We start from the raw sequence: 55,383 nt of genomic DNA, 5'->3' as shown, positions 1-55,383 counted from the left end.
GATCCGCGCCGTCGGCAAGATCCCCGCGGTCATCTACGGCCACGGCACCGAGCCGCAGCACGTGACGCTGCCCGGCCACCAGGTCCAGCTGCTCATCCGCAAGGCGAACGCCGTGCTCGACCTCCAGATCGAGGGCAAGAGCCAGCTCGCGCTCGTCAAGGACGTCCAGAAGGACCCCGTGCACCAGATCATCGAGCACCTCGACCTCATCGTCATCAAGAAGGGCGAGAAGGTTCAGGTCGAGATCCCCGTGCACGTCGAGGGTGAGACCGCCGCCGGCACCATCGCCGACCTCGACTCGCACACGCTGCTCCTCGAGGTCGAGGCGACCCACATCCCCGAGAGCGTCGTCGTCTCGGTCGAGGGTCTCGAAGAGGGCGCGCAGATCCACGCCAAGGACGTCGAGCTGCCCAAGGGCGCCTCGCTCATCACCGACGGCGACTCGCTCGTCGTCAACGTGCACACCCCGCAGAAGGTGGACCTGGGCGAAGAGGCCGCCGAGGCAGCCGAGGGCGAGACGGCCGAGGACGCCGCCGAGGCTCCCGCCGACGAGGCCGCCGCGGAGTAGTCGCAGCGCACGCACGCCGATCGGGCCTGCGGCATCGCATCCGGGTACGCTCGGATGCGGGCCGCGGGCCCGTTCCCGTCTCCGTGCCCCACCTCCGTCCCAGCATCCGCACCCAGCCTCGAGAGGACCGGCTCACGTGGGCTTCTTCGACCTCCTCCGCTCCCGTTCGAAAGGCGAACCCACCGTGGCCGCGAACACCTGGCTCGTCGTGGGCCTCGGCAATCCCGGGGCGCAGTACGCCGCGAACCGGCACAACGTCGGCCAGATGGTCGCCGATGAGCTGGCCTCGCGCATCGGTGCGGCGTTCAAGAGCCACAAGACGCCCTCGCGCGTCGCCGAGGGCTTCCTCCGCCCCGGCGGGCCGAAGCTCGTGATCGCGAAGTCGAACAGCTACATGAACACCTCGGGCGGACCGGTCTCGGCGCTGCTGAAGTTCTACGGCCTCGGGCCGGACCGTCTCATCGTCGTGCACGACGAGCTCGACATCCCGTTCGACACCGTCCGGCTGAAGGCGGGCGGCGGCCACGGCGGCCACAACGGCCTCCGCGACATCCTCAAGGCCACCGACAATGCCGACTTCACGCGCGTGCGGGTCGGCGTCGGGCGTCCCCCCGGCCGCCAGGACGCCGCGGACTTCGTGCTGAAGGACTTCTCGGGCACCGAGCGGGCGACGCTGCCGAACCTGGTGTCGGATGCCGCGGACGCGGTCGAGGCCATCGCCGAGGACGGCCTGGTCGCGGCGCAGCAGCGGTTCCACTCGCCCGCCTGATGACCTTCGGCCCTCGCAGGGCTGCGGGCGTCAGATCAGGCTGCGCAGGTACTCCTCGGGTGCGACGCCCGCGGCCCGCGCGAGCTGGAGCAGCCGGTCGTGCTCCTCGGTCGAGAGCTCGACCGTGAGCTGGTGCCAGGCGTCGGGCGCATCCTCGAACGAGAAGAGCGCATCGTCGTCGGTCGCGTCGGGCGGCACCGACGCATCGATGACGGATGCCGCCTCGAGCTCGGCCGCCAGTTCGACGACGTCGGATGCCGCGGCCGCCGGGGCGGCTTCCGCCGATGCCCGCGGCGCGTCGGCATCGCCCCAACCAGGACCCGTGGGTACGGGCCCGCCGCTGCGGTAGGCCTCGGCGACCGCGCGTGCCCGGATGTCGGCGGCCTCGTTCATCACGTGGCCGACATGCCCCTTGACCCATTCGAATCGGTAGCGGCGACCCGCGAGCTCCTCGTCGAGCTCCTTCAGGAGTTCGACGTTCAGCACCGGCTTGCCGTCGGCCTTGCGCCAGCCCTTGCGCTTCCAGCCCTGCATCCACTTCGTGATGCAGTTGATGACGTACTGGCTGTCGCAGAGCACGAGCAGGTCGTCGTCGAGGTGCGCGGTGGCGCGGAAGAGCTCGAGCACCGCACGCAGCTCGCCCTGGTTGTTCGTCGCGTGCTTCCAGCCGCCGGCCGCCCAGTGGTCGTCGTCGACGTACCAGGCCCATCCGGCGGGTCCGGGGTTTCCGAGCGCGGATCCGTCGGCGGCGGCTGTGATCACGGGTCTCCTCCAGTTGCGTGGTGCGGCGCCCATCGTATCGGGCGCCGCCGACGGGGGCGTCGGCCGGCGCCTCGCGCGCGTCCGGCGTGACCGCTCACGCCGTCCGCGGGTCGGCCGGCGCGGGCGACTTCGCCGCCGGCGGGGGGCCTGTCCGCGTCCGCGCGTAGACTTGCACGGTGATCCTGCAGGGCTTGAACACGGCGCTTTCGCGCGCCTCGACGATCGACGGCGCGCTGGCCGAGGCCCTGCGGAACGCCGACTTCTCCGCGCCCGAGGGCGTCGACGCACCGTTGCTCGCCGGGTTGCTGACCCGGCGCGCCGAGGCCGGGCTCGCTCCGGCGCTGCTCGTCATCACCGCGACGAGTCGCGAGGGCGAGCAGGTGCGCGCGTCCATCGAGCCCTACCTCGACCAGGTCGAGGTGCTCGAGTTCCCCGCATGGGAGACCTTGCCGCACGAGCGCCTGAGCCCGTCGACCGAGACCGTCGGGCGACGCCTCCACGCGCTGCGGCGCATGCACGACTGGCAGCAGGAGGGCGCGCGGCATCCGCTCGTGGTCGTCGCCTCCGTGCGCGCCGCGCTGCAGCCGCTCGCCGACAACCTGACCGACCTGCCGCCGATCGAGCTGGTCGCGGGCGGGCGCGGCCACGACCTGCCCGCCATCTCGCGAACCCTCGTCGACCTCGCGTACGCCAGGGTCGACATGGTCTCGCGTCGAGGGGAGTTCGCCCTTCGCGGCGGCATCCTCGACGTGTTCCCGCCCACGGCCGACCACGCCGTGCGCGTGGAGTTCTTCGGCGACGAGGTCGAGGAGCTCCGGGCGTTCTCGGTCGCCGATCAGCGCTCGCTGCCCGAGGTCGTCGACCGCGTCGTGCTCGAGCCGAGCCGTGAACTCCTGCTCACGCCGGCGGTGCGCCAGCGGGCCCGCGAGATGGTGCACGAGTTCCCGAGCCTCTCGGGCATGCTCGAGAAGGTCGCCGAGGGCATCCCGGTCGAGGGCATGGAGTCGCTCGCGCCCGCGCTGCTCGAGCGCCTCGTGCCGTTCGCGCACTACCTGCCGCTCGGCGCCGCCGTGGCGGTGCTGCAGCCCGAGCGCGTCACCGGGCGGGCGGCGAGCCTCGCCGAGACCAATCGCGAGTTCCTCGGCGCCGCATGGAGCGCCGCCACGGTCGGCGCCGATGCCCCCATCGATCTTGCCGCCGGCGACTTCCTCACCCTCCGCGAGTTCCGCGACGCGACGATCTTCAGCGCGCCCGGCGAGCCCGATCCGCGGCGGGTGTGGTGGACCTTCTCGAACTTCGACATCGGCGACGCCGCCGCGATCGTGGCGGCGGCCGGCGCAGGAGCGGGCGCCGACCTCGCCGCGAGCGTCGCATCCGACTACGTGCGCGTCGACGCGACCGCCATGCCGACCTTCGCCGGCAACGTCGAGGGCGCGGTCGTCCACGCCGGCGAGCGCCTGCGCGACGGCTGGAGCCTCGTCGTGGCATCCGCCGGTCACGGGCTCGTCGAGCGCGCGCGCGACGTGCTCTCCGAGGCCGGTCTCGCCGCCCGCATCGTCGACGCGGTGCCGGCCGATCTCGAGCCGGGTGTCGCGTACCTCGTCCAGGCGGGCGCCGCGAGGGGCTTCGAGGTGCCCGAGGTCAAGATCGGGCTCGTCTCCGAGTCCGAGTTCTACGGGCGCGGCGCGGGCTACGACACCCGGCGCAGCACCAAGCTGGCGTCTCGTCGCCGCAACGTCGTCGACCCGCTGCAACTCAAGGCCGGCGACTTCGTCGTGCACCAGACCCACGGCATCGGCCGCTTCGTCGAGATGGTCCAGCGCGAGGTCGCCACCGGCGCGCGTCCCACGGGCCCGAGCCGCACGGCCGGCATCGCCCAGCAGCCCAAGGCCGTGCGCGAGTACCTCGTCATCGAGTACGCGCCCTCGAAGCGCGGACAGCCCGGCGATCGCCTGTTCGTGCCCACCGATCAGCTCGACCTCCTCAGCCGCTACGTCGGCGGCGAGGCGCCGTCCCTGTCGAAGATGGGCGGCAGCGACTGGGCCCAGGCCAAGGGCCGGGCGCGCAAGGCGGTCCGCGACATCGCCGTCGAGCTCGTGAAGCTCTACTCGGCGCGCATGGCCGCCAAGGGGCACGCGTTCGGGCCGGACACGCCCTGGCAGCACGAGCTCGAAGAGGCCTTCCCGTTCGTCGAGACGCCCGACCAGGTCCAGACCATCGACGAGATCAAGGCCGACATGGAGCGGGCGATCCCGATGGATCGCCTGCTCGCGGGCGACGTCGGCTTCGGCAAGACCGAGGTCGCCGTGCGTGCCGCGTTCAAGGCGATCCAGGACGGCAAGCAGGTCGCGATGCTCGTGCCGACCACGCTGCTCGTCAAGCAGCACCTCGAGACCTTCACCGACCGGTTCGCGGGCTTTCCCGTGCACGTGCGGGCGCTCAGCCGGTTCCAGACCGACAAGGAGGCGCGCGAGACGATCGCCGGCCTCGCCGACGGCACCGTCGACATGGTCATCGGCACGCACCGCATCCTCACCGAGAAGGTCACCTTCAAGGATGTCGGGCTCGTCATCATCGACGAGGAGCAGCGCTTCGGCGTCGAGCACAAGGACGCCCTGAAGAAGCTCAAGACCAACGTCGACATCCTCGCCATGAGCGCCACCCCGATCCCGCGGTCGCTCGAGATGGCCGTCACCGGCATCCGCGAGATGTCGACGCTCGCGACGCCGCCCGAGGACCGGCATCCGATCCTCACGTACGTCGGTCCCTACTCCGAGCAGCAGGTCGGAGCCGCGATCCGACGCGAGATGCTGCGCGAGGGCCAGGTGTTCTTCGTGCACAACCGGGTCTCCTCGATCAACCGCGTCGCCGCGCAACTCGCCGAGCTCGTGCCCGAGGCGCGCATCGCCGTCGCCCACGGCCAGCTCAACGAGCACGTGCTCGAGCAGATCGTCAACGACTTCTGGGAGCGCAAGTTCGACGTGCTCGTCTCGACGACGATCATCGAGACCGGCCTCGACATCTCCAACGCGAACACGATCATCATCGACCGGGCTGACAAGTACGGACTCTCGCAGCTCCACCAGCTGCGCGGCCGCGTCGGTCGCGGTCGCGAGCGCGCCTACGCGTACTTCCTCTGGGATCCGGCCAAGCCGCTCAGCGAGACCGCGCACGACCGTCTCTCGACGATCGCGGCCAACAACGACCTCGGTTCGGGCATGCAGGTCGCGTTGAAGGACCTCGAGATCCGCGGCGCCGGCAACCTGCTGGGCGCCGAGCAGGCCGGTCATATCGCCGGCGTCGGCTTCGACCTCTACCTGCGGATGATCGGCGAGGCCGTCTCGGCGTTCCGCGGCGATGTCGCCGAGGGGCAGACCGAGCTCCGGCTCGAGCTGCCCATCGACGCGCACATCCCCGAGGACTACGTCGACTCCGAACGGCTGCGCCTCGAGGCGTACCAGAAGCTCTCGGCCGCGAGCGGCCCGGCGGCGAAGGACGGGCAGATCGACCTCGTGGTCGAGGAGCTGAGCGACCGCTACGGCACGCCGCCCGACGCGGTCGAGAACCTCGTCGCCGTGTCGAGGCTGCGTCGCCAGGCCCAGCGTGCGGGGCTCTCCGACGTCATCGCCACGGGCTCGAAGCTCCGCATCGCGCCCGCGAACATCCCCGACTCGCGTCGCGTGCGGCTCGAGCGCATGTACCCGGGGGCGAAGCACTTCGCGCAGAACGACGTGATCCTGGTCCCGTTCCCCACGCCCGGCGGCGAGGCTCCGGGCGATGCCGACCTCATCGAGTGGGTGTCGCGACTCGTCGCGAACATCTTCCCGCTGCCCGAGCCCGAGCCGGCCGCGGCGGCGGCCGGCGCCCAGCCCTCCGCGTCCGAGGCGGGCTGAGCCCGGCTGGCGCCGGGCCGGCGTCTCGCGCCCGACCGCCGGCTCGCGCCCGACCGCCGGCTCGCCCGGTCGGCGGCTCGCGCCCGACCGGGTCCCTCGCATCCGGTCTCGCGTCGGCGAACCCGGAACGAGCTCGCAGTCGCGCTCAGGGACGCAGGTGACCCCACTCGTCGAGGAACTCCTCGACGCTCAGGCGATCGAGGTCGTCGTTGATGGCGCGGAGGAGGGCGTCGGCCTCGTCGAGCGACCCCGCCTTCGTTCGCAGGACAGCGGTGTCGGTCGCACGGCGCAGCACGACGAGATCCGCGATCGACGGCCCGCCGATGCCGCTCGCCTCGCCCGCGAGGAGCAGGGTCGTCTGCAGGAGCTTGCGGACGCCGGTGAGCCGACGCTCATGCAACTCGGCCCGCAGGTGCAGCCGGGCGGGTTCCGCGGGTTCCGGCGTCGGCGCGACATCCGGTTCGCCATCGTCGCGGCTCATCGCGAGAAGGGTCCGCCCGGGCCGCCGAACGCGCCCTTCCGCTGGTACTGCCGCGAACGCACGGTGACGGCGATCGCCGAGACCACGATCGCGATGCCCGAGCCGAGGAGCACGGCGAGCGTGCCCTCGTCGGCGACCTCCGGCAGCCCGGCGAAGGCGAGTTCGTTCATGAGGAGCGAGACCGTGAACCCGATGCCGCCGAGCGCGCCGACCATGACGGTGTCGCCGATCGTGATCGGCGCGCCGCTGCGACGCCGCATGAACATGGCGGCGAGTCCGCCGGCCAGCACGATGCCGATGATCTTGCCGACCGGGAGGCCGACGAGGATGCCCCAGAACGCCGGGTCGAGCTGGCTCGGACTGACCTGGGGGACCGGCACCATCGCCGCCGACAGCGCGAACAGCGGCAGGATGATGCCGTTCGAGTACGGCTCGAGCGCATGCACGGATCGGCCACCGGGGCGCCGGGCCATCACGAAGCCGAGCGCCACGCCCGCGATGGTCGCGTGCACGCCCGACTGGTAGATGAAGTACCAGGTGAGGATCGCCAGCACCCACAGCACGAGCGCGATCGGCCACTGCGGCCTGCGGGCGAGGACCCAGGCCGAGCGCGGCTTCAGCATGCGGCTGACCGCGCCGAAGAGGGTGATCGTGATCGCGCCCAGGCCGATGAAGGCGAGATTCGCGTCGGTCGTGAAGAAGAACGCGATGATGAGGATCGCGATGAGGTCGTCGAGCACGGCGAGTGCGAGCAGGAACACCCGGACGCGCGTCGGGATGAACTTGCCGAAGACGGCGAGCACGCCGAGTGCGAAGGCGATGTCGGTGGCCGTCGGGATTGGCCATCCGTCGATCGTGTCGGTGCCGAACGTGAACGCGACGTAGATGAGCGCCGGCACGATCACCCCGCCGACCGCCGCGATCGCGGGCAGCAACGCCTTCGAGAGAGAGTTGAGCTCGCCGATGACGAGTTCGCGCTTGAGCTCGACCGCGACGATGAAGAAGAAGACCGCGAGGAGCCCGTCGCTGATCCAGTGCCCGGTCGAGAGGTCGAGGCCGAGCCAGGGGATGTCGAGATGCGCGTTCTTCATCTCCACCAGCGCCGGGCCGAACGAGAGGTTGGCGAGCAAAAGGCCGAGGACGGCTGCGATCAGCAGCAGCACGGCAGACCAGCGTTCGGACCTGAGGAAGTTCATGGCACTCCATTCGTGAGTGCGACGCCACGGGCGGCAGGCCACGGTTTCCGGCGTCGACAGGGGCGGTGACGGCGGTCTCCCGCCGGCCGACCAGACTTCCCGGCACCCCTCCCGGAATCCTAGCGGCAGCGCGCCTCGCGACGGGGAGCGTCGGCTCGTAGGCTTGCCGGATGACGAGCACAGCAGGCCTCGGCGAGGCGCCGCATCCCGGACTCGACGAGCTCATCGCCACCGTCGCACTGCTGCGGGCACCCGGCGGCTGCCCGTGGGACGCCGACCAGACGCACGAGAGCCTCGTGCAGTACCTCGTCGAGGAGAGCTGGGAGCTCATCGACGCCATCGAGTCGGGTGACCGCGCCGAGATGCTCGAGGAGCTCGGCGACGTGCTCTACCAGGTGCTCTTCCACGCCGACATCGCCGCGCACACCGACGGCGAGCGCTTCGACATCGACGACGTCGCGCGCCACATGACGGCGAAGATGGTGTCGCGGCATCCGCACGTGTTCGGCGATCGCGAGGCCTCGACGGCCGAGGACGTCGTCGCCTTCTGGGAGGACCTCAAGGCCGACGAGAAGCCGCACCGCACGAGCGTGCTCGACGGGGTTCCGCGGGGCATGCCCGCGCTGGCGCTCGCGCAGAAGATGCTCGGCAAGGCCGAGAAGGTCGGCGTCGGGCTCGGTTCGGCCGACGCGGGCACCGGTCCGGGTGCGGCGGCGGATGCCCCGGTATCGCCCGCCACCGAGGAGGAGCTCGGTCGCGTGCTGTTCGAGCTCGCGGCATCCGCTCGCGCTCAGGGCCTCGACGCCGAGCGTGCGCTGCGGGTCGCGCTGCGCGGGTTCGAGGCCGAGGTCCGCGCCGCCGAGGCCGAGCGAGCGGATGTCACAGCCCCCGACTGAGCGGCACCGCCGAGCAGACGGCCGGGTGGGCGTGCGGCCGATCGGATGCATGCTGGAAGAATGGGCGGCATGGCTGCATCCGTCACCCCTCCGCGCGGCATGCGCGACTTCCTCCCGGCCGAGAAGGCCCGTCGCGAGCACGCACTCGGCGTGATCCGCGAGGTGTACTCCTCGCACGGCTTCGACGAGATCGAGACGCCCGTCATGGAGGACGCCTCGCGCCTGCATGCCGGGCTCGGCGGCGACAACGAGAAGCTCGCCTTCGCGGTCATGAAGCGCGGCATCACGCCCGAGGACCTGGCGGGCGCCGCGGCATCCGGCGACGCGCTCTCGCTGGCCGACCTCGGCCTGCGCTACGACCTGACGGTTCCGCTCGCGCGGTTCTACGCCACGCACCGGGCCGCGCTGCCGCCGGTGTTCCGCTCGATCCAGATCGCGCCCGTGTGGCGCGCCGAGCGCCCGCAGAAGGGCCGATACCGCCAGTTCGTCCAGTGCGACATCGACATCATCGGCGAGCCCGGGACCCTCGCGGAACTCGAGCTGCTCACGGCGACCGTCGCGGCGCTCGACGCGCTCGGCCTCGGCGGCTGCACCATCCGCCTCAACGACCGGCGCGTGCTCGCGGGCATCCTCGCCTCGTGGGGCGTGCCCGACGAGCTGCGCGAGCGCGCCCTCATCACGATCGACAAGCTCGACAAGATCGGCACCGGGGGAGTGGCGGCCGAGCTGCACGAGCTCGGCATCGTCTCCGAGGGCGCGGATGTCGCGGCCGAGCTCGAGGCGCTGACCACGGCGGACTGGCACCTGGCGGACGGCGTCGTCCCGCCGCCCTCGTGGCTCGACCTCGACGCCTACGCCGACCTCGTGGCGCTGCGCGAGGTGCTGCCGCACGCGTCGATCGAGTTCGACCCGACGCTCGTGCGCGGCATGGGGTACTACACCGGCACGATCTTCGAGATCGCGCACCCCGACTTCGGCTACTCCCTGGGCGGCGGAGGCCGCTACGACGGCATGATCGGGCGCTTCCTCGGGCAGGACGTGCCCGCGTGCGGGTTCTCGATCGGCTTCGAGCGCATCGTCGACCTGCTCGCCGTGCGCGACGAGGGTCGCCCCCGTGCCGTCGTGCTCGTCTACGACCCGGCCGTGGAGCCGGCGACGCTGCTGAACCTCAAGCACGAGCTCGTGGCGTCCGGCACGCGCGTGCGCTTCGAGCGGCGGGTCAAGAACGCGCGCGCCCTCTTCGAGCGCGTCACGGCGGACGGCTTCGACGCGGTCGCGAACGTGACGGTCGAGACGACGGATGCCGCGTCGCTGAGCTTCCGCGACCTCGGCGCCTGACCCCCGCGCGCCCTCCGCGCCCCGCGCCCCGCGCCCCCGCCCCCGGGCGCGCTCCGCGCGGGCCTGCCCGCCGGCGCCCTGATTGACCCCCGAAAGGTTTCGATCCGTCGATCTTCGCCCTGACGTGTCCTCGATGGGACGAAGATCGACGGATCGATCCATCCCCTCCGCGCCGCCTGTGGAGAGAGCCGGCGCTCGCGGTGCGGTGCGGTGCACGATGCGGGGATGCCTCGACGTGTCACCGTGCCGCCCCACCTCCGAGGAGCGGCGTTCCGGGCCGCCGACGCTGAGTTCCACGGACTCGGGCAGAAGCGGTTGCGGGCTGCCGACGTCGATCGGCCGTTCACCGGTGTCCGATCGATCGGCCTGGATCCCACGTCGATCGTGGACCTGTGCAGGGCGTACGAGCCGCTGCTGCGTCCGGGCGAGTCCTTCAGCCACGCGACCGCGGCACGCCTGTACGGCCTCCCGCTCCCGCCGGGCATCGCGCTCGCGCCGTTGCACGTGCTGGCGCCGCCCGGCATCGCCCGCGCCAGGACTGCCGGTTCGGCGGGGCATGAGGCCTCCGCGCCTCCGCGGATCGAGTTCCTCTTCGGGCTGCCCGTCGTCACCGCAGTGTCTGCGTGGTGCCAACTGTCGACGGTGCTGGCGGTCGAGGACCTCATCGCGGTCGGCGATGCGCTCGTCACGGGACGCCGCGACGGACGTCGTCGACGCCCCGCGGCGGCATCCGTCGACGATCTCGACGCGGCCGTGCGGGCGTGGCCCCCACGTCGTGGGGCGCGGAGGCTCCAGCTGGCCCTTCCGCTCATTCGGGTCGGACCCGAGTCCAGGCCCGAGACGCGCACCCGGCTCGCGCTGATGGGCGGCGGCCTTCCCGAGCCGACGATCGCGCCCGACGTCTGCGTCGAAGGGGGACGCGAGATCCTGCACCCCGACCTCGCCTACCTCGATTGGCGGATCGCGATCGAGTACGAGGGTGATCACCATCGCGATCCTGCTCGCTGGAAGCGGGACATCACGCGGCGCGAGAAGTTCGAGGCAGCCGGATGGCGGGTCATCAGGGTCACCTCGGACGACGTCTTCGGTGATCCGGCCGCGCTCGTCGCGCGCGTGCGGCGCGTGATCGCACTGCAGACCGCGTCGGGGTGACGGCGTCTCCACCGCACGGCACCTGATCCGTCGATCTCGGCCCCTGCTGCGCAGCGGATGGACGAGGATCGACGGATCGAGGAAGGCAGGGCGGACGGAGAGGCGGACGTCCGAGAGGATGCCGCGGACGCGCGCACCGCCGCACGGGATGCAGTGCGCGATGCCGCGCGCACGCTGCCGTGCGGGAGGTCGAGGAGGGGCCGCGGCGTCATGCGGTCCGAACGCCAGTCATGAGCATCACTAGACTTGCCTGCGGATCACGACGGAGTCGTCCAACGCACCCACCCATCACAGAGGAGTTCACTGTGGCATTCATCGAAGCTGTAGGCGCACGCGAGATCCTGGATTCTCGCGGCAACCCGACCGTCGAGGTCGAGGTGCTCCTCGACGACGGCTCCCTCGCCCGTGCCGCGGTGCCCTCGGGCGCCTCCACCGGCGCGTTCGAGGCATACGAGCTGCGCGACGGCGACAACGACCGCTACCTCGGCAAGGGCGTCCAGAAGGCCGTCGACGCCGTGCTCGACGACCTCGGCCCCGCGATCGAGGACCTCGACGCCGCCGACCAGCGCCTCGTCGACGCCGCCCTCATCGAGGCCGACGGAACCGACAACAAGAGCCGCCTCGGCGCCAACGCCATCCTCGGCGTGAGCCTCGCGGTCGCCAAGGCCGCCGCCGACTCGGCCGACCTGCCGCTGTTCCGCTACCTCGGCGGCCCGAACGCTCACGTGCTGCCCGTGCCGATGATGAACATCATCAACGGCGGTGCGCACGCCGACACCGGCGTCGACATCCAGGAGTTCATGGTGCTGCCGATCGGCGCGCCGACGTACTCCGAGGGCCTGCGCTGGGGCGTCGAGACCTACCACGCGCTGAAGAGCCTGCTGAAGTCGAAGGGCCTCTCGACGGGTCTCGGCGACGAGGGCGGCTTCGCCCCCGACTTCGAGCACAACCGTGCGGCGCTCGACTTCATCTCCGAGGCGATCGGCAAGGCGGGCTTCACGCTCGGCACCGACATCGCCCTCGGCCTCGACGTCGCGGCGAGCGAGTTCTTCGAGAACGGCGTCTACCGCTTCGAGGGCAAGGACCGCACCTCGGCCGAGATGAACGCGTACTACGCCGAGCTCGCCGACGCATACCCGCTCATCTCCATCGAGGACCCGCTCGACGAGGACGACTGGGAGGGCTGGGCCCAGCTCACCGCGAGCCTCGGCACGAAGACGCAGCTCGTCGGCGACGACCTGTTCGTCACGAACCCGAAGCGCCTCGCCGACGGCATCGCGCGCGGCGCCGGCAACTCGATCCTCGTGAAGGTCAACCAGATCGGCACGCTGACCGAGACGCTCGACGCCGTGAAGCTCGCGCAGCGCTCGGGCTACACCGCGGTGCTCTCGCACCGTTCGGGCGAGACCGAGGACACGACGATCGCCGACCTCGCGGTCGCGACCGACGCGGGTCAGATCAAGACGGGCGCGCCCGCTCGCAGCGAGCGCGTCGCGAAGTACAATCAGCTCCTGAGGATCGAAGAAGAACTCGGCGAGGCTGCGGTGTACGCGGGTCGCTCGGCGTTCCCGCGGTTCACGGCCTGATCGGCCTGAGCCGGTTCCAACTGGCGGGGGTGGCCGAGAGGCCGTCCCCGCCAGTTCTCGTCCGGGCCGAGCAGATCCAGGCAGAGCAGAGGAGGGGCGATGACGAGGGACGCACCGCGCGCACGCCGCCCCGCTGACCCGAGCACGGCCAGGCGGCCGTCTGCGGCGAAGGCGACCTCGTCGAAGGCAACTTCGTCGAAAGGCACCTCGTCGAAGGGCACCTCGTCGAAGGGCACCCCCGCGAAGGCCGCCTCGGCGAAGGCGACCTCGGCGAAGACCGCATCCTCGAAGGCAGCATCCACGAAGGCGACCTCCGCGAAGACCGGGTCCGCGACGGCGAAGGCCTCGTCGACCTCGACCGCAACCAAGGCATCCACGGCCGCATCCAAGGCATCCACGGTCACCGCCGCGAGTACCCGCGCCCCCTCGGGGCGAGGGGGAGGAGGCGGGCGGCCGCCGCGCAAGCCCGCCCAGGCCTCGTCCGGCTGGCTCGGCGGCATCCGATTCTCAGGTTTCTCGCTCATCATGATGGGGGTCCTCGTGCTCGGGGTCGTGGTGCTCGCACCGACGATCGCGTCGTTCGCCGAACAGCGACAGAAGATCTCGGCCCTGCGGGCGGAGGTCTCGGCACAGGAATCCGAGGTGCAGCGCCTGCGCGACGAGCGCGAGCGGTGGAACGACGAGACGTTCATCATGACGCAGGCGCGCGAGCGCCTGACGTACGTGATGCCCGGCGAGGTGAGCTACCTCGTCATCGACGACCGCACCGAAGCCGCCAAGGCGGATGCCTCGACCGAGGTCTCCGCAGACGTGACCGAATCGAAGGGGGACTGGATGAGCACCATCCTGTCCTCCGTGCTGACCGCTGGCCTCGCGCCCGCCGCTGGAGACGCCCCATGACCCGACCGCCGTTCGACGCCGTGAGCGAGCGCGACATCCGCATCGTGTCCGCCCAGCTCGGCCGTCAGGCGCGCGACGTCGTCGGCATCCCGGCGCGCTGCGTCTGCGGTGCGCCGACCGTGGTCGCGACGGCGCCTCGCCTGGCCGACGGCACGCCGTTCCCGACCTTCTACTACCTCTCGCACCCGGCGGCGACGGCGGCGATGAGCTTCCTCGAGGCCGCGCAGCTGATGGTGGAGTGCAACGAGCTCCTCGCCTCCGACGTCGAGGTCGCGGCGCAGTACGCCAGCGCCCATCGGGACTACCTGGCCGATCGCGAGACCTTCGGCGTGGTGCCCGAGCTCGCCGGCACGTCCGCAGGCGGCATGCCCACCCGCGTCAAGTGCCTGCACGCGGTCGTGGCGCACTCGCTCTCGGCCGGGCCGGGCGTCAACCCGATGGGCGACATCGCCCTCGAGCGCTCGACGTGGTCGCCGTCGGTGTGCCAGTGCCCCGACTACCGCGTCGACGAGGCTCGCGACGACGCGATCGACCTCGGCGACCTGGCCGACCGCGCCGACCCGGGCGGATCGAGCGGGGCGTGAGCGCGCGCCGCACGCTCCGCAAGGCCGTCGCGGCAGTCGCGATCGGCGTCGTCGTGGCGCTCGCCGGAGCGAGCGCGGCGCACGCCGACACGGTCCGCGACTACCAGTACTGGCTCACCGACTACGGATTCACGACCGCGTGGAACACGTCGAAGGGCAAGGGCGTGACGGTCGCGGTCATCGACACCGGCGTCAACGGCAACGTCGCGGAACTCCGCGGGGTCGTCAAGGGCGGCACGGATGTCTCGGGCCTCGGCACGCCCGACGGGCAGACTCCCGTGGGCGACGACGACACGCACGGCACCATGGTCGCGTCCCTGCTCGCCGGCCGCGGCACGGGTGCGGGCAACGGCGTCATCGGCGTCGCCCCCGAAGCCGACCTGCTCGCGGTGTCGGTCGCGTTCGGCACCGACACGGGAGCGACGAAGTCGAACGACGACCAGATCGCCGAGGCGGTGCGCTGGGCCGTCGACAACGGCGCCGACATCATCAACATGTCGCTGACGCGCAACACACCCGACTGGCCCGAGAGCTGGGACGACGCGTTCATGTACGCGTTCGAGAACGATGTCGTCGTCGTGGCCGCCGCGGGCAATCGCGGCAGCGGCACGAGCCAGGTGGGCGCCCCGGCGACGATCCCCGGGGTGCTCGCGGTCGCGGGCGTCGATCGCGAGCAGAACGCCAGCCTCGACGCGAGTTCGCAGGGCATCACGCTCGCGGTCGCCGCGCCGAGCGAGAAGCTCGTCGGCGTGCTGCCCGACGGGTCCTACGCGGTGTGGGACGGCACGAGCGGTGCGGCGCCGCTCGTCTCCGGGCTCGTGGCGCTCATCCGGTCGGAATACCCCGATCTCGACGCCGCGAACGTCATCCAGCGACTCATCGAGACGGCCGACCCGCACGGGCACGAGGTGCCGAGCCCGCTCTACGGGTGGGGCATCATCGACCCGGTGCCGGCGCTGACGGCCACCGTCGAGCCCGTCACCGAGAACCCGCTCGGCAGCCTCGCCGAGTGGATCACGCTGCACCGCCGAGCGGATGCCCCGGTCAGCACGGATCCGGCCGAGGAGCAGGAGATCGTGCCGATCGCCGACCCGCCCCCGCCGATGGACGTCGACGCGCAGACGCTGCTGCCGACCCCGTGGACGCTGGCCTACATCACCCTGCCGCTCTCACTGGTCGCCGGATTTGGTACGCTAGCAGCGCTGTTGGGCATCGGTGCCGCTCGGCATACCAGGCGGATGGCTCGAAAACACGAGCTGTGAGCGCCATCACCAAAAACTGAGGAGTCCATTCACCGTGCCCAAGATTCTCATCGTCGGTGGCGGCTATGCGGGGTTCTACACGGCGTGGAAGCTCGAGAAGTGGCTGCGTGCCGGTGAGGCCGAGGTCACGATCGTCGACCCGCTGCCGTACATGACGTACCAGCCGTTCCTTCCCGAGGTCGCGGCCGGATCCATCGAGCCCCGCCACGCGGTGGTGGCCCAGCGCCGTCACCTCAAGAAGACGAACGTGATCACCGCCAAGGTGACCGGCATCGACCACGCCTCGAAGACCGCGACGATCACGCCCGAGGTGGGCGAGCCGTGGCAGTTCGAGTACGACGTCGTCGTCGTCACGGGCGGTGCGGTGTCGCGCACGTTCCCGATCCCGGGCATCGCCGACAACGCCATCGGCCTGAAGACCATCGAGGAGGCGGTCGCGATCCGCGACCGCGTGCTCACGAACTTCGACAAGGCCTCGAACCTTCCCCCCGGTCCCGAGCGCGAGCGCCTGCTCACGTTCGTCGTGGTCGGCGGCGGCTTCGCGGGCATCGAGGTGTTCGCCGAGCTGCGCTCGTTCGCGAGCGCGCTGCTCGAGTACTACCCGCAGCTCACGTTCGACGAGACGCACTTCCACCTCATCGAGGCCATGGGCCGCATCATGCCCGAGGTCTCGCTCGAAACGAGCCACTGGGTCATCAAGCACCTCGCCCAGCGTGGTGCCGAGATCCACCTCGACACGCAGCTGCAGAGCGCGGTCGATGGGCGCATCGAGCTGTCGACGGGCGAGGGCTTCGAGTCCGACCTCATCGTCTGGACCGCGGGCGTCATGGCGAACCCGGCCATCGTGCGCACGAGCGACCTGCCCGTCGAGGAGCGCGGCCGCATCAAGGCCCGCGCCGACCTGCGCGTGGGCGACGACGACGACTTCGTGCCCGACGCCTGGGCCGCCGGCGACATCGCGGCCGTGCCCGACCTCACCGGCGGCGGTGTCGGCGGGTACTGCGTGCCGAACGCCCAGCACGCCGTGCGCCAGGGCAAGCTGCTCGCGAAGAACATCGTGGCGGTCCTCCGTGGCGAGGAGCCCAAGCAGTACGTGCACAAGAACCTCGGCGCGGTCGCCGGTCTCGGTGTCGGTTCGGGCGTGTTCCAGTCGGGCAAGATCGCGATCAAGGGCCTCTTCGCCTGGTTCGCGCACCGCGGTTACCACGGCCTGGCGATGCCGAGCTGGGAGCGCAAGTTCCGCGTGTTCTGGGGCTGGGTCAACAACTTCTTCCTCGGTCGCGACATCGTCTCGCTGAGCGCGGTGCAGCAGCCCCGCGCCGCGTTCGAGGCGTTCGCCGCGCGGCCGAAGCCGCCGGCCGTCGCCGCTCCGGCTCCGGCGCCCGCCGCGGCCGAGCCCGCAGCGCCCAAGGCGTCGAAGGCGTCCAAGCCGGCGAAGGCCGAGGCCGGCGCGAAGTAGTTCGCGCACCGCCAGCACCGCCGAGACGGCGCGGCGTCGCCCACGGGCGGCGCCGCGCCGATTCCGTTGCGCAGTATGACGCCGCAACGGGCCGACGATGACCGTCCGTGTCGCTTCGCAACGACGCGTGACCGCGGCGTTCGCGCGAGGGCCCCGGCGTCCCGCAGAGTGAGAGGCATGACGATCATCGAGGCAGGCGCGACCGAGCGCGAGCAGTCCGAGTTCACCCGTGAGTGGGAGCGGTGGCACCGGGCTCACGAGACCCGCCGCGCCGACCCGCACGGGTTCCTCGCGGTCACGGGCATCACGTGGCTGACGACCATCCCCGCCCGCATCGACGGGGTGCCCGGCGCCTGGTCGACGAGCGAGGCCGGCCCGGTCGTGGAGCTCGCCGAGGGCGAGCAGTTGCGCGATGGCGACGACCTCCTCACCGGCCGGCACGCGTTCGGTCCCATCGCCGAGCGTTCGAGCGTCGTCGTCCACGCCGGCGGGATCGCCGTCGAGGTCGCGCGCCGCGGCGGCCAGGACCTCGTGCGACCGCGAGACCCGGGGCATCCGTACCTCGCGCGGTTCAGCGGCACGCCCGCCTACGAGCCGACCGCTGACTGGGTGGTGCCCGGCCGGTACGTCGCCTACGACGTGCCGCGCGAGGTCACCGTCGGCTCGGCGGCCGAGGGGCTGCAGCACGTCTACGAGTCCCCGGGCGAGGTCGAGTTCGAGCGCGACGGCGCCACGCATCGCCTCGTCGCCTTCAACGGTGCAGGCCCCGGCCAGTTGCACGTGCTCTTCACCGACGCGACGAGCGGCGTGACGACGTATGCCGCGAACCGCAGCCTCGACATCGACGCGCCCGCCGCCGACGGCTCGGTGCTGCTCGACTTCACGCGCGCGGTCAACCTCCCGTGCGCGTACACCGACCACGCGACGTGCCCGCTGCCGCCCGCGGGCAATCGGCTGTCGATCGCGGTCGAGGCCGGCGAGAAGGCGCCGCTCGAACGTGAGCTGGGGTAGCCCGTGAGCGCCGTCGACACCGACGTCGTCGTGATCGGCGGCGGCGCCATGGGATCGGCCGCGGCCTGGCAGCTCGCCGCGCGCGGCCGGGAGGTGACCCTGCTCGAACGCTTCGAGCCAGGCCACCGGCACGGTGCCTCGCACGGGGCCTCCCGTAACTTCAACGTCGCTTACGCCGAACCCGCCCATGTGGCCATGCTCGTCGAGTCCCACCTCGCCTGGCGCGAGCTGGAGGCGGAGACGGGGGTGCCGGTGCTCGACCAGGTCGGGCTCGTCAACCACGGCGGCGACGGGGCCATCGACGACGAGGTCCACGCGGCGCTCGCATCGGTCGGCGTGCCCGGCGAGTTCCTGCCCGCCGAGGAGGCTCGGCGCCGGTGGCCCGGCATCCGCTTCGAGACGCGGGTGCTGCACCTGCCGACGGCGGGCCGGCTGCACGCGGATGCCGCGGTGCGCGCGCTGCAGCAGGCGGCGGTCGCCCGCGGGGCGAACGTGCGCCACCGCACGCCGGTGCGCGGCATCCGGGTGGAGGGGCCCGATCGCGTGCGCATCGAGACCGACGCCGACACGATCACGGCCCGTCGCGTCGTGGTGACCGTGGGCGGGTGGACCGCCAAGCTGCTGGGCGGTCTCGTGCCGCTCCCGCCGCTCGTCGTGACCCAGGAGCAGCCGGCGCACTTCGCGCTGCGGGCCGCAAGCGCGGCGGGCGAGGATGCCGCGGCCTGGCCCGGGTTCAACCATCGGCCGGGTCCCGGCGACGACTGGTGGTACTCGGGCGTGTACGGCATGCTCACGCCCGGCGAGGGCGTCAAGGCCGGATGGCACGGCGTCGGGCCGATCGTCGACGCCGACCTGCGCGACTACGCACCGGAGCCCGTGCAGTTCGCCGCGCTGCGGCGCTACGCCCGCGAATGGCTGCCGGGTGTCGACTCCGAGGTCGCGACGCCGATCAGCTGCACGTACACGACCACGCCCGACCAGGTCTTCGTGCTCGACTCGGCGGGCCCGATCACGGTGGGGGCCGGGTTCTCGGGCCACGGGTTCAAGTTCACGCCCGCGGTCGGCAGGATCCTCGCCGACCTGGTCGACGACCGCCCCGCGCCCGGGGTCTTCAGCCTGCGCCGGTTCGCCGCCGCCTGAGCACGAACAGGGAACGCATGACCGATCACCGTACGACCGACCGCCGTGAGCACAGCCGCCCGAGGGGCCTCCGCGGGCGCGACCGGTTCGACGAGCTGCTCGCGCTCGAGCTCGTCGACTGGGACGACGCACGCGCGGTGTCACTGCGGGCGGCGATGGACGACGAGGTGGGCGCCCGCTACGCGCCCGACCTCGCCGGGCTCGACCCGACCGTCGTCGCTGCCACCTCGGCCGCGCTCGCCATCGACCCCCGGGACATCGAGGCCACCCTGATCGCGTCGCTCGACGGCACGCCGGTCGGCCACGCGGCGCTGCGCCGACTGGGCGAGGAGTGGGAGCTGAAGCGCGTCGTGACGCTGCCCTCGCATCGCGGGCGCGGGGTCTCGCGCGCGCTCATCGAGGAGATCGAGCACCTCGTCGTCGGGCGCGGGGGCACGCGGCTGATCCTGCAGACGGGCAATCGGCAGCCCGAGGCGATCAGGCTGTACGAGTGGCTCGGGTATCGGCCGATCGCCGTGTACCCGCCGTACGACGTGCTCCCGATGTCACGCTGCTTCGCGCGCGACCTGACCTGATCTCGCACGCCGACCAAATCTCGCTCGCGCGCGCCCAGACCTGATCTCGCGCGCCCCGACCCGATCTCGCACGCCCCGACCGGGCCCCTCGACGCCCCGCGGATCCGACACGACCCCACCCGACGTCGAGCGACCGCCGGAGGCGTGTGACGCCCCGGGTCGTCGCGCCGCCGTCGTGCGCCCGACGCGAGGCGTCATGCGAGCACGCATGAAACCCGAGTGAACCGATCGGATTACCCGGAATGAAGATATCGGTCGCCGCATGAATCGCCGGATTGCCCCGATCGTCGCGGCTCCCTAGCTTCGAGACATCCGACCGGAGAACCGGCCGGAACGACGAGCAGGACGGAGCGAGACGATGACCGCAGACGTGAGCGTGCGTTTCGTGAACGTGGACGACGAGCTGGCCGCACCGCTGCTCGCGGACCTCGAGCGCGAGTACGACGGCCGGTACGGCGACTTCTTCGGGGAGCCCGCGAGCACCGAGCTGCTCCGGTACCCGGCGAGCGACTTCGAGGCGCCGCACGGGGCGTTCCTCGTGCTCCTCGCCGACGGGGAGCCGGTCGCCGGCGGCGCCTTCCGCCGCTACGACGAGCACACCGCCGAGCTCAAGCGGGTCTGGACGCACCCCGGTCACCGGGGTCAGGGCCTCGGGCGCCGCGTCGTGGCCGAGCTCGAACGCGCCGCGCACGAGCGCGGGTACCGCGACGTCACGCTGACGACCGGGCCGCGCCAGCCCGAGGCGGTCGCGCTCTATCTCGCGAGCGGCTACGTGCCGCGCTTCGATCCGTCGCGGCCCGCCGAGGAGATCGGCATCCACGGCTTCGACAAGCACCTCGACACGGCCGGGGTGCTCGCATGAGCGGGGCGGTGCGGGCGCCGGTGGCGGCGGCGGATGCCTCGGCCTCGGCGCTGGAGGCGGCTCGGTCCGTCCCCGGGCAGGTCGAGCTCGCGGCGGCGGCGCCGGGACCGGAGCGCGACGCAGCGCGGGACGACCACGAGGGCCGGGGCGGCCGGGGCGACGGGCGCATCGACGCCGGCCTCCGCGTCGTACCCGTACGCCACTGGGGCCGCTGGATCGCCTCGCTCGTCGTCATCTTCGTCGTGCTGCAGTTCCTGTGGTCCCTCGCCTCGAACCCGAAATGGGAGTGGGACGTCTTCGCCGAGTACTTCTTCGCGCCCTCCGTCGTCAACGGCCTCTGGCTGACGCTCTGGCTGACCGTCGTCGCGGGCGTCGCGGGGTTTGTCCTCGGCGCGCTCCTCGCGGTGTTCCGTCTCTCGAAGTCGCCGCTGCTGAACGCCGCCGCGTGGTGGTACGTCTGGTTCTTCCGGTCGGTGCCGCTCGTCGTGCAGATCCTCGTCTGGTACAACCTCGGGTACCTCTACCCGACGATCGGCCTCGGTACGCCGTTCACGACGGACTTCTGGATCGCCGAGTTCCAGACCACCACGCTCATCAGCGCCTTCGCGGCCGCCGCGATCGGGCTCTCCCTGCACCAGGCCGCCTACTCGGCGGAGATCATCAGGGCCGGCATCCTCTCGGTCGACCAGGGACAGCTCGAGGCCGCGGGAGCACTCGGCCTGCCCCGCCGCATCCGCTTCTTCAGGATCACCCTGCCGCAGGCTGCGCGCGCCATCGTGCCCAACGCGTTCAACGAGGTGATCGGCCTCGTGAAGGGCACCTCGGTCGTGTTCATCGTGGCGCTGCCCGAGCTCTTCTACACCGTGCAGGTCATCTACAACCGAAACCAGCGCGTGATCCCGCTGCTGCTCGTCGCGGTCGTCTGGTACGCGCTCATCACGACGGTGCTCTCGATCGCCCAGTTCTACGTCGAACGCCGGTTCGCGCGCGGCGCCGTGCGCGAGCTGCCGCCGACACCACTGCAGCAGGCGCGCGCATGGGCGGCTACGCAGTGGCGGCGCCTCGGCGACACCCCGAACGGCGACGCCCCGAACCGTGATGCAGCGAGAGGCTGTGCGGCGCCCGGCACGGCGCCACCCCGCCCTGCGCCGTCAGGAGGCGCGCCGGGTCCCGATGCGCTCCGGGACCTCCGCGACCGACACCCGGCGACGACCCGCCCAGGAGGCACCGCATGACCGCGACGACACTGACTCCCTCCTTCGACCTGCAGCAGGTTGCCACGCGCACGCCGGCGAGCATCGGCCGCGTCGAGATCACGGACGTCTCCAAGGCGTACGGTGCGAACCAGGTGCTCCGCGACGTCTCGCTGACCGTCGAGCCGGGCCAGGTCGTCGCGCTCATCGGCCCGTCGGGCTCGGGCAAGTCGACCCTCCTGCGCACGATCAACCACCTCGAGACCGTCGACCGGGGATCGATCACGGTCGACGGCCGCTACATCGGCTACGAACGCAAGGGCGACGTGCTCCACGAGTTGCGCGAGGCGGAGATCCTGCGGCGTCGCACGCAGGTGGGCCTGGTCTTCCAGAACTTCAACCTCTTCCCGCACCTCACCGCGATCGAGAACGTCATCGAGGCGCCCATCGCGCTGCGCCGCCAGAGCCGTGCGGAGGCTCGTTCGCTCGCCGAGGCGCTGCTGGCGAGGGTCGGCCTCGCGGACAAGGCGGGTCACTACCCGCGCCAGCTCTCGGGGGGCCAGCAGCAGCGGGTCGCGATCGCGAGGGCGCTCGCCCTCTCGCCGAAGGTGCTGCTCTTCGACGAGCCCACCTCGGCACTGGACCCCGAGCTCGTGGGAGAGGTGCTCGACGTGATCCGGGGGCTCGCGCGGGACGGCACCACGCTCATCATCGTGACGCACGAGATCGGATTCGCGCGCGAGGTCGCCGACCGGGTCGTCTTCCTCGACCACGGCGAGATCCTCGAGCAGGGACCGCCGGGCCAGGTGCTGCACCGACCGCGGCATCCGCGCACCAGGGACTTCCTCGCGAAGGTGCTCTGACCGAGCACCCCGGCGAGCAGGACCCGGTGCGGCATCTGCGGTGCCGCACCGGGTGATCCGAGAACCGACCCGGCCATCGGACAGGCACAACACTAGGAGAGTCACGTCATGGCAATCAACAAGAAGCAGGTCGGGGTGATCGTCGCCGGCGTCGCGGCGGTGGCCCTCATCGGCGGCGGCATCGTCTGGGCCGTCAGCGCGGGCAACTCGGCCGCGGCCGACGACGCGAAGGGAACCACCGAGGAGCAGGTGGCGGCGGCGTCGCAGTTCGACCTCACCTCGCAGAACGCGGCGGACCGGCCCACGATCGAACCGGTGCAGGCCGCCGTCGACGCGCTCGAGGCCTCGGGGTTCGCCCCGATCGAGGCCGGCAAGCTCACCGTCGCGATCTCGCCGTTCGCGGCCCCCCTCGGCGTGCTCGCCTCCGATGACGACGCCACCGTCATCGGCACCGAGGCGGACTTCGGTGCGCTGATCGCCGACGGCCTCGGCCTGGAGTACAACCCGGTCGCCGTCAACTGGGCCGACTGGCCCCTCGGGATCCAGTCGGGCAAGTACGACCTCGTCGCCTCGAACGTGACGGTCACCGAGGAGCGCAAGGAGCTCTACGACTTCGCGAGCTACCGGCAGGACCTCCTCGGCTTCTACGTGCAGGCCGAGAGCGACATCGACGCGATCGAGGGTGCGGAGGACATCTCCGGCCTGAAGATCGTCGTCGGCTCCGGTACGAACCAGGAGAAGATCCTCCTCGCCTGGAACCTCGAGCTCGAGGAGGCCGGTGAGGCTCCGGCCGAGCTCGTCTACTACGACGACCAGGCCGCCTCCGACCTCGCGCTCTCGTCCGGCCGCGTCGACGCGAGCTTCGGCCCGAACGCGACCGCCGCATACCGCGCTGCCACGACCGGTGAGACGAAGCTCGTCGGCACCGTGAACGGCGGCTGGCCCGAGACGGCGCCGATCGCGGCCGGCACGGCGAAGGGCAACGGCCTGGTCGAGCCCGTGCAGCTCGTGCTCCAGTCGATCATCGACGACGGCACCTACGACGAGGTCCTCGATCGGTGGGCGCTCACGACCGAGGCGGTCGACGTCTCCGAGGTCAATCCGCCCGGGCTTCCCAAGCCGTAGGGCGAGCACGACGGCGGATGCCGCGGGGCCGATCGGCGTCGCGGCATCCGCCGTTCTGCGGTGCCGGGTCGTACTCCCGATCGGACGCGGACCCGGACTCACCCAGGGGGTCGACGTCTACGCCGGCATGCCCACGTGGGTCCGCGTGTTCTGGATCTCGCTCACGGTCGTCGACCCGGTGGTCGTCGTCCTGCTCCTCGTGCGACGTCGAGCCGGCATCGTGGCCGGCTGTGCCGTCATGGTCGTCGACGTCGCGGTGAACTGGTCGGTGGCGCTGAGCGTGCCGGGCGCGGTCGGCCCCGGGCTCATCACGCAGCCGCTGTTCCTCCTCCTCCTGGTCACGACGGCGCCGCTGCTGTGGCGGTCTTCCAGAACCTGACCGTGCACGTTCACCGGGGCGGGTCCGCCGCCGGCGGCGCGTCCCGACGGGCGGGAGGCGGCGACCGTGACGACATCGGTCGCCACGCCGAGGGCGGGCAGGCGCCCGGACATGCGATCCCGTCGAGCCGGGAATGCCTGGGATGCCGGGGAGCTCACTCGAGGGTGCTCATTCGAACGTGCGCTGGACGTCGACCGGGCAGGCCGTCCCCCGAAGTCCTCGCGCACGGTGGTCAGGTTGCCGGGCTTGGTGGGCCGGGCACCGACTCGCGCGCCGTGCGTCGCGGCAATCACGCCCCGGCTGGGGCGCCCGCGAGCTCGGAGCGTTCGCCCGCGGCATCCGCTCGCTCGTCGCGATTCACGGCCGCGACGGTGGCCGGGTACCCGGCGCCGGATGCCTCGGCCGACGACGCGATGGCTCCCCACGCCTCGGCGAGCAGCCGGTACGACCTGACGCGGGCGTCGTGGTCGTGCGTGATCGTCGTGACGAGCAGTTCATCCGCCCCCGTCGCCCGCTGCAGCGTCTCGAGGTGGGCGACGACGCTCGCGGGCGAGCCCACGAAACGGGTGTCGAGGCGGTCCTGCACGGCCTCGCGCTCAGCGCTGGAGAGTCGGGCGTCGGGCGTCGCGTCCTCGGGGCTCGGATACGGCAGCGCACCCTGGCCCTCCCGGATCGAGAGGACCCACTCCGCGTACCCGCTCGCGAGCCGGCGGGCATCCGCGTCGGTCGGGGCAACGACCACGTCGACCGAGACGATCGTGTGGGGCCGCGCCAGTTCCGCCGAGGGCCGGAAGTGCGCGCGGTACTCGGCGACGGCCGCGAGCACGCCGCTCGGCGCGACGTGGTAGTTCGCGCCGAAGCGCAGCCCGAGGGCGCCGGCAAGCCGTGCGCTCTCGCCCGCGCTCGAGCCGTGCACCCAGAGCTCGACCGGGTTGCCCGTGGCCGGCTGCGCCTGCACGGTCACCCCGTCGGGCCGGTCGTCGTCCTCGTAGCGCACCGGGCCCTGGAAGAAGTCGCGGAGCGCCTCGACGTCGTCCGCGAACCGGCCCGCGTCCCCGATCGTGCGTCCGAGGAGCCTCGCCTGCAGGGCGAACCGTGCCCGATCGAAGGCGAACGGACGCTGCGGCGGCACCACCAGCCCGTCGACGACCGCGTTCGGGGCGATCGTCGTCGACTCCGACGCAGCCGCAGCCGCAGCCGCAGCCGCAGCCGCAGCCGCGTCGGGCACAGCGGGCGGCAGCACTGGGGCGGCAGGCTGGGCGGCGCCGACCGTCTGCGGGACATCCGCCGCCGGCTTCGCGGGCGGGATCCCACTGCGCCCGAGTCCGAGATCGACCCGGCCCGGCCAGAGCGCCGCGACCGTGCCGAATGCCTCGGCGACCTGGAGCGGCTCGTAGTTGCCGAGGATCGTCGCGGCGGTGCCGACGCGGATGTGCTCGGTCGAGGCCGCGACGATGCCGAGGAACGTGTGCGGTGCGGCTCCCGCGACGCCGGGGTTCAGGTGGTGCTCGGCGAGCCAGTAGCGCGCGTAACCGAACGACTCCGCCCGGCGCGCGAGGTCGATCGAGCGGTGCAGCGCCTCGCCCGCGTTCGAGGCCTGGGCGATCGGCACGAGGTCGAGCACGGCGAGCGGGACGCGGCGAGCGGGCGGCCGCGGCTCAGCCGACACGACGCACCTCCTCGGCCACGCGGGCGCCGGGCTCGGGCAGTTCGAGGTTCTGCCGGAGGGTCGCGCCGGGTTCGTACTCCGTGCGGTACACACCGCGCGCCTGCAGTTCGGGCACGACGCGGTCGGCGAAGGCGTCGAGGCCGTGCGGCGAGGTCGTGCCGACGACGACGAAGCCGTCGGTCGCGCGCTCCTGCACGTAGCGGTCGAGTTCGGCGGCGATGTGGGAGGGCGTGCCGATGAACGACTGGCGCCCGGCCACCTTGATGACGAGCTCGCGGATGGAGAGGCCCTCGGCCTCGGACTGCGCGCGCCAGGCCCTGGCGATCTGTACGGCGTTCGGAAAGCGCGGCGCCCAGCCCTTCGTGATCGTGCCCGCGACCGTGTCGGCCGGGCCCTCGCCCGGGTCGAACGCCGGCAGCGGCCCGTCGGCGTCGTAGCCCGTCAGGTCGGTGCCCCAGAGCTGCTCGAGCGCCGTGATCGCGTTGCGCGGCGTGACTTGGGCGAGCGAGATCTCCCGTGCGACCTCCTCGGCCTCGGCCTGCGAGTCGCCGATCGCGAACGTGACGGCCGGCAGGATCTTGAGGGAGTCCTCGGTGCGACCCCAGCCGGCGAGCCGGCCCTTCACGTCGGCATAGAACGCCTGGGCCTCGTCGAAGGCGCTGTGCCTGGAGAAGATCACCTCGGCGTGCTCCGAGGCGAAATCGCGTCCGTCCGTCGAGTCGCCTGCTTGCACGATCACGGGGTAGCGCTGGGGACTCGCAGGCGTCGTGAAGCGCCCCCGCACGTCGAACTGCGCGCCGCGATGCGCGAAGGCACCGGCCTCGTCGGCAGCGTCGGCGAGGAATCGCCCGGAGGCGCGATCCGCCGCGATGGCGTCGGAGGACCAGCTGTCCCAGAGCTCCTTGGCGAGGCTCACGAACTCGTTTGCCCGGTGGTAGCGGTCGGCGTGGTCGAGGTACCCGCCGCGGCGGAAGTTCGCACCATGGAACGCGTCGGAGCTCGTCACGACGTTCCATCCGGCGCGCCCGTCGGAGAGGTGGTCGAGCGTCGAGAGCTGCCTCGCGAGCTCGTACGGCTCGTTGAAGGTCGAGTTCAGCGTGCCGACGAGGCCGACGTGTTCGGTCACGGCGGCGAGCGCGGCGAGCACGGCGAGCGTGTTCGGGCGGCCGACGACGTCGAGCTCGTGCAGCTGTCCCTTGTGCTCGCGCAGCCGCAGGCCCTCCGCCAGGAACAGGAAGTCGAAGCGGCCGCGCTCGGCGGTCCGGGCGAAGTGTTCGAACGCGGTGAAGTCGATCTGGCTGCGGTGCAGCGGGTCGGCCCAGAGCGTCGTGCTGTTCACACCCGGGAAGTGGGCGGCCAGGTGCACCTGGCGCTTGGTGGCGGGCATCAGGCGACCTCCTCGTTTGTTCGTGCGGCCGCGGCGCCGCCGGCAGCAGCAGCGGTGTAGCGGTTTTCGGGCAGCTCGAAGCCGAGCCGTTCGCGCAGGGTGGCGCCCGCGGCATCCGCTCGGGGGAGTGCGGGAAGCACCCACTCCGCGAGCTGCTCGAGGTCGCGGGGCAGGCGGGCCGGGCGGATGCGCACGCCGTCGTAGCCGAGGGCGGTCCAGCCGTGGATGCGCTCGAGTAGCTGCTCGGGCGTGCCGGCGAAGACGAGGGCGTCGGATGCCACGGGCGATCCGTTCCGCTCGTCGAGCCGTTCGAGCGCGGCACGCGCGGCCGCCGGCGTCGACTCCAGCACGACCAGCACCTCGGCGAGCACCGAGAGCGCCCGACCGGTTCGGCCGGTGCGTGCCTCGGCCTCGCGGACCTCCGCGAGGATCGAGACCGACTGGGCGTCGTCGTGCGGGGTGACGAAGACGAGGTCGGCGCTCGTCGCGGCGAGCTCGTACGGGATCGTCTGGTGGGCGAGCACCGCGACGAGCGGCTGGCCCTGCGGCGAGCGCGGCACGATCGAGGCGCCCTTCACGTCGAACCATTCGCCGGAGAACTCGGCCCCGTGGATCTTCTCGCGGTCGATGAACCGGCCCGTCGCAGCATCCCGGATGATCGCGTCGTCCTCCCAGCTGTCCCACAGGCGGCGGACGACCTCGACGACGTCGCGCGCCTCGTCGAACCCGGCGCGGATCTGCTCGGAGTCGCCGGAGAGCAGCGCCTCGACGTCGACGGGCGGCACCGTGCGACGCCCGAAGTGCGCGGCCTCGTGCGGCGAACCCGAGAGCTGGGGCCGCCAGCCGGCGCGGCCGCGGCTCGCGAAGTCCAGCGTCTGCAGGCCGGTCGCGACGTGGAACGGCTCGGTGTGGGTGGTCGTGACCGTTGGCACGAGGCCGATGCGACTCGTGACAGGGGCGAGGAAGGAGGCGATGAGCAGTGCGTCGAGGCGCCCGCGCACCTGGTCGGTGCGGTCGTCGGAGGACCAGAGCGTGGCGCTCTGCAGCCCGAGCGCGTCCTCGATGGTGACGAAGTCGACCTCGGCCCGCTCGGCGAACTGCACGAGGTCGCGCCAGTAGCGGCGGCTGAACAGGTCGGCCGGGAGGGCCGAGGGGTCGCGCCAGGCGGCGGGGTGCCAGCCGGCCCCGTCGAGGGCGACGGCGATGGTGGGTCGTCGAGTCATGTCGACCACGTTCGAGCCGATGGGGCCGGGCCGCAAGGGGCCGCCGTCATGCACGCGAACTCTTCGCAACATGCCTTCACGGGGCGACACGGGACGTCGCCACCGACGTGTCACGGGTCGTCGCACTCGCTCCCCCCGAGCGCTGCCGTGATGACCGCGCACGACCCACTGTGAAGGCAGGTTGCGCTCGCTTACCGCGTGCGTCGTCACCGCTTTCCGACCGAATCGATCGGGTTTAGCGTCGCTGCATGCCTACCATCACCATCGTCGCCGTCTCCGGAAGCCTGCATGCACCCTCGAAGACCACGGTCCTCGCCCGCGAGATCCTCGACGGATTCGCGGCCGCCCTCTGCCCGACTCCCGGCAGCGACCTCGAGGTCGAGACGCACCTCATCGAGCTCTCAGAGATCGGCCCGGAGTTCGCCGGCGTGCTGAACCGTGGCGCCCTTCCGCCGACCGCCGAGGCGGCCCTGCGCCGCATCGAGTCGGCGACGCTGCTCATCGTCGCGAGCCCGGTGTACCGGGCCTCGTTCACCGGCCTCTTCAAGCACGTCTTCGACTTCGTCGGGCAGTACGCGCTGATCGACAAGCCCGTGCTCCTCGCGGCCACGGGCGGCAGCGACCGCCACTCGCTCATCATCGAGCACCAGTTCCGCCCGCTGTTCTCGTTCTTCCAGGCGCTGACCCTGCCGATCGGCGTCTACGCGAGCGACACCGACTTCGTCGACTACCGCGTCGATTCGGCCGAGCTGCGCTCCCGCATCGACCAGGCCATCTCGCGGGGGGTCCCCGTCGTGCGCAGTTCCGTGCTGCCGGTCTCCGAGTACGTCGGCACCTGGTGACGGATGCCGAGACCGTCGCGGGCGCGACGCGGCCGCCGGCCGGAAGTAGGGTTGACGCGGCACCGCACGCGGTTGCCGAGCTCCCGTAGCCCAATCGGCAGAGGCAGGCGACTTAAACTCGCCTCAGTCTGGGTTCGAGTCCCAGCGGGAGCACTTTGTGGGCGCGTCGAGGCGGCGGTCCGGCACGACCGCCGGAGTCCGCAGAGCGGGGTCGATCGTCAGGGCTGGGCCTTGACGTGCGGCGGCACGGCCGATCGCCTGGTCGCCCGGCCCTCGGCGAGACGCTGGGGGCCGCCCCCTGGCTCCGGCTCGCGCGTCACGAGCATCCCGCGCGAGCTGTTCGCCGATTCGAGCAATTCGGTGACCCACACCTCGTTGATCGACGGATGCCGCCCGCCCGAGAACTTGAAGTAGAGGTTCTGCGCGGGATGGATCCAGATGGCGCTGTGCCCGTTGCCGGTCTCGACCGAGTCGCGCCACGACATGAGGAAGCTCTCGCCCCGCCGGATCTTCTGCACGATCACGATCTGGAGATGGGCGAGCAACCGGTCCTCGAATTCGACCAGCACGCCGTCGTATTGCAGTGATCCCATGTCCGCTCCCGCTCGTCGCACGTTCGGAAAGGCGGGTCGATACGGACGGTAGCGGCCGCGGTGCGTCACTTCGAGTATGTCACGCGAACGGGGGGAATCAGAGGATGCGCAGGGAATCCCGCTCCCAGTCGAACTGATCGGCCTCTTCCTCGGAGAACGGCAGGCCGCGGACGACGCCGGAGTTCTCCGCCTTGTCGTACATCGCAAGGGTGGCGTCGACGTCGACGAGCTCGCCCGCGTCGCCGGCGTTCATGGCCGGCGTCGAGGTCGATGTGGTCTCGGTGAGCCACCCGATCGTGAGTTGCACCCGGCCGACCGTGCCGTCTTCGGCCCGATACGGGATGTCGACGAGGTCGAGTTGCTGACGACGGGCGAGCGCGAGGCCGTAGTGCAGCACCGCATCGGCGAGGTCGTCACCGGTGAGGAAGGACCCGTATCGGTTGGTCAATGTCTTCATGGCGCACCCCAAGCGGCTCGTTCGAACGACGAGAAGCCGACAAGGTCTGGGGCGGCGACAGCCCGATTCTACGCCGCGCAGGGCGGATCGCACCCGGTACTCAGGGAATGGTGAGGCTGCGGTCGACGATCTGCTCGGCCACGCGGCTGATGCCGATGCGGTGCGCGCGCGCGTACTCGCGGATCAGGCCGAACGCCTCATCGACGCGGATGCCCCGCATATGGGCGACCACGCCCTTCGCCTGCTCGATGACGACTCTGCTGCCGAGCGCCCGTTCGAGCTGTTCGGTCAGCATGCTGCTCTCGCGCAACGTGCGCTCGTGCAGGATGCCGATCGTCGCGACATCCGCGAAGGCCTGCGCGGTCACCTCGTCCTGCAGTTCGAGTTCGCCGACGGCGTCGCGCAGCAGGTTCAGCGTGCCGATGCGGTTCTCGCGCAGCCGCAGCGGGATGGCATGGGCCGAGGCGAAGCCCTCGCTCAGGGCGACGTCCCGGAAGTGCGCCCACCGGTCGGGGCTCAGTCGGATGTCGGGGACGGAGATGACCGTTCCGGTGTGGAAGCTCTCGACGCAGGGCCCCGCCTCGGCGCCGAGCTGGATGAGCTCGACGATGCGGCTCGCCTCGCTCGTCGAGGCCACGACGTCGAGGTCGCCGTTCGCGTCCGCGAGGAGGATCGCGGCCTCGGTGGTGTCGAGCAGGTCCTTGCAGCTGTCGACGAGGAGCTGCAGGAGGTCGACCACGTCGTACCCGTCGACCAGGGTGTCGGCGAGGCTCGCGAAGGTCTGCAGCAATCGCTTCTCGCGCGTGACGGCGTCGCTCATGAGACGGCCTCGATCCCGCCGATGCCCTTCGTGAATCGCAATCGGCCCTCGACGATGTCCGTCGCGACCTCCATCATGCTGCGGGAGGTCGCGAAGGCATGGCCCTGGATCACGAGGCGCGCGTCCTCCGGCGAGACGTCGAGCTGCGCCAGCACGAACCCCGTCGCCTGGTGGATCACGCGCCGGGAGAGCGGGCTCGGTCGTTCCGCCGCTTCGACGCCCTCGAGCGCGTGTCGCAGCACCTGGCGGCTGACGACCTCGGCCATGGCCCCGGCCTGCCTGGCCTGGTCGCGGTCGAACCGAACGGGCTTCACCGAATAGAGGTCGATCGCGCCGATGCGGAGCGGCCCGAGCCGGAGGGGGAAGGCGAACAGGGAGCCGAGGCGTTCGCTGTCGATGGCCGCTGCGAAGCTCGGCCACGAGGCGGGTGCGCCTGTGCGCACGTCGGGCATCAGCACGGGACGCGCCGAGCGCATCGCGTCCCAGCAGGGCCCCTCGCCGAGGTCGAACTGCACTTCGTCCATATGCGCCGAGAACTCGTCGGTGGCGGCGAGCGTCTCGCTGCCGAGGAGGTCGCCCAGCGTCGAGACCGACGCCCCGGTCACCGGGAACACGCTTACGAAGGGTGCTGCCAGCCCATCGGGCCCGTCGGGCGAGCGCTCGAGGGCCTCCATCGCCGCCGTGAACGAGCTGTCCATCATCCGTCCTTCCGCACCCTCCGACGCTACTCGTCCTGCCGCCCGATTTCACGTCCACGCGCCCGGGCGGCGTGCCCTCCCGTGCGCTCACAAGGATGGAGCCGAACATGCCTCCCCCCGACGCAAGCACACCACGCCACCGATTGTGAAGGGGCTTGACGCGGAGAGGTGCGGATCCGACGATCGACGCATGAAGCGCGTGAATTACGACGGGCAGACGCTCGTCACTGGAGATGCCGTCGCAGATGCCCTGGCCGAGTACTCGGTCGCGGTCACGCGGATGTCCGCCGGCACGACGGTCGACGTCCCGGTCCTCGAACCGGATGGCGCCGTCACGGTGCACACCCTGCTGTTCACGCCGGCGACCTCGCTCGAGGTCGAGCCGTTCGAGTGGCAGGGCTCTGCCGACGCGGGGAGCGAGGAGCAGCGGTTCCCGGTGCCCGAGTTCGACCCGGTCGGCGGCAAGGCCGAGCCCGTGCCGCCGGATGATGACGACGAGATCAGGCCTCCCGTCGACGTGGACTGAGCGTTCACCGGGGGCGGACCGCTCAGGCGGCCCGCTCAGGTCAGCCGGTCCAGTCGACGCAGGATGAGCCCCTCTCGAAGGGCCCACGGTGAGACGTCGAGTTCGGGCACCTCGAAGGCGCGCATCGCCTCGGAGAGCACGACGGCACCCGCGACGATCTGGAACGTGCGGTCGGCGGTGATGCCGGGCAGGGCTGGGCGCGCATCGGCGGGGATCCGGGCGAGTCGCGGGATCCAGTCGTCCAGGCCCGTGCGACGCAGGATGCTGCGTTCGCCGGAGCCGACGCCCTCCTCCGTGGAGCCGGCCAGGCGCGCCAGCGAGCGGATGGTCTTCGACGAGCCGACGACGTGGTCGGGGGAGGGCAGGTGGCCGAACTCGCCGACGGCGCCCTCGAGCACCTCGGCCGCATGCTCGCGCAGGCGCTGCACGTCGCCGGGCGCGGGCGGGTCGTCGGGAAGGAAGGCGACGGTCGAGCGCCCCGCGCCGAGGGGGAGCGAGCGCGCGACATCCGGGAACTCGTCGATGCCGTGGGCGATCTCGAGCGAGCCGCCGCCGATGTCGAAGAGCAGGATGCGATCGGCCGACCAGCCGTACCAGCGACGCACCGCGAGGAACGTGAGCCGGGCCTCGTCCTCGCCCGAGAGCACCTGCAGCTCGACGCCCGTCTGCTCGGCCACGCGGGCGAGCACGGCCTCGCCGTTCGCGGCCTCCCTGATGGCGGAGGTCGCGAACGCCAGCAGCTCGTCGATGCCGGCCTCGCGCGCAGCGTCGGCGGCCCCGGAGACGGCGGACAGGATGGCCTCCACCCCGTCGGCACCGATCGAGCCGTCGGGCTCGAGGTAGCGCATGAGCCGCAGCACGCTCTTGTGCGAGGCGGCCGGGAGCGGGCGTGCGCCGGGGTGCGCGTCGACCACGACGAGGTGCACGGTGTTGGAACCGACGTCGAGGACTCCGAGGCGCATGGTGCGAGCGTAACGCCCGCGGGGTGTGCGCGACGTCGGCGCTGGTGCATACTGTTCCAACTGGGTCACCCGTCCCAGTCGCTTCGGCGGCCCGCTCCGGCAGGCCGGCCGAGGCTCGGCAGTGTCGCCCGAGAGGAGCCGCAGTGACCCGCATTCCCGCACCCGAGCGCCGCGCGGCGCTCATCGAGGCCGCCCTGCGCGTCATCTCCCGCAACGGCATCGCCCAGGCGACCACCCGAGCCATCGTGGCCGAGGCCGGCATGAGCCTCGCCAGCTTCCACTACGCCTTCGACTCCCGCGACGAGCTCATCGACGAGCTCATCGAGGCCGTCATCGAGCACGCCCGGCACGCGATCATGCCCGACGAGCTGCCGGAGGGCACGCTCGTCGAGGTGCTCGAGGCGGGCATCATCCGCTACTTCGAGCACCTCAAGGCCGACCCCGAGCATGAGCAGGCGATGCTCGAGCTCACGCAGTACGCCCTGCGCTCGCCCGACCGGCATCCGCAGGCGCGGGCGCAGTACGCGAGGTACGTCGAGCTCGCCGAGCGCTCGCTCGAGGTCGCCGCCGAACGCACCGGTTCGCAGTGGACCGTTCCCATCGCCCGCGTCGCCCGCGTGCTCGTGGCCTTCACCGACGGACTCACCCTCACCTGGCTCGTCGATCGCGACGACGACGCCTCGCTGGCGGTCGCGAACGCGGCCGCCGTCGCCCTCTCGAGAATGGCCGAACCCCGATGACGACCACGCACCCGACCACGCCCGCGGCGCTCGACGAACCGGTCAGGCGGGTCTCCGCCGGCTGGATCGGCTCCTTCGCCACCGTGTGGTTCGCCATCTGGATGGCCCAGCTCACGCCCGTGCAACTGCTGCTGCCCGCCCAGATCGACGCGACCCTGAAGCCCGAGAACTGGGTCGACAGCGTGGTCGCGTTCGGCGTGGTCTCCGGCATCGCGGCGGTCGCGACGGTCATCGCCTACCCGTTGACGGGCGCGGCCTCCGACCGCACCACGTCGCGGTTCGGCCGCCGCCGCCCGTGGATCCTCATCGGCGCGCTCGTCTTCGCCCTCTCGCTCGTGCTGCTCGGGCTCCAGACCGAGATCTGGGCCATCGGGGCGGCGTGGGTCGCGGCATCCGTCGGCTTCTGCATCATGACCGCGGCGCTCACGGCCACGATCTCCGACCAGGTGCCGGTGGGCCAGCGCGGCTTCGTCTCGGGCTGGATGTCGGCGCCGCAGGCGGTGGGCATCATCGTCGGGCTCGTGCTCGTGACCGAGCTCGTGACCGACCAGGCCCTCGGCTACGCCCTCCTCGCGGTCATCCTCCTCGTGCTCGCCGTGCCGTTCCTCACGCGGTTCGACCAGCCCCTCGCGGCGGCCGAGCGCACCCGCGTGACGGCCAAGGGCATCATCGCCGGCCTCTGGATCAGTCCGCGCACCCACCCCGACTTCGGCTGGACGCTGCTCAGCCGGGTGCTCGTGTCGGTGGGCAACGCGCTCGGGACGAGCCTGCTCCTCTACTTCCTCATGTTCGGCCTGGGCGACGAGAACGCCGAGGCGGACCTCATCATCCTCACGCTCGTCTACATGGTGTTCGTCATCATCGCGTCGCTCGTGGGCGGCCGGCTCTCCGACCGACTCGGCCGGCGCAAGGCGTTCGTCTTCGCGGCATCCGCCCTGCAGGCGGTCGCCGCGCTGATGCTCGCGCTGGTTCCCGACCTCACGGTCGCGATCGTCGCGGCCGGCATCCTCGGCCTCGGCTACGGCTGCTTCCTGTCGGTCGACCAGGCGCTGGCCACCCAGGTGCTGCCGGATGCCGCCACGCGCGGCAAGGACCTCGGCATCATGAACATCGCCACGGCCGTGCCGCAGGCGATCGGCCCGCTCATCGGGGCGGCCGCCGTGGTCATGACCGGCTCGTTCGTGCTGGTCTTCGTCCTGAGCGCGGTGTTCGCGTTCGCCGGTGCGATCGCGGTCTCGCGAGTTCGGAGCGTGCGCTGATGCTCGACCTCTCCCAGCCCGAGTCGGGCACGAGCCGGGCGGATGCCGCGCCGTGGGCGACCCCCGCGAGCTACTGGCCGGAGCTCACGGCGGCGACCGCCCACCTCGACGCCCCCGTCGGAGCCCTGCACCTCGGCGCGATGCGCCACAACGCCGCCGACATGCTGCGACGCGCGAACGGCCGGCCCATCCGCGTGGCCTCCAAATCGATCCGGGTACGGAGCGTGCTCGAGGCGCTGCTGCGCCTGCCCGGCTACCACGGCGTGCTCGCGTACACGCTCGCCGAGGCGATCTGGCTCGCCGACTCCGTCGAGGACATCGTGGTGGGCTACCCGACCGCGGAACGCGGCGGCATCCGCACGCTCGCGACCGACCCCGCCCTCGCGGGCCGCATCACCCTCATGGTCGACTCGATCGCGCAGCTCGACCTCATCGACGCGGTCATCGCCCCCGGCGAGCGCGAGCCGATCCGCGTCGCGCTCGAGCTGGACGCCTCGTGGAACGCCCCCGTGCTCGGGCATCTCGGCGTGCGGCGCTCGCCCGTCTACGAGCCGGCCGATGCCGGCGCGCTCGCCGCGTACATCGTCTCGCGCCCCGGCTTCCGGCTCGTCGGCATGATGGGCTACGAGGCGCAGATCGCCGGCGTGACGAACCGCCCGGCGGGCAGGCCCGTCGACGGCGCCGTGAACCGCTGGATGCAGTCGCGCTCCATGCCCGAGCTCGTCGAGCGGCGCACCAGGGCCGTGGCCGCGGTGCGCGAGCATGCCGACCTCGAGTTCGTGAACGGCGGCGGCACGGGCTCGCTCGAGGCGACCTCGGCCGACGGGTCGGTCACCGAGATCGCGGCCGGCTCCGGACTCTTCGGGGGCCATCTCTTCGACGGCTACGACCACTTCACCCCCGCGCCCGCGGCGGCCTTCGCGATGGACGTCGTGCGCCGGCCGAGCCCTCGGCACGCGACGATCCTCGGCGGCGGCTGGATCGCGTCCGGCCCGCCCGCAGCCGACCGGCTGCCGCGCATCGTGTGGCCGGAGGGCCTCGAGATGCTGCCGCGCGAGGCGGCGGGCGAAGTGCAGACGCCTGTCGGCGGCGCCGCGGCCGCGCGCCTCAGGGTCGGCGACCGCGTCTGGTTCCGGCACACGAAGTCGGGGGAGCTCTCCGAGCACCTGAACGCGTTCCAGCTCGTCGACGACGGCCGTATCGTCGACGAACTGCCCACCTACCGCGGCGACCGGAAGGTCTTCCTGTGACGGCGAGCGGGGCACTCTGGCGCAACTGGGGCCGCACCGAGCAGGTGCGGCCGCTCCGTGTCGAGCGGCCCTCGTCGACGGGGGCGGTGCAGCGCGCCGTGGCGTCGGCCGCGGCATCCGGGCTCCGCATCAAGGCGGTCGGCGCGGGCCACAGCTTCACCGGCATCGCCGTGGCCCCGGGCGTCCAGCTCGATCTCACCGACCTCTCCGGCGTCATCGATGCGGATGTCGCGACGGGTCGCGTCACGCTCGCCGCCGGCACCCGCCTGCACGAGTTGCCCGACCTGCTCGCGCCCTACGGACTCGCGCTGGCCAACATGGGCGACATCGACCGCCAGTCGATCGCCGGCGCCACCTCGACGGGCACCCACGGCACGGGCCTCGCCTTCGGCGGCCTGGCCACCCAGATCGTCGGCGCGAAGCTCGTGACCGGCACGGGCGAGCTCCTCGCGGTCGACGAGGCGAACCGTCCCGAGCTGCTGCCCGCGGTGAGGCTCGGCCTCGGCGCCCTCGGCGTGCTCACCGAGGTCACGCTCCAGCTCGTGCCCCGCTTCGTCCTGCAGGCCGTCGAGCGCGTCGAACCGCTCGAGGCCGTGCTCCAGCAATGGATGTCGCGCGTCGCCGCGGCCGACCACTTCGAGTACTACTGGTTCCCGCACACCGACACCGCGCTCACCAAGACGAACACGAGGCTCCCGGCGGATGCCCCGCGCGACCCGCTCGGCAGGATGTCCCGCTGGATCGACGACGAGCTGCTCGCGAACGGCGCCTACCGCGCGATCTGCGCGCTCGGCAGGGCGGCGCCGAACACGACGCCGTTCTTCGCACGCCAGGTCGACCGCCTCACGGGCGACCGGGAATTCACCGACTTCTCGCCCAAGGTGTTCGTGACCAACCGCACGGTCCGGTTCCGCGAGATGGAGTACGCGATCCCGCTCGACCAGGTGCCCGCGGCGTTCCGCGAGGTCCGCGACCTCATCGAGCGCCGGCGATGGAGCGTGAGCTTCCCGATCGAGGTCCGCGCCGCGGCATCCGACGAGAACTGGCTCTCGACCGCGTATGGGCGTGACACCGGCTACCTCGCCGTGCATCGCTACTTCCGCGAGGATCCCACCGAGTACTTCGCCGCGGTCGAGGAGATCATGCGGGCCCACGGCGGCCGGCCGCACTGGGGCAAGATGCACACCCAGACGGATGCCGCGCTTCGCGAGACGTACCCGCGCTTCGACGATTTCCTCGCCGTGCGCGACGAGCTCGACCCGGAGCGCCGGTTCCAGAATCCGTACCTGGAGCGCGTGCTCGGGGCGTAGGTCCGGCGGTCAGGCACCGGACTCGGCGCCGGGCACGGCTCCTCGCGCGACGGCGGCCGGGAGACCGCCGCCCGGTTGCTCCGAGTCTCATGGGAACCGCGGGGGAGTTCTCAGCCGATCGATAGGATGACAGGGCACCCACAGGTCCGTCGCAAGAGCGCTAGGAGTCCGCGCCATGGAATGGCTCATCCCCGTCATCATCGTCGTCGCGCTCGTCCTGATCGTCGGCATCTACCTGTGGGCCACGTACAACTCGCTTGTCACGCTGAACGTCCGCGTCGACGAGGCATGGAGCGACATCACGGTGCAGCTGAAGCGCCGGGCCGACCTCATCCCGAACCTCATCGACACGGTGAAGGGCTACGCCGCACACGAGAGGTCGGTGTTCGAGTCGGTCACCCGCGCGCGCGCCGAGACCCTGCAGGCGCAGGGCCCGGCCGACGCCTCCGCCGCCGAGAACCACATGCAGCAGGCGCTGAAGTCGATCTTCGCCGTGGCCGAGGCCTACCCGCAGTTGCAGGCCAGCCAGAACTTCCTCCAGCTGCAGTCCGAGCTCGTCGACACCGAAGACAAGATCCAGGCGTCGCGCCGGTTCTACAACGGCGGCGTCCGCGAGCTCAACACGAAGATCAAGGTCTTCCCGAACACGCTGTTCGTGCGGGGCCTCGGGTTCCACGAGCGCGACTTCTTCGAGGTCACGGAGCCGGCGGCCATCGCCGAGCCGCCTCGCGTGCAGTTCTAAGGGACGTCGTTGTATCGAGCGATCGCCAGGAACAAGCGCAACACCTTCTTCATCATCGTGTTCTTCCTCGCCATCGTCGGCGGGCTCGGCTGGTTGGCGTCGGCCGTCTACGGCGACCCGACGATCGTGATCATCACGGTCGTGATCGCGAGCGCGTACGCGCTGATCCAGTACTTCACGGCCGACCGGCAGTCGCTCTCGATGTCGGGGGCGATCGAAGTGCGCAGCAAGGCCGACCACCCGCGGCTCTGGCGCACCGTCGAGAACCTCTCGATCGCCACCGGGACGCCCATGCCGAAGGTCTACGTCGTCTCCGACCCGGCTCCCAACGCCTTCGCGACGGGGCGCGACCCCGAGCACGCGGTCGTCGCCGCGACCACGGGGCTCCTCGAGATCATCGACGACGCCGAACTCGAGGGCGTCATGGCGCATGAGCTGGGGCACGTGCGCAACTACGACATCCGGCTGTCGATGATCGTCTTCGGGCTCGTGGTGGCCATCGGCTTCATCGCCGACCTCTTCGTGCGCATGTCGTTCTTCGGCCGCAACAACAACAACGGCAACCCGATCCTCATGGTCGTCGGCCTCGTGGCGATGCTCATCGCCCCGCTCGTCGCGAGCCTCGTGCAGGTCGCGGTGTCGCGTCAGCGCGAGTACCTCGCCGACGCCACGGGCGCGATGACCACGCGTCACCCCGACGCGCTCGCGAGCGCGCTGCTGAAGCTCGAGGCATACGGTCGCCCCATGCAGCGCCAGAACTCCTCGATGGCGCACCTCTGGATCGCCGACCCGCTGAAGCCCGGCGTCATCGACCGCCTCTTCGCGACGCACCCGCCGATCGCCGATCGCGTGAAGCGGCTCGAGCAGATGGGCGGCTCCTTCTAGGCGTCGCGCGGTTGCCGGTGTCCGCCGGGTTCGGGGCGTCGTCAGGTCAGCGCGAGCTCGGCTCGGAGCGCCGACGCCAGGTCGCCGCGATCGGCGACCACGACCTCCTCGAGGCCCTGCCACGCGGCGGCGCTGCGGAGAACCGGCGCCAGCCGTGCGGCGGTGTCGGCCGGCGCGGTCGCCTCGCTCCACGCCGACTGCACGCGCAGCACCTTCGCCTTGCGATCGCTCTTGAGGTCGACGCGGCCCACCACGTCGTCGTCGAGGAGCACGGGCAGCGAGTAGTAGCCGAAGACGCGTTGCGCCTCGGGCGTGTAGATCTCGATGCGGTAGTGGAAGTCGAACATGCGCTCGGCCCGGGGGCGGAACCAGACCACGGGGTCGAACGGGGAGAGCAGCGTGGCCGCGTCGATGCGCCGGGGACGCCTGGCATCGCGATGCACCCACGCCGGCGCCGGCCGGGCGCCGCTGCGCCAGCCGGGCACCTCGACGGGCACCAGCAGGCCGGCGTCCTCGAGATCTCGGATCGCACCCCGCACCTGCGCCCGCTTCATGCGCCAGTAGTCGGCGAGGTCGGCCTCGGTCGCGATGCCGAGGGCGGATGCCGCGCGCTCGACGAGCACCCGGACCGCCTCGGCCTCGTCGGGCGCGACGCCCAGGAGCTCGGCCGGCAGCGCCTGCTCGGGCAGGGCGTACACGCGCTCGAACCTGCGCCGTTCGACGCACACGACCTCGCCCACCCGGAACATCCACTCGAGCGTGCGCTTGACGGAGGACCACCCCCACCAGGGGCCCTGCCGGACGTTGGCGTCGTGTTCGATCTCGCTCGCGCGCATCGGGCCGTTCGCCGCGAGTTCGGCCTTCAGCCAGTCGGCGAGCTCGCGGTTCTCGACGAGCCACCCGCCCCAGTCACCGCCGCGCCGGCGGTACTCCTCGCGTCGGAACTCGAACAGCGGCCACATCTCGCGCGGCACGAACGCGGCCTCGTGCGCCCAGTACTCGAGGGTGCGCCCGCGACGGCCGGTGGTGACCCGGTCGAGATGGGCTCGGTCGTACGCGCCCAGCCGGCTGAAGACGGGCAGGTAGTGACTGCGCTCGAAGACGTTGACGGAGTCGATCTGCAGCAGCCCGAGACGGTCGAGCACGCCCGCGACCTGACGGACGCCGGGCACCGGTGGTGCGGGGCGTCCGAATCCCTGGGCGGCCAGGGCGATGCGACGGGCGAGCTGAGGGCTGACGGTGGCGACCATGGTGTACGAACACTACCCGCGGCCGCCGACATCATTCATGCCGATCGGCGCATGCCCCCCGCCTAGACTGGAGCGATGAGCCAGGGCTGGGGCAGGTTCGTCGGCAGGAGACGCGCGGTCGCTCGCGCGCCCGAGCGGCCGCCCGTCGCGCCGCCGCCGCCGCCGCCCGCCGAGGTCGAGGACGCGATCCCGTACGGCATGCGCCTGGCGGCTGCCTGGTCGTGGCGCCTGCTCCTCATCGGCGGGGTCGTCGCCGTCGTCATCTTCCTCGTCGTCCAGCTCCGTTACATCGTGATCCCGATGCTCGTGGCCGTGCTGATCTCCGCACTGCTCGTGCCGTTCTCGAGCCTGCTGCAGCGTCACGGGTGGCCGAAATGGCTCTCGATCACCGTCGCCATGCTGAGCGCGCTCGCGGTCGTCGGTGGCCTGCTGACCCTCGGCATCTGGCAGATCGTGCGCGGGTCGGACGAGCTGGCCGCGCAGTCGGTGGTCGCGTGGAACGAGTTCCGCGCCTGGCTCGCCGACGGACCGTTCCACTTCAGCGAGGACCAGCTGAACGACCTCCTCGACCAGATCGTGACGGCCGTCCAATCCGAGAGCGGCATCCTGGTGAGCGGTGCACTGTCCGTGAGCTCGACCGTCGGGCACTTCTTCGCGGGCACGCTCCTGGCGCTGTTCGCGACGCTGTTCATCCTCATCGACGGGCGCGGCATCTGGGGCTGGGTCGTGCGGGTGTTCCCGCGACGGGCGCGGGCCGCCGTCGACGGCGCCGGCATCGCCGGGTGGACGACGCTGCAGAACTTCGTGAAGGTCCAGATCCTCGTCGCGACGATCGACGCCATCGGCATCGGCCTCGGCGCCTTCTTCCTCGGGGTCCCGCTCGCCGTGCCGATCGCGATCCTCGTCTTCCTGGGCTCGTTCGTGCCGATCGTGGGTGCGGTGGCCACGGGCGCGCTCGCGGTCTTCGTCGCCCTCGTCTACAACGGACCGGTCATCGCGCTCGTGATGCTCGGCGTGGTGCTGCTCGTGCAGCAGGTCGAGGGACACGTGCTCCAGCCGCTCATCATGGGCACCGCGGTCAAGGTGCATCCGCTGGGCGTCGTGCTCGCCGTCGCGGCCGGGTCCTTCCTCGCCGGCATCCCCGGAGCGCTCTTCGCCGTTCCCGTCGCGGCCGTGCTCAACGTCATGATCAACTTCGTCTCCGGCGGAACCTGGAAGCAGTCCGCCGGGCCACCCGTCGTGCCGACGTCGCCGCTCTGGCGCACCGTGCCGCAACGCCCCGGTTACCAACGAGGAGAATGAACGCGTGATCACCACCATCCCCGGTCCCGACCTCGCCGACTTCGGGCGCGCGCGGGAGGTCGTCCAGGCCGTCGCACGGCACACGCCGATGGAATCGTCGCGGTTCCTCGCGAACGCCGTGGGCGCTCCCGTACACCTCAAGTGCGAGAACCTCCAGCGCACCGGGTCGTACAAGCTCCGCGGCGCCTACAACCGGCTCTCGGCGCTCAGCGCCGAGGAGCGCGAGCGCGGCGTCGTCGCGGCATCCGCCGGCAATCACGCCCAGGGCGTGGCATACGCCGCCCGTGAGCTCGGCATCCGCGCCACGATCTTCATGCCGGTCGGCGTCGCGCTGCCCAAGCTCGACGCGACCCGCGCGTACGGTGCCGACGTCGTGCTCCAGGGCGATTCGATCGGCGAGACGCTCGAGGCGGCGCAGGCGTTCTCGACCGAGACCGGCGCGGTGATCATCCCGCCGTTCGACCACCCCGACGTCATCGCCGGCCAGGGCACGGTCGGGCTCGAGATCCTCGACGACGTCCCGGATGCCGCGACCATCGTCGTCCCGATCGGCGGCGGCGGGCTCGCCGCGGGCGTCGCGAGCGCGATCAAGCAGCGTGCGGCGCTCGAGGGTCGCACCGTCCGGGTCATCGGCGTCCAGGCGGCGAACGCCTCGCCGTACGTCCCGTCGCTCGAGGCCGGTCACCCCGTGCAGGTGCCCGTGGTGCCGACGATCGCCGACGGCATCGCCGTCTACCGGCCGGGCGACCTCACGTTCGAGGTCATCCGGGCGACGGTCGACGAGGTGATCACCGTGAGCGACGATGACATCGCCCGCGCTCTCCTCGTCCTCCTCGAGCGGGCGAAGCTCGTGGTCGAGCCCGCAGGTGCGGTCTCCGTCGCGGCGCTCCTGAGCGGCGAGATCCACTCCGACGGCCCCATCGTCGCCCTCCTCTCGGGAGGCAACATCGACCCGCTGCTCATGCAGCGCGTGATCGCGCACGGGCTCGCGGCATCCGATCGCTACCTGACGCTCGAGATCGGGCTGCCCGACCGGCCGGGCCAGCTCGCGCGCATCGCGGAGCTGCTCGCCGAGGCGAACGCCAACGTCATCGAGGTCATGCACACGCGCCACGGCTCCGGGCTGCAGATCTCGGAGGTCGCGCTGCGGCTCTCGGTCGAGACCCGTGGACCGGCCCATCGCGCGCTCGTGGTCGACGTCCTGCGTCAGGCGGGCTACGAACCCCGCGTCATCGCGGAGTAGGGCCGCATGCCCGCCTGAGACGACGGAGGCGGAGAGACGACGGCGCGCCACCACTCGGTCGAGCGGTGGCGCGCCGATGGCTCACTGTCCGGCCCAGGTCTCCACGCCGGTGACCTCGACCGCGATCTCGCGGCCGTTGGGGGCGGTGTAGCTGGTCTTGTCGCCGACCTTGAGGCCGAGGATCGCGGCGCCGAGCGGGCTCTGGGTGCTCCAGACGTCGAGCTCGGAGTCGCCGGCGATCTCACGGCTGCCGATGAGGAAGGTCTCCTCGTCGCCCGCGATGACCGCGGTGATGACGGTGCCGGCCTCGACGACGCCGGTGGACTGGGGCGCGTCGCCGACCTCGGAGTTGCGCAGCAGCTCCTTCAGCTGTCGGATGCGGGCCTCGATCTTGCCCTGCTCGTCCTTCGCGGCGTGGTAGCCGCCGTTCTCCTTCAGGTCGCCCTCTTCGCGCGCGGATTCGATGCGCTTCGCGATCTCCTCGCGCCCGGTGGTCGAGAGGTGCTCGAGCTCGCCGGCGAGTCGGTCGTACGCGTCCTGCGTGAGCCAGGTGACGGTGGCGTCCTGCGCCATGGTGCCCTCCTGCGGGTGACGCGTTGCGATGAACGCGTCCATATAGACGTGACGCCCCGACGAGTGTCGAGGCGAATGCCCCATGTTAGGTGAGCCAGCAGCTCGAAATCAAACCCGTTGCGGCATCGCGCGCGGTGCGCACGGTCTCAGTGAGGCTGCGCAGGTGCAGGTCGGAGGCCGGGATCTCGACGACCCTCCAGCCGACCACCGTGAACTCGTCGTCGAGGGCCTTGATCGTGCACGCCGTGGTCTCGCCGGCGGGCACCGAGAGGGTCCAGGTGACCTCGACGTTGCGCTCGTCGTTGTTCACCACGTGCTCCGTATCGGTGGCCTGCACGTTCGCCTGCTGGCCGTCGAGCCCGGCCCAGACGACCCAGCCGACGAGCACCGCGGCGAACGCGACGCCGGCGATCACGAGCAGCACGAGGTCGCGGGTGCGGCGCTTGCGGGTGCGGCCGTACCGGGCGGCGAGCCGGTCGGCTTCGGGGGCTGGCACTCGGATTCCTCGCGGGTCGGATCGATTAGGATTGCAGCTCAAGCCTAACCCGCACCGCGGCTCCGAACCTCGCGGTGAGAGAGAGTCCGATGCGCTCCGTGCCCGTCAGTTCCATCAGCCGGTCGAGCCTGTGAGCGTCGTGTCGGCGCTGCTCGCCGCACCGCTCGCGATCGCCCCGATCGCACGCGCGGCTGAAGAGGAATTCGACCCGAACACGGTCACGCCCGGCGTGTGGGGCTTCATCATCACGTTCGGCGTCATGGTCGCCGTGACGCTGCTGGTCATCGACATGACGCGTCGCATCCGACGCACCAACTACCGCGCCGAGGTGCGGGAGGAGCTCGCCCGCGAGATGGCCGAGGCCGCGCAGGCCGAGGCCGGGCGCTCTGGCCCCGACGGTCCGGCTCCGACGTCGGATGCCGCGGGCACAGCGGCCGACGGGGGCCGGGCCCAGCCCGGGGCATCCGACGACGGCGCGACGCCCACTCGCTGAGGCGACGCGCGCTCGCTGATGCGCGCTCGCTGACGCGCGCCCGCTCACGCGACATCCGCTCAGCCCAGGTGGTAGGCCGGGTCCATCGCGATGATGAGGGTCGCGGTCCAGTGGCACATGAACGCGAGCACCGTGCACGTGTGGAAGATCTCGTGGAACCCGAACCGGCCCGGCCAGGGGTTCGGCTTCTTGAGGGCGTACGCGACGGCGCCGACCGAGTACAGCAGGCCGCCGACGACGATGAGCACCATCATCGCGACGCTGACCGCGAGCAGGTCGCCGAGGTACATGACCGCGGCCCAGCCGAGCAGCAGGTAGAGCGCGACGTACAGCCAGCGCGGCGCCTGGATCCAGAACACCCGGAACCCGATGCCGAGCAGGGCGCCGCCCCAGACGATGCCGAGCAGCAGCCAGCCCTTGTCGGGCGGGAGCGCGAGCACCGCGAGCGGCGTGTAGGTGCCCGCGATGAGCAGGAAGATGTTCGCGTGGTCGATGCGCTTCAGCAGCAGCTTCGTGCTCGGCTTCCAGTCGATGCGGTGGTAGAGCGCCGAGTTGCCGAACAGCAGCATCGAGGTCAGGGTGAAGACCGCCGACGACCATTTCGCGGGAGCGCCCTCGGCGAGCACGATGAGCACGATGCCGGCGATGATCGTGACCGGGAACGTGCCGGCGTGGATCCAGCCGCGCCACGTGGGCTTGACGTCTTCTGCGGGGTGGCTGATCTCATCGTCGAGGAACGGGATGTTGGGCAGGTCGGGGCCGTGCTCCGAGCGCTCGACCGAGGCATCCGCGGGGTCCTCAGGTGCCACTGGCCCGGTCAGCCCGTGCACGAGATCGTCGGAATCGCGGCGGCGCTCAGGGGTCATGCTGACAGCGTAGGGCCAGCGCGGTCACGACCGGCTGTGAGTACGCGGGGCTGCGGCGCGGTAGTGTAGCGGCGTGCAATCCAGCGATCAGCCCCTCGGTCGCGGCATCCTCTACCGCCTTTACGAGCGGCGGCTGCGACGCGGACTCGAACGGGCCACGCTTCCCCGGCATGTCGCGATGATCATCGACGGCAACCGCCGCTGGGCACGGCAGCTCGGCTACGACACCGCGGCCCACGGCCATCGCGCCGGTGCAGCGAAGGTCCGCGAGTTCCTCGAGTGGTGCGACGACCTCGGCGTCGAGGTCGTGACCCTCTATCTGCTCTCCAGCGACAACCTCGGCAATCGCGCCTCGGAGGAGCTCTCCGCGCTCATCGAGATCATCGCCGAGCTCGCGGAGGAGCTCTCGCACTACCGCGACTGGCGGGTGCAGCACGTGGGGTCGGATGCCGGCCTGCCGGAACCGCTCGTCGCCGCGCTCGATGCAGCCGAGCACCGCACGGCCGACAAGCGGGGAATGCACGTGAACCTGGCCGTCGGCTACGGCGGTCGCAAGGAGATCACCGACGCGATGCGCTCGATCGTCGCGGCGCACCACGCCGAGGGGCGCAGCCTCGAGGACCTCGCCGAGCGCCTCACGCCCGACCTCATCGGCGAGCACCTGTACACGGGCGGGCAGCCCGACCCCGACCTCGTCATCCGCACGTCGGGGGAGCAGCGGCTCAGCGACTTCATGCTCTGGCAGGCCGCCCACAGCGAGTTCTACTTCGTCGAGGCGCTCGGTCCCGACCTCCGGCAGGTGGACTTCCTGCGCGCCATCCGCGACTACGCCCGTCGGCACCGCCGGTTCGGCAGCTGAGGTCCGCCGCACCGCGGCTCGCACCGGTCTGCCAAGATAGCGCTCGGAGAAGGAGGAACGAATGGGCATCGACGCATTCGTCGACGGGTTCGGCGAAGAACCCGGATACCTCGACTACGGCCGGTTCGGACCGTTGTCCAAGGCCGCGGCCGAGGAGGGCAATGCCCTCACGCACGTGCTCGAGCGTGCCCGCCATGGCAGCTCCGGCGTGTTCGGTGAGCAGGACGCCCGGGTCCGCGACGCGGCATCCGCGCTGACCGGGTTCCCGGCCGAGCAGATCGTCTTCACCCCGAACACCACCACCGGGCTCATGCACGCCATGTTCGGGCTCACCGGCAGCGTGCTGCTCTCGCCCGACGAGTTCCCGAGCGTGCCGATCACCGCGGTTCGCGCGCAGGAGGCGCTGCACACCGTGCAGCCCGTCTGGCTCGAGACCGACCACGGCAAGGTCACGCCCGGCCAGATCCGCGACCAGATCGAGTCGAGCGTCGTCGCCGTGGCCGTGAGCCTCGTCGACTCGCGCACGGGCTACCTGTGCGACATCGAGGGCATCCGCCAGGTCATCGGCGATCGCCTGCTCATCGTCGACGCGATCCAGGGCTTCGGTGTCGTCGACGCGCCGTGGCAGGCCGCCGACGTCGTCGTCACCGGTGGGCAGAAGTGGTGCCGCTCCGGCTGGGGCACCGGCTTCATGGCGCTCTCCGAACGCGCGGTCGAGCGCCTGACGCCGGTCTTCTCCGGCTACTCGGGAACCGAGGAGGTCGAGCCGTGGGGCTTCGTCCCGCCGCCGGCACCCGGGGCGAAGGCGTTCCGCGTCACCAACCCCGACCCCATCGCCCAGGCCCGGTTCGCGGCGGCGATGGAGGAGATCGCCGACGTCGGCGTGCCGGCCGTCAACACCGCCGTCGCCGAGAACGTCAGCCGCGTCATCGACCTCGCCGACGAGTTCGCGTTCGCCGTGGTCTCCTCGCGCACCGAGCACGAGCGGGCGGGTCTCGTCGTCATCGAGCCGCCCGAGGGCCAGGTGACCCTGCTCACCGCGTCCCTGCACAACCACGGCGTGACCGCCACCACGCGCCTCGGGCAGGTGCGGCTCAGCGTGCACGCCGGCACCGGCACCGAGACCCTCGACATGCTCCGCTCGGCGTTCATCTCGTTCGGCACCGTCGCGACGTACTGACGCCGGCCCGCGGCATCCGCTCGCTCGAATGTGAACACTGCGTGTCGTCGTGCACGGCGTCCGCGTGTCGGTCCTCCGGATTCCGCGATGCGGTCGTAGCGTCACTGGCATCGGGCAAGGTGCCCGAACGAGTCGGCTCGTGAAGCGCTCGTGTAGGAGGATTCGCCGGCCGGCGCGAGAGCCGAGCGGACACGCTCGGGGCAGGAGCGGTCGTGGCCTCACTCGAAACCTCCCAGTCCGTCGCAGCATCCACCGGACGCAAGCAGCGACCGGATGCCGCATCGCCGACCGGTGCCGCGCAGGATGAACGCACCTACGTGCTCGACACCTCGGTGCTGCTGTCGGATCCGAAGGCGCTGTTCAGGTTCGCCGAGCACTCGGTCGTGCTTCCCGTGGTGGTCATCGCGGAGCTCGAGGCCAAGCGCAACGACCCCGAGATCGGCTACTTCGCGCGCCAGTCGCTGCGCATCCTCGACGAACTCCGGATCGAGCACGAGCGCCTCGACTTCCCGATCCCGGTGGGGGACGGAGGGTCCCTGCGCGTGGAGTTGAACCACTCGAACCCCTCGGTGCTGCCGAGCGGACTCCAGCTCGGCGACAACGACTCGCGCATCCTCGCCTGCGCGGCGAACCTCGCGAACGACGGCGTGGCCGTCACGGTCGTCTCCAAGGACCTGCCGCTCCGCGTGAAGGCCGCCTCGATCGGCCTCGACGCGCAGGAGTACCGGGCCGAGCTCGCGCTCGACTCCGGCTGGACCGGCATGAGCGAGGTGACGCTGGGCTCGAACGACATGGCGAAGCTGTACGAGCAGGAGCACCTCTCCGTGCCCGAGGTCGCCGGCGTGCCGGTCAACACCGGGCTCGTGATCCACTCCGACCGCGGCTCGGCCCTCGCACGCGTGGTGGGGGAGCGCGAGGTCCGACTCGTGCGCGGCGACCGCGACGTGTTCGGGCTGCACGGTCGTTCCGCCGAGCAGCGCCTCGCGATCGACCTGCTGCTCGACCCGGAGATCGGCATCCTCTCGCTCGGCGGACGCGCCGGCACCGGCAAGTCGGCGCTCGCGCTCTGCGCGGGCCTCGAGGCGGTGCTCGAACGTCAGCAGCACAAGAAGATCATGGTCTTCCGGCCGCTGTACGCGGTCGGCGGACAGGAGCTCGGCTACCTGCCCGGCGACCAGGGCGAGAAGATGAATCCGTGGGGCCAGGCCGTGTTCGACACCCTCGGCTCCGTCGTCTCCGACAACGTGCTCGACGAGGTCGTGGAACGCGGGATCCTCGAGGTGCTGCCGCTCACGCACATCCGGGGGCGGTCGTTGCACGACGCCTTCGTGATCGTCGACGAGGCGCAGTCGCTCGAGCGGAACGTGCTGCTCACGGTGCTCTCGCGGATCGGCCAGAACTCGCGCGTGGTGCTCACGCACGACGTCGCGCAGCGCGACAACCTGCGCGTCGGGCGGCATGACGGCGTGGCCTCGGTCATCGAGACGCTGAAGGGGCATCCGCTCTTCGCCCACATCACGCTCACCCGGTCGGAGCGCTCGGCGATCGCGGCGCTCGTGTCGGAGATGCTCGACGGCGCCGAACTGGCGTAGGCGCCCGGCCGCGTGCGGGCATGCCCGCACGCGGCCGGGTGCGTGCCCTGGGCGGCGACATCCGTTCGTGTGGATCGCGAGCTCACTGCGCGTCGCTCGCCGCGCTGCCACCGTCGGCGGCGTCGCGCAAGGGGGTTCGCCCGAGCCGTCGGCCGTGGTTGCCTGAGTCCATGAGGGTTCCGCGGATCCACTCCGATGCGCTGAACGGCGCCGTGTACGACGTCGCCCGGCGCGTGCTGACCGTCGAGTTCGAATCGGGGTCGGTGTACGAGTACCTCGACGTCGAACCCGAGCTGTACGACGAGCTCGAGGCGGCGCAGCCGCATCCGTGGCGCGTCGTCGGCGAGCGCGTGAAGGGGCACGAGTACCGCAGGGTCCGCTGACCCGTTCTCCGGGGGGCGAACGCTGCTCAGGCGAACGCACGGGCGTCAGGCCGATCGGCGGCGTTCCGGCCTGAGCAGCGTTCGATCGCCTGCGCGGCGTTCGAGGGCGAGACGCCGAACGCCCGTCACGAGCGAGCGTGACGGGTGTTCGGCGTGCGAGGCGAACCGGGCTGCAGCGGACCTACTTCGCCTGCGGCGGGCGGGTCATCGACAGCAGGTCGAGTGCGGTGTCGAGCTGCTCCTCGGTGAGGTCGCCGCGCTCCACGTAGCCGAGGCCGATGACGGCCTCCCGGACGGTGACGCCCTCCTTGACGGAGTGCTTCGCGATCTTGGCGGCCGCCTCGTACCCGATGAGCTTGTTGAGCGGCGTCACGATCGAGGGCGACATGCCCGCGAGCGCGGTGAGCCGGTCGAGGTTGGCCTCGAGGCCGTCGACCGTCTTGTCGGCGAGCACGCGCGAGGCGTTGGCGAGCAGGCGGATGGACTCGAGCAGCGCCGTGCCCATGACGGGGATCTGCACGTTGAGCTCGAAGGATCCGGATGCACCGGCCCACGCCACGGTCGCGTCGTTGCCGATGACGCGGGCGGCGACCATGAGCACGGCCTCGGGGATGACCGGGTTGACCTTGCCGGGCATGATCGAGGAGCCCGGCTGCAGGTCGGGGATGAAGATCTCGCCGAGGCCGGTGTTGGGGCCGGAGCCCATCCAGCGGAGGTCGTTGCAGATCTTCGTGATGCTGACCGCGATGGTGCGCAGCGCACCGGATGCGTCGACGAGGCCGTCGCGGTTGGCCTGGGCCTCGAAGTGGTCGGCCGCCTCGGTGATCGGCAGCTCGGTGTCGCGCTGCAGGAGCTCGATGACGAGCTGGGGGAACCCGGCGGGCGTGTTGATGCCCGTGCCGACGGCCGTGCCGCCGAGCGGCACCTCGGCGACGCGGGGGAGCGCCGTGCGCACGCGCTCGATGCCGAGGCGGACCTGTCGGGCGTAGCCGCCGAACTCCTGTCCGAGGGTGACCGGCGTGGCATCCATGAGGTGCGTGCGGCCGGACTTGACGACCTCGGCCCATGCCTCGGCCTTGACCTCGAGTGCGACCGCGAGGTGGTCGAGTGCGGGGATGAGTTCGTCGATGAGCGCGGCCGTGACGGCGATGTGCACCGAGGTCGGGAACACGTCGTTCGAGGACTGCGATGCGTTGACGTGGTCGTTGGGGTGCACGTCGCGACCGAGCTTCGCGGTGGCGACCGTGGCGAGCACCTCGTTCATGTTCATGTTCGAGGACGTGCCCGACCCGGTCTGGTACGTGTCGACCGGGAAGTGCTCGACGAACCCGTGCACGCCGCCGATGACCTCGTCGGCTGCGGAGACGATCGCGTCCGCGATGTCGGCGTCGAGCACGCCGAGCTGCGCGTTGGCCTGCGCGGCGGACTTCTTGATGCGTGCGAGCGAGGCGATCTGGGCGGGCTCGAGGCCCTTGCCCGAGATCGGGAAGTTCTCGACGGCGCGCTGCGTCTGCGCGCGGTAGAGGGCGGAGGCGGGAACCCGCACCTCGCCCATGGTGTCGTGTTCGATGCGGTAGTCGGCGGTGTTGTCCACCAGGGTGATTCCTTCCGGTTCGCGTGCCCGTGGAACTCGTGCAGCGGGCTGGTGAGGTGGGCGGATGCCGCGGCAGCCGTCAGATCTGGCCGATGACGACGTCGGTGTCGACCAGACCCTGGGAGAGGCGGTAGTTCGCGCCCACGATGGCCAGCGTACCCGCTGCGATCGCGTCGCTGATCATCTCGGATTCCTCGAGCAGGCGTGAGACCGTGGCCCGGAGATGCTCGCGGCCGACGTAGGCGGCGTCGACCTTCGCGCCGTCGACGGGCGCGTTCGGATCGCCGCCGGCCACGCGTCGTACGGACGGGACGATGCTGGCCACGAGCGCCGCGATGTGCGCCGGGAGCGGCTCGGCGCCGTCCGTCTGCGAGGTGATCGCGGCCTGGACGGCACCGCACCGGTCGTGGCCCAGCACCAGGATGAGCGGGACGTGCAGGACGCCGACGGCGTACTCCAGCGAGCCCACCACCGAGGAGGAGATGACCTGGCCGGCGTTGCGCACGACGAACGCGTCGCCGAGGCCGATGTCGAAGATGATCTCGGCCGACAGGCGGGAGTCGCTGCAGCCGAAGATGGCGACGAGCGGGCGCTGCCCCTCGCTGAGCGACGCGCGGCGCTCGACGTCCTGGCGCGGGTGCTCCGGGGCGCCGGAGACGAACCGCTCGTTGCCGCGGCGGAGCTCCCGCCACGTCTCGGCCGGGGTGGTGGGGCGAGCGGAGGGATCGGTCACGGCGGCTCCTCGGTGTGGACGAACGTCAGGTGGTGCGGGACATCACTGCTGCGCCTGGATGGTCGGCGTCAGCGCCGCGGCCATCGTGGCGAACTCGGCATCGGTGGCCGTGCCGACGAGCACGAAGGTCGTGCCGCCCGCCTCGGTCGTCAGCCCGTACCGCGCATTGCCCAGGTCTTCGGGCGACTCGCGGTTGTCGTAGACGGTCCAGTCGACGCCGTCGAGTTCGACCGTTCCCGTGGCGAGCGTGCGGGCCAGGAGCCCGGCGACCCACGTCGGGTTGGCGTCGAGGCCCTGGTGCATGCCCAGGTACTCGTTCTCGGGAGTCACGTAGCCGGTGTACCAGGCCGTGACCCCGTCGGTCTCACTGCGGCGCAGCTCGGCGGCGTTCGCGCTCCAGCCGTCGGGGAGCTCGGGCACCGCGAGGGGCTGGTCGCTGCCGGCCTGCGCCTGCTCGGCGACGGCCGCCACGTCGACGTCGCGCTCGAGGGCCTCGTTGCTGCGGGGCACGGCGAGCACGATGACGAGCACCACGACGAGGCTCGCGAGCAGCGCGTAGACGAGGTTGCGGGTGGTCTGGCGTGCCCGATGGTTGTGCGAGTTGCGCGCCTTGCGGGCCGCGGTCTCCTCCGGCGTCTCGGGGCGGCCGAGCTCGGCCACCACGGGCGCCGGCTTCGCCGCCATCAGCGACCCTCGTCGGATGCCGCGCCGGCGGCGTTCGCGCTCGCCCGGGCGGCGTCGAGGCGGGCCTTCGCGCCGACCAGCCACTCCTCGCACCTGGCCGCGAGCGCCTCGCCGCGCTCCCAGAGGGCGAGCGAGTGCTCGAGGGTCGCCGAGCCCTGCTCGAGCTCTGCGACGACCTGGACGAGTTCGTCGCGCGCCTGCTCGTAGCTCAGCTCGGAGACATCCGTGGTGGGGGGCATGGCAGTCATTCTATTCGGCGTCGCCGACAGGTTCGTCGGGGGCGTGGGGGGTGCTGCCGGCGGCCACGGCGCCCATCGAGCGGGCGCCGATGGTGCCCTCGGCGAGGGTGACGACGAGGTCGGCGCCCTCGGGCGCGCCGAGGGGGCCCCTGACGACGTGGCCGTCGGAACCCTGGACGATCGCGTACCCGCGGTCGAGCGTCGCCTGCGGCGAGAGTGCCCGGAGGTGACCGCGCAGCTCGCCGATGCGCGACGTCTGGCGTTCGACCTGGCGTTCGACGAGCTCGGAACCCCTAGCGACCCACCTCGTGAGCTCTTCGGCGCGGCGGTCGACGATCCACGCGCCGTCGGCCAGCACGGGCCGCATGCGCAGGTGCCCGATGCGATCGCGTTCCCGGGTGAGGATCGAGGCCAGCCGCATGCCGAGCCTCGCGCGAACCGAGTCGACCCGGGCGAGCTCCTCGGTGACGTCGGGGATGACGCGCTTCGCGGCATCCGTCGGGGTCGAGGCCCGCAGGTCGGCGACGTCGTCGAGCAGGGGACGGTCGGCCTCGTGGCCGATGGCGGACACGATCGGCGTGGTCGCCTCGGCCGCCGCGCGGACGACGCGCTCGTCGCTGAAGCCGAGCAGGTTCTGGAAGTCCCCGCCGCCGCGGGCGACGATGATGACCTCGACCGACGGGTCGGTGTCGAGGTGGCGGATCGCCCTCGCGACCTCGACCGGCGTGCGGTCGCCCTGCACCGTGGCGTACTCGATGCGGAACTCGACGGCCGGCCAGCGCAGCCGCGCATTGCGGAGCACGTCCTTCTCGGCATCGCTGTCGCGGCCCGTGATGAGGCCGACCACACCCGGCAGGAAGGGGAGGGCGCGCTTGCGCGACGGCTCGAAGAGGCCCTCGGCCGCGAGCTGCCTGCGCAGCTTCTCGAGCCGCTCGAGCAGGTCGCCGAGGCCGACGTGCTTCATGTCGTAGACCTGCATCGAGAGCGAACCGCCCTTGACCCACCAGCTGGGCTTGACGAGCAGGACCGCATGATCGCCCTGCTTGAACTGCTCCGAGAGCTTCGCCCGCACCGAGGACCACATCGTGAACGAGATCGTGGCGTCGGCCTCGAGGTCCTTCAACTTGCCGTAGACGTTGCCGCCCGAGACGCCCCACTGCGTGATCTCGCCCTCGACCCAGACCATGCCGAGCCGGTCGATCCAGTCCTTGAGCTTTCCCGACAGAGTGGCGACGGGCCACGGCGCGTCTCGCGTCGGCGCGGCATCCGTCATGGGTCCTCCTCGGGGTTCGGTCGGCGGGCGCACAGCCGGCCCAACGTAGAATGGGACGGTGACGACCACCACCCCCAGAATCGGCCTCGGCATGCCGCGCGTGCCCGGCCTTCGCGGCCGGCTCAAGGATATCCCCGTCCCCGGACACAAGCGCGTCCTGCTCGCGGCCCCCCGCGGCTACTGCGCCGGCGTCGACCGGGCCGTGATCGCCGTCGAGAAGGCGCTCGAGCACTACGGCGCCCCGGTCTACGTGCGCAAGCAGATCGTGCACAACATCCACGTGGTGACCGAGCTCGAGGCGAAGGGCGCCATCTTCGTCGAAGAGGTCGACGAGGTGCCCTCGGGTGCCCACATCGTCTTCAGCGCGCACGGCGTCTCGCCGGCCGTCGTCAACGCGGCATCCGACCGCGGGCTGCACGCCATCGACGCGACCTGCCCGCTCGTGACCAAGGTGCACCGCGAGGCCGTGCGCTTCGCGCGCGACGACTTCGAGATCCTGCTCATCGGCCACGAGGGCCACGAGGAGGTCGAGGGCACGGCGGGCGAGGCGCCCGACCACGTCACCATCGTGAACAGCCCCGAGGACGTGCCGAACATCGAGGTGCGCGACCCCGACAAGGTCGTGTGGCTCTCGCAGACCACGCTCTCGGTCGACGAGACCATGGAGACCGTGCGGCGCCTGCGCGAGCGGTTCCCGAACCTCGCCGACCCGCCCAGCGACGACATCTGCTACGCCACCCAGAACCGCCAGGTCGCGATCAAGAAGGTCGCGCAGGACGCCGACCTCGTGATCGTCGTGGGCTCGGCGAACTCCTCGAACAGCGTCCGCCTCGTCGAGGTCGCGCTCGAGTACGGCGCCAAGGCCGCCTACCGGGTCGACTACGCCAGCGAGGTGAAGCAGGAGTGGCTCGACGGCGTCGAGACCGTCGGCGTCACCAGCGGGGCATCCGTGCCGGAGGAGCTCGTGCACGAGCTGCTCGAGGCGCTCTCCGACGCAGGTTACGGCGAGGTCAGCGAGGTGAAGACCGCCGAGGAGGACCTCATGTTCTCGCTCCCGAAGGAGCTGCGGCGCGACCTCGCGGGCAACCGCGACGAGCGAGCGCTCGGCGGACGCACCCGCACCGACGCGCGCGCCTAGATGTACTGACCCGGATCGTTGTTGACGTAGGAGAGACCTCCGGGGTCGAGTTGGAGCTGTCTAGTTCTTCAGCTCGAACGCACGGAGGTCTCTCTTGTCTCACGCTAATGCCCGGCTGACTCCGGCCG

The 55,383-nt window shown here is 71.4% G+C and carries 56 protein-coding genes and 1 tRNA gene (1 of these 57 only partly in view); 36 read left to right on the top strand and 21 right to left on the bottom strand.

The window, feature by feature from the left end:
• A protein-coding gene (locus GQQ95_RS13890) for a 50S ribosomal protein L25/general stress protein Ctc (protein WP_157428264.1) crosses the window boundary here: on the top strand, positions 1 to 568 show its 3' portion. It extends 65 nt beyond the left edge of the window; 568 of the gene's 633 nt are visible here — the last part of the coding sequence; the start codon falls outside the window, past its left edge; it ends in the stop codon at positions 566 to 568.
• A 184-nt stretch (positions 569 to 752) separates the two neighbouring features.
• Positions 753 to 1,337, top strand: a complete 585-nt coding sequence (gene pth, locus GQQ95_RS13885) for an aminoacyl-tRNA hydrolase (protein ID WP_157428263.1) — start codon at positions 753 to 755, stop codon at positions 1,335 to 1,337.
• 30 nt (positions 1,338 to 1,367) lie between these two features.
• Here the strand turns inward: pth and GQQ95_RS19795 are convergent, their stop codons facing one another.
• Complete coding sequence (locus GQQ95_RS19795) at positions 1,368 to 2,099, bottom strand: RNase H family protein (protein ID WP_343032769.1); 732 nt, start codon at positions 2,097 to 2,099, stop codon at positions 1,368 to 1,370.
• Positions 2,100 to 2,275: 176 nt separating this feature from the next.
• On the opposite strand from GQQ95_RS19795, the gene mfd reads away from it, so the two are divergent.
• Positions 2,276 to 5,992, top strand: coding sequence for a transcription-repair coupling factor (gene mfd, locus GQQ95_RS13875; protein ID WP_157428261.1), 3,717 nt, complete (start codon positions 2,276 to 2,278; stop codon positions 5,990 to 5,992).
• A 145-nt stretch (positions 5,993 to 6,137) separates the two neighbouring features.
• On the opposite strand, the gene GQQ95_RS13870 is transcribed toward mfd, so the two are convergent.
• Complete coding sequence (locus tag GQQ95_RS13870; protein ID WP_157428260.1) at positions 6,138 to 6,473, bottom strand: hypothetical protein; 336 nt, start codon at positions 6,471 to 6,473, stop codon at positions 6,138 to 6,140.
• Positions 6,470 to 7,669 carry a Na+/H+ antiporter NhaA gene (locus GQQ95_RS13865; RefSeq protein ID WP_157428259.1) on the bottom strand — a complete coding sequence of 400 codons (1,200 nt, stop codon included), beginning with the start codon at positions 7,667 to 7,669 and terminating at the stop codon, positions 6,470 to 6,472. Before GQQ95_RS13865 ends, GQQ95_RS13870 begins: the two co-directional genes overlap by 4 nt.
• 170 nt (positions 7,670 to 7,839) lie before the next feature.
• Between GQQ95_RS13865 and GQQ95_RS13860 the strand changes: the two genes are divergently transcribed.
• The 4 genes from GQQ95_RS13860 to eno all read left to right on the top strand — a co-directional run bounded on the left by GQQ95_RS13860 (position 7,840) and on the right by eno (position 12,641).
• Entirely contained in the window at positions 7,840 to 8,565 is a 726-nt protein-coding gene (locus tag GQQ95_RS13860; protein WP_157428258.1) for a nucleoside triphosphate pyrophosphohydrolase, read from the top strand.
• A 69-nt stretch (positions 8,566 to 8,634) separates the two neighbouring features.
• Positions 8,635 to 9,903 carry a histidine--tRNA ligase gene (gene hisS / locus GQQ95_RS13855; RefSeq protein ID WP_157428257.1) on the top strand — a complete coding sequence of 423 codons (1,269 nt, stop codon included), beginning with the start codon at positions 8,635 to 8,637 and terminating at the stop codon, positions 9,901 to 9,903.
• Positions 9,904 to 10,128: 225 nt separating this feature from the next.
• The gene (locus GQQ95_RS13850) at positions 10,129 to 11,055 is read left to right on the top strand and encodes an endonuclease domain-containing protein (protein WP_157428256.1); all 927 of its coding nucleotides are present in this window, start codon (positions 10,129 to 10,131) and stop codon (positions 11,053 to 11,055) included.
• Positions 11,056 to 11,360: 305 nt separating this feature from the next.
• Entirely contained in the window at positions 11,361 to 12,641 is a 1,281-nt protein-coding gene (gene eno / locus GQQ95_RS13845; protein ID WP_157428255.1) for a phosphopyruvate hydratase, read from the top strand.
• On the opposite strand, the gene GQQ95_RS13840 is transcribed toward eno, so the two are convergent.
• Complete coding sequence (locus tag GQQ95_RS13840) at positions 12,560 to 13,168, bottom strand: hypothetical protein (protein WP_157428254.1); 609 nt, start codon at positions 13,166 to 13,168, stop codon at positions 12,560 to 12,562. The two genes, eno and GQQ95_RS13840, sit on opposite strands and share 82 nt — an antisense overlap.
• Between GQQ95_RS13840 and GQQ95_RS13835 the strand changes: the two genes are divergently transcribed.
• From GQQ95_RS13835 to GQQ95_RS13780, 12 genes are all read left to right on the top strand, one after another.
• Positions 13,167 to 13,541, top strand: coding sequence for an FtsB family cell division protein (locus tag GQQ95_RS13835; protein ID WP_157428253.1), 375 nt, complete (start codon positions 13,167 to 13,169; stop codon positions 13,539 to 13,541). The genes GQQ95_RS13840 and GQQ95_RS13835 overlap by 2 nt on opposite strands.
• A complete protein-coding gene (locus tag GQQ95_RS13830) occupies positions 13,538 to 14,125 on the top strand; it encodes a DUF501 domain-containing protein (RefSeq protein ID WP_157428252.1) in 588 nt (195 codons plus the stop codon). Before GQQ95_RS13835 ends, GQQ95_RS13830 begins: the two co-directional genes overlap by 4 nt.
• Complete coding sequence (locus GQQ95_RS13825; protein ID WP_170297070.1) at positions 14,122 to 15,387, top strand: S8 family serine peptidase; 1,266 nt, start codon at positions 14,122 to 14,124, stop codon at positions 15,385 to 15,387. The genes GQQ95_RS13830 and GQQ95_RS13825 overlap by 4 nt, the downstream gene beginning before the upstream one ends.
• Positions 15,388 to 15,421: 34 nt before the next feature.
• A complete protein-coding gene (locus tag GQQ95_RS13820; RefSeq protein WP_157428251.1) occupies positions 15,422 to 16,846 on the top strand; it encodes an NAD(P)/FAD-dependent oxidoreductase in 1,425 nt (474 codons plus the stop codon).
• Positions 16,847 to 17,023: 177 nt separating this feature from the next.
• Positions 17,024 to 17,857 (top strand): DUF1684 domain-containing protein, encoded by an 834-nt coding sequence (locus GQQ95_RS13815; protein WP_157428250.1) that lies wholly within the window; start codon positions 17,024 to 17,026, stop codon positions 17,855 to 17,857.
• A gap of 3 nt (positions 17,858 to 17,860) precedes the next feature.
• Positions 17,861 to 18,997 (top strand): FAD-dependent oxidoreductase, encoded by a 1,137-nt coding sequence (locus GQQ95_RS13810; RefSeq protein WP_157428249.1) that lies wholly within the window; start codon positions 17,861 to 17,863, stop codon positions 18,995 to 18,997.
• 17 nt (positions 18,998 to 19,014) lie between these two features.
• Entirely contained in the window at positions 19,015 to 19,572 is a 558-nt protein-coding gene (locus tag GQQ95_RS13805; RefSeq protein WP_157428248.1) for a GNAT family N-acetyltransferase, read from the top strand.
• A 358-nt stretch (positions 19,573 to 19,930) separates the two neighbouring features.
• Positions 19,931 to 20,434, top strand: coding sequence for a GNAT family N-acetyltransferase (locus GQQ95_RS13800; RefSeq protein WP_157428247.1), 504 nt, complete (start codon positions 19,931 to 19,933; stop codon positions 20,432 to 20,434).
• Positions 20,431 to 21,669, top strand: coding sequence for an amino acid ABC transporter permease (locus tag GQQ95_RS13795; protein WP_157428246.1), 1,239 nt, complete (start codon positions 20,431 to 20,433; stop codon positions 21,667 to 21,669). Before GQQ95_RS13800 ends, GQQ95_RS13795 begins: the two co-directional genes overlap by 4 nt.
• Positions 21,666 to 22,490, top strand: a complete 825-nt coding sequence (locus GQQ95_RS13790) for an amino acid ABC transporter ATP-binding protein (RefSeq protein WP_157428245.1) — start codon at positions 21,666 to 21,668, stop codon at positions 22,488 to 22,490. The genes GQQ95_RS13795 and GQQ95_RS13790 overlap by 4 nt, the downstream gene beginning before the upstream one ends.
• Positions 22,491 to 22,598: 108 nt before the next feature.
• Positions 22,599 to 23,615 (top strand): ABC transporter substrate-binding protein, encoded by a 1,017-nt coding sequence (locus GQQ95_RS13785; RefSeq protein WP_157428244.1) that lies wholly within the window; start codon positions 22,599 to 22,601, stop codon positions 23,613 to 23,615.
• Positions 23,616 to 23,742: 127 nt separating this feature from the next.
• Positions 23,743 to 23,994, top strand: a complete 252-nt coding sequence (locus GQQ95_RS13780; protein WP_157428243.1) for a hypothetical protein — start codon at positions 23,743 to 23,745, stop codon at positions 23,992 to 23,994.
• Positions 23,995 to 24,283: 289 nt separating this feature from the next.
• On the opposite strand, the gene GQQ95_RS13775 is transcribed toward GQQ95_RS13780, so the two are convergent.
• The 3 genes from GQQ95_RS13775 to GQQ95_RS13765 are packed head-to-tail and all read right to left on the bottom strand — an operon-like array spanning position 24,284 to position 28,273.
• Positions 24,284 to 25,663, bottom strand: coding sequence for an LLM class flavin-dependent oxidoreductase (locus tag GQQ95_RS13775; RefSeq protein WP_212275458.1), 1,380 nt, complete (start codon positions 25,661 to 25,663; stop codon positions 24,284 to 24,286).
• Complete coding sequence (locus GQQ95_RS13770; protein WP_157428242.1) at positions 25,653 to 27,050, bottom strand: NtaA/DmoA family FMN-dependent monooxygenase; 1,398 nt, start codon at positions 27,048 to 27,050, stop codon at positions 25,653 to 25,655. Before GQQ95_RS13770 ends, GQQ95_RS13775 begins: the two co-directional genes overlap by 11 nt.
• Entirely contained in the window at positions 27,050 to 28,273 is a 1,224-nt protein-coding gene (locus GQQ95_RS13765) for an LLM class flavin-dependent oxidoreductase (protein WP_157428241.1), read from the bottom strand. Before GQQ95_RS13765 ends, GQQ95_RS13770 begins: the two co-directional genes overlap by 1 nt.
• A 248-nt stretch (positions 28,274 to 28,521) precedes the next feature.
• On the opposite strand from GQQ95_RS13765, the gene msuE reads away from it, so the two are divergent.
• A complete protein-coding gene (msuE, locus tag GQQ95_RS13760) occupies positions 28,522 to 29,115 on the top strand; it encodes an FMN reductase (protein ID WP_157428240.1) in 594 nt (197 codons plus the stop codon).
• A 79-nt stretch (positions 29,116 to 29,194) separates the two neighbouring features.
• Positions 29,195 to 29,268 (top strand) — tRNA-Leu (locus tag GQQ95_RS13755).
• A gap of 65 nt (positions 29,269 to 29,333) precedes the next feature.
• Here GQQ95_RS13755 and GQQ95_RS13750 read toward each other — a convergent pair.
• From GQQ95_RS13750 to GQQ95_RS13735, 4 genes are all read right to left on the bottom strand, one after another.
• Positions 29,334 to 29,708: a DUF7882 family protein gene (locus GQQ95_RS13750; protein WP_246205509.1), complete on the bottom strand. Its 375-nt coding sequence runs from the start codon at positions 29,706 to 29,708 to the stop codon at positions 29,334 to 29,336.
• A gap of 97 nt (positions 29,709 to 29,805) precedes the next feature.
• Complete coding sequence (locus tag GQQ95_RS13745; RefSeq protein WP_157428239.1) at positions 29,806 to 30,165, bottom strand: hypothetical protein; 360 nt, start codon at positions 30,163 to 30,165, stop codon at positions 29,806 to 29,808.
• Positions 30,166 to 30,265: 100 nt separating this feature from the next.
• On the bottom strand, positions 30,266 to 30,985 hold the full coding sequence (locus GQQ95_RS13740; RefSeq protein WP_157428238.1) for a GAF and ANTAR domain-containing protein: 720 nt from the start codon (positions 30,983 to 30,985) through the stop codon (positions 30,266 to 30,268).
• Complete coding sequence (locus GQQ95_RS13735) at positions 30,982 to 31,683, bottom strand: GAF and ANTAR domain-containing protein (protein WP_246205507.1); 702 nt, start codon at positions 31,681 to 31,683, stop codon at positions 30,982 to 30,984. Before GQQ95_RS13735 ends, GQQ95_RS13740 begins: the two co-directional genes overlap by 4 nt.
• A 190-nt stretch (positions 31,684 to 31,873) precedes the next feature.
• On the opposite strand from GQQ95_RS13735, the gene GQQ95_RS13730 reads away from it, so the two are divergent.
• Positions 31,874 to 32,209 carry a hypothetical protein gene (locus GQQ95_RS13730; protein WP_157428237.1) on the top strand — a complete coding sequence of 112 codons (336 nt, stop codon included), beginning with the start codon at positions 31,874 to 31,876 and terminating at the stop codon, positions 32,207 to 32,209.
• 35 nt (positions 32,210 to 32,244) lie between these two features.
• Here the strand turns inward: GQQ95_RS13730 and GQQ95_RS13725 are convergent, their stop codons facing one another.
• Positions 32,245 to 33,171 (bottom strand): Ppx/GppA phosphatase family protein, encoded by a 927-nt coding sequence (locus GQQ95_RS13725; protein ID WP_157428236.1) that lies wholly within the window; start codon positions 33,169 to 33,171, stop codon positions 32,245 to 32,247.
• Between the two features lie 143 nt (positions 33,172 to 33,314).
• Between GQQ95_RS13725 and GQQ95_RS13720 the strand changes: the two genes are divergently transcribed.
• From GQQ95_RS13720 to GQQ95_RS13695, 6 genes are all read left to right on the top strand, one after another.
• Complete coding sequence (locus GQQ95_RS13720; protein ID WP_170297069.1) at positions 33,315 to 33,911, top strand: TetR/AcrR family transcriptional regulator; 597 nt, start codon at positions 33,315 to 33,317, stop codon at positions 33,909 to 33,911.
• The gene (locus tag GQQ95_RS13715; protein ID WP_157428234.1) at positions 33,908 to 35,170 is read left to right on the top strand and encodes an MFS transporter; all 1,263 of its coding nucleotides are present in this window, start codon (positions 33,908 to 33,910) and stop codon (positions 35,168 to 35,170) included. Before GQQ95_RS13720 ends, GQQ95_RS13715 begins: the two co-directional genes overlap by 4 nt.
• Positions 35,170 to 36,420, top strand: a complete 1,251-nt coding sequence (locus GQQ95_RS13710; RefSeq protein ID WP_157428233.1) for an alanine racemase — start codon at positions 35,170 to 35,172, stop codon at positions 36,418 to 36,420. The genes GQQ95_RS13715 and GQQ95_RS13710 overlap by 1 nt, the downstream gene beginning before the upstream one ends.
• Positions 36,417 to 37,730: a D-arabinono-1,4-lactone oxidase gene (locus GQQ95_RS13705; RefSeq protein WP_157428232.1), complete on the top strand. Its 1,314-nt coding sequence runs from the start codon at positions 36,417 to 36,419 to the stop codon at positions 37,728 to 37,730. Before GQQ95_RS13710 ends, GQQ95_RS13705 begins: the two co-directional genes overlap by 4 nt.
• Before the next feature lie 175 nt (positions 37,731 to 37,905).
• Positions 37,906 to 38,472, top strand: coding sequence for a LemA family protein (locus GQQ95_RS13700; protein WP_157428231.1), 567 nt, complete (start codon positions 37,906 to 37,908; stop codon positions 38,470 to 38,472).
• 9 nt (positions 38,473 to 38,481) lie between these two features.
• On the top strand, positions 38,482 to 39,357 hold the full coding sequence (locus tag GQQ95_RS13695) for a M48 family metalloprotease (protein ID WP_157428230.1): 876 nt from the start codon (positions 38,482 to 38,484) through the stop codon (positions 39,355 to 39,357).
• A 41-nt stretch (positions 39,358 to 39,398) separates the two neighbouring features.
• Here the strand turns inward: GQQ95_RS13695 and GQQ95_RS13690 are convergent, their stop codons facing one another.
• A complete protein-coding gene (locus GQQ95_RS13690; RefSeq protein WP_157428229.1) occupies positions 39,399 to 40,607 on the bottom strand; it encodes a winged helix-turn-helix domain-containing protein in 1,209 nt (402 codons plus the stop codon).
• Between the two features lie 75 nt (positions 40,608 to 40,682).
• On the opposite strand from GQQ95_RS13690, the gene GQQ95_RS13685 reads away from it, so the two are divergent.
• Both GQQ95_RS13685 and ilvA read left to right on the top strand, forming a co-directional pair.
• The gene (locus GQQ95_RS13685) at positions 40,683 to 41,909 is read left to right on the top strand and encodes an AI-2E family transporter (RefSeq protein ID WP_157428228.1); all 1,227 of its coding nucleotides are present in this window, start codon (positions 40,683 to 40,685) and stop codon (positions 41,907 to 41,909) included.
• Between the two features lie 4 nt (positions 41,910 to 41,913).
• On the top strand, positions 41,914 to 43,152 hold the full coding sequence (gene ilvA, locus GQQ95_RS13680; RefSeq protein WP_212275456.1) for a threonine ammonia-lyase: 1,239 nt from the start codon (positions 41,914 to 41,916) through the stop codon (positions 43,150 to 43,152).
• A gap of 81 nt (positions 43,153 to 43,233) precedes the next feature.
• Here the strand turns inward: ilvA and greA are convergent, their stop codons facing one another.
• Positions 43,234 to 43,725 (bottom strand): transcription elongation factor GreA, encoded by a 492-nt coding sequence (gene greA / locus GQQ95_RS13675; RefSeq protein ID WP_157428227.1) that lies wholly within the window; start codon positions 43,723 to 43,725, stop codon positions 43,234 to 43,236.
• An 85-nt stretch (positions 43,726 to 43,810) separates the two neighbouring features.
• Complete coding sequence (locus GQQ95_RS13670) at positions 43,811 to 44,221, bottom strand: DUF4307 domain-containing protein (protein WP_170297068.1); 411 nt, start codon at positions 44,219 to 44,221, stop codon at positions 43,811 to 43,813.
• A 130-nt stretch (positions 44,222 to 44,351) separates the two neighbouring features.
• Between GQQ95_RS13670 and GQQ95_RS13665 the strand changes: the two genes are divergently transcribed.
• Complete coding sequence (locus GQQ95_RS13665; protein ID WP_343032768.1) at positions 44,352 to 44,714, top strand: hypothetical protein; 363 nt, start codon at positions 44,352 to 44,354, stop codon at positions 44,712 to 44,714.
• Positions 44,715 to 44,773: 59 nt separating this feature from the next.
• Here GQQ95_RS13665 and trhA read toward each other — a convergent pair whose 3' ends face one another.
• Positions 44,774 to 45,580, bottom strand: coding sequence for a PAQR family membrane homeostasis protein TrhA (gene trhA / locus GQQ95_RS13660; RefSeq protein WP_157428225.1), 807 nt, complete (start codon positions 45,578 to 45,580; stop codon positions 44,774 to 44,776).
• Between the two features lie 73 nt (positions 45,581 to 45,653).
• Here trhA and GQQ95_RS13655 point away from each other — a divergent pair, with 73 nt between their 5' ends.
• From GQQ95_RS13655 to GQQ95_RS19355, 4 genes are all read left to right on the top strand, one after another.
• Positions 45,654 to 46,439, top strand: a complete 786-nt coding sequence (locus tag GQQ95_RS13655; RefSeq protein WP_157428224.1) for an isoprenyl transferase — start codon at positions 45,654 to 45,656, stop codon at positions 46,437 to 46,439.
• Positions 46,440 to 46,500: 61 nt separating this feature from the next.
• Positions 46,501 to 47,619, top strand: a complete 1,119-nt coding sequence (locus GQQ95_RS13650; RefSeq protein ID WP_157428223.1) for an aminotransferase class V-fold PLP-dependent enzyme — start codon at positions 46,501 to 46,503, stop codon at positions 47,617 to 47,619.
• Between the two features lie 212 nt (positions 47,620 to 47,831).
• Positions 47,832 to 49,211, top strand: a complete 1,380-nt coding sequence (gene phoH2, locus GQQ95_RS13645) for an RNA 5'-3' helicase PhoH2 (RefSeq protein WP_170297067.1) — start codon at positions 47,832 to 47,834, stop codon at positions 49,209 to 49,211.
• Between the two features lie 170 nt (positions 49,212 to 49,381).
• The gene (locus GQQ95_RS19355) at positions 49,382 to 49,594 is read left to right on the top strand and encodes a KTSC domain-containing protein (RefSeq protein ID WP_170297066.1); all 213 of its coding nucleotides are present in this window, start codon (positions 49,382 to 49,384) and stop codon (positions 49,592 to 49,594) included.
• 181 nt (positions 49,595 to 49,775) lie between these two features.
• On the opposite strand, the gene GQQ95_RS13635 is transcribed toward GQQ95_RS19355, so the two are convergent.
• From GQQ95_RS13635 to xseA, 5 genes are all read right to left on the bottom strand, one after another.
• The gene (locus GQQ95_RS13635; protein ID WP_425482582.1) at positions 49,776 to 51,191 is read right to left on the bottom strand and encodes a class II fumarate hydratase; all 1,416 of its coding nucleotides are present in this window, start codon (positions 51,189 to 51,191) and stop codon (positions 49,776 to 49,778) included.
• Positions 51,192 to 51,267: 76 nt separating this feature from the next.
• A complete protein-coding gene (locus GQQ95_RS13630) occupies positions 51,268 to 51,921 on the bottom strand; it encodes a carbonic anhydrase (protein ID WP_157428220.1) in 654 nt (217 codons plus the stop codon).
• Positions 51,922 to 51,963: 42 nt separating this feature from the next.
• Positions 51,964 to 52,605, bottom strand: a complete 642-nt coding sequence (locus tag GQQ95_RS13625; protein WP_157428219.1) for a DUF4245 domain-containing protein — start codon at positions 52,603 to 52,605, stop codon at positions 51,964 to 51,966.
• Positions 52,605 to 52,844, bottom strand: coding sequence for an exodeoxyribonuclease VII small subunit (locus GQQ95_RS13620; protein WP_425482580.1), 240 nt, complete (start codon positions 52,842 to 52,844; stop codon positions 52,605 to 52,607). The genes GQQ95_RS13625 and GQQ95_RS13620 overlap by 1 nt, the downstream gene beginning before the upstream one ends.
• Positions 52,845 to 52,854: 10 nt before the next feature.
• Positions 52,855 to 54,117, bottom strand: coding sequence for an exodeoxyribonuclease VII large subunit (gene xseA / locus GQQ95_RS13615; protein ID WP_157428217.1), 1,263 nt, complete (start codon positions 54,115 to 54,117; stop codon positions 52,855 to 52,857).
• Between the two features lie 91 nt (positions 54,118 to 54,208).
• Here xseA and GQQ95_RS13610 point away from each other — a divergent pair, with 91 nt between their 5' ends.
• Positions 54,209 to 55,255, top strand: a complete 1,047-nt coding sequence (locus GQQ95_RS13610; RefSeq protein WP_157428323.1) for a 4-hydroxy-3-methylbut-2-enyl diphosphate reductase — start codon at positions 54,209 to 54,211, stop codon at positions 55,253 to 55,255.
• Positions 55,256 to 55,383: the final 128 nt, after the last annotated feature.

It is taken from the genome of Agromyces salentinus, assembly GCF_009749395.1.
Lineage (GTDB): Bacteria > Actinomycetota > Actinomycetes > Actinomycetales > Microbacteriaceae > Agromyces > Agromyces salentinus.
This window is presented reverse-complemented; position numbering and strand designations above follow the sequence as displayed.

Excerpts from the sequence above, each read along its gene's own strand:
- GQQ95_RS13870 (WP_157428260.1), bottom strand. The coding sequence starts at position 6,473 with ATGAGCCGCGACGATGGCGAACCGGATGTCGCGCCGACGCCGGAACCC.
- GQQ95_RS13865 (WP_157428259.1), bottom strand. The coding sequence starts at position 7,669 with ATGAACTTCCTCAGGTCCGAACGCTGGTCTGCCGTGCTGCTGCTGATC.
- GQQ95_RS13860 (WP_157428258.1), top strand. The coding sequence starts at position 7,840 with ATGACGAGCACAGCAGGCCTCGGCGAGGCGCCGCATCCCGGACTCGAC.
- hisS (WP_157428257.1), top strand. The coding sequence starts at position 8,635 with ATGGCTGCATCCGTCACCCCTCCGCGCGGCATGCGCGACTTCCTCCCG.
- GQQ95_RS13850 (WP_157428256.1), top strand. The coding sequence starts at position 10,129 with ATGCCTCGACGTGTCACCGTGCCGCCCCACCTCCGAGGAGCGGCGTTC.
- GQQ95_RS13835 (WP_157428253.1), top strand. The coding sequence starts at position 13,167 with ATGATGGGGGTCCTCGTGCTCGGGGTCGTGGTGCTCGCACCGACGATC.
- GQQ95_RS13840 (WP_157428254.1), bottom strand. The coding sequence starts at position 13,168 with ATGATGAGCGAGAAACCTGAGAATCGGATGCCGCCGAGCCAGCCGGAC.
- GQQ95_RS13830 (WP_157428252.1), top strand. The coding sequence starts at position 13,538 with ATGACCCGACCGCCGTTCGACGCCGTGAGCGAGCGCGACATCCGCATC.
- GQQ95_RS13815 (WP_157428250.1), top strand. The coding sequence starts at position 17,024 with ATGACGATCATCGAGGCAGGCGCGACCGAGCGCGAGCAGTCCGAGTTC.
- GQQ95_RS13805 (WP_157428248.1), top strand. The coding sequence starts at position 19,015 with ATGACCGATCACCGTACGACCGACCGCCGTGAGCACAGCCGCCCGAGG.
- GQQ95_RS13800 (WP_157428247.1), top strand. The coding sequence starts at position 19,931 with ATGACCGCAGACGTGAGCGTGCGTTTCGTGAACGTGGACGACGAGCTG.
- GQQ95_RS13795 (WP_157428246.1), top strand. The coding sequence starts at position 20,431 with ATGAGCGGGGCGGTGCGGGCGCCGGTGGCGGCGGCGGATGCCTCGGCC.
- GQQ95_RS13790 (WP_157428245.1), top strand. The coding sequence starts at position 21,666 with ATGACCGCGACGACACTGACTCCCTCCTTCGACCTGCAGCAGGTTGCC.
- GQQ95_RS13785 (WP_157428244.1), top strand. The coding sequence starts at position 22,599 with ATGGCAATCAACAAGAAGCAGGTCGGGGTGATCGTCGCCGGCGTCGCG.
- GQQ95_RS13780 (WP_157428243.1), top strand. The coding sequence starts at position 23,743 with ATGCCCACGTGGGTCCGCGTGTTCTGGATCTCGCTCACGGTCGTCGAC.
- GQQ95_RS13770 (WP_157428242.1), bottom strand. The coding sequence starts at position 27,050 with ATGCCCGCCACCAAGCGCCAGGTGCACCTGGCCGCCCACTTCCCGGGT.
- GQQ95_RS13765 (WP_157428241.1), bottom strand. The coding sequence starts at position 28,273 with ATGACTCGACGACCCACCATCGCCGTCGCCCTCGACGGGGCCGGCTGG.
- msuE (WP_157428240.1), top strand. The coding sequence starts at position 28,522 with ATGCCTACCATCACCATCGTCGCCGTCTCCGGAAGCCTGCATGCACCC.
- GQQ95_RS13750 (WP_246205509.1), bottom strand. The coding sequence starts at position 29,708 with ATGGGATCACTGCAATACGACGGCGTGCTGGTCGAATTCGAGGACCGG.
- GQQ95_RS13745 (WP_157428239.1), bottom strand. The coding sequence starts at position 30,165 with ATGAAGACATTGACCAACCGATACGGGTCCTTCCTCACCGGTGACGAC.
- GQQ95_RS13740 (WP_157428238.1), bottom strand. The coding sequence starts at position 30,985 with ATGAGCGACGCCGTCACGCGCGAGAAGCGATTGCTGCAGACCTTCGCG.
- GQQ95_RS13735 (WP_246205507.1), bottom strand. The coding sequence starts at position 31,683 with ATGGACAGCTCGTTCACGGCGGCGATGGAGGCCCTCGAGCGCTCGCCC.
- GQQ95_RS13730 (WP_157428237.1), top strand. The coding sequence starts at position 31,874 with ATGAAGCGCGTGAATTACGACGGGCAGACGCTCGTCACTGGAGATGCC.
- GQQ95_RS13725 (WP_157428236.1), bottom strand. The coding sequence starts at position 33,171 with ATGCGCCTCGGAGTCCTCGACGTCGGTTCCAACACCGTGCACCTCGTC.
- GQQ95_RS13715 (WP_157428234.1), top strand. The coding sequence starts at position 33,908 with ATGACGACCACGCACCCGACCACGCCCGCGGCGCTCGACGAACCGGTC.
- GQQ95_RS13710 (WP_157428233.1), top strand. The coding sequence starts at position 35,170 with ATGCTCGACCTCTCCCAGCCCGAGTCGGGCACGAGCCGGGCGGATGCC.
- GQQ95_RS13700 (WP_157428231.1), top strand. The coding sequence starts at position 37,906 with ATGGAATGGCTCATCCCCGTCATCATCGTCGTCGCGCTCGTCCTGATC.
- GQQ95_RS13690 (WP_157428229.1), bottom strand. The coding sequence starts at position 40,607 with ATGGTCGCCACCGTCAGCCCTCAGCTCGCCCGTCGCATCGCCCTGGCC.
- GQQ95_RS13685 (WP_157428228.1), top strand. The coding sequence starts at position 40,683 with ATGAGCCAGGGCTGGGGCAGGTTCGTCGGCAGGAGACGCGCGGTCGCT.
- greA (WP_157428227.1), bottom strand. The coding sequence starts at position 43,725 with ATGGCGCAGGACGCCACCGTCACCTGGCTCACGCAGGACGCGTACGAC.
- trhA (WP_157428225.1), bottom strand. The coding sequence starts at position 45,580 with ATGACCCCTGAGCGCCGCCGCGATTCCGACGATCTCGTGCACGGGCTG.
- GQQ95_RS13650 (WP_157428223.1), top strand. The coding sequence starts at position 46,501 with ATGGGCATCGACGCATTCGTCGACGGGTTCGGCGAAGAACCCGGATAC.
- GQQ95_RS19355 (WP_170297066.1), top strand. The coding sequence starts at position 49,382 with ATGAGGGTTCCGCGGATCCACTCCGATGCGCTGAACGGCGCCGTGTAC.
- GQQ95_RS13625 (WP_157428219.1), bottom strand. The coding sequence starts at position 52,605 with ATGGCGGCGAAGCCGGCGCCCGTGGTGGCCGAGCTCGGCCGCCCCGAG.
- GQQ95_RS13620 (WP_425482580.1), bottom strand. The coding sequence starts at position 52,844 with ATGCCCCCCACCACGGATGTCTCCGAGCTGAGCTACGAGCAGGCGCGC.
- xseA (WP_157428217.1), bottom strand. The coding sequence starts at position 54,117 with ATGACGGATGCCGCGCCGACGCGAGACGCGCCGTGGCCCGTCGCCACT.
- GQQ95_RS13610 (WP_157428323.1), top strand. The coding sequence starts at position 54,209 with ATGCCGCGCGTGCCCGGCCTTCGCGGCCGGCTCAAGGATATCCCCGTC.